Annotated in this window: 53 protein-coding genes and 10 pseudogenes (1 of these 63 only partly in view); 32 read left to right on the top strand and 31 right to left on the bottom strand. The window is 59.6% G+C overall.

Translation table 11 applies throughout. From position 1 onward, the window contains the following. On the bottom strand, window positions 1-1,539 hold the 5' portion of the coding sequence (gene katG, locus QN397_RS17495; RefSeq protein WP_416352340.1) for a catalase/peroxidase HPI. 738 nt of this gene lie to the left of the window's left edge; only the first 1,539 of its 2,277 coding nucleotides appear in the window; its start codon is at window positions 1,537-1,539; its stop codon lies beyond the left edge, outside the window. A gap of 491 nt (window positions 1,540-2,030) precedes the next feature. On the opposite strand from katG, the gene QN397_RS17490 reads away from it, so the two are divergent. Together QN397_RS17490 and QN397_RS17485 are read left to right on the top strand one after the other, a co-directional pair. Beyond that, window positions 2,031-2,405 (top strand): FtsX-like permease family protein, encoded by a 375-nt coding sequence (locus QN397_RS17490; protein WP_323501530.1) that lies wholly within the window; start codon window positions 2,031-2,033, stop codon window positions 2,403-2,405. After that, entirely contained in the window at window positions 2,398-3,081 is a 684-nt protein-coding gene (locus QN397_RS17485) for an ABC transporter ATP-binding protein (protein ID WP_323501529.1), read from the top strand. The genes QN397_RS17490 and QN397_RS17485 overlap by 8 nt, the downstream gene beginning before the upstream one ends. A 380-nt stretch (window positions 3,082-3,461) precedes the next feature. On the opposite strand, the gene QN397_RS17480 is transcribed toward QN397_RS17485, so the two are convergent. The 4 genes from QN397_RS17480 to QN397_RS17465 all read right to left on the bottom strand — a co-directional run bounded on the left by QN397_RS17480 (window position 3,462) and on the right by QN397_RS17465 (window position 5,020). Then, window positions 3,462-3,614, bottom strand: a complete 153-nt coding sequence (locus QN397_RS17480; RefSeq protein WP_323501528.1) for a hypothetical protein — start codon at window positions 3,612-3,614, stop codon at window positions 3,462-3,464. 155 nt (window positions 3,615-3,769) lie between these two features. Next, window positions 3,770-4,327: a general stress protein gene (locus QN397_RS17475; protein WP_323501527.1), complete on the bottom strand. Its 558-nt coding sequence runs from the start codon at window positions 4,325-4,327 to the stop codon at window positions 3,770-3,772. A 158-nt stretch (window positions 4,328-4,485) separates the two neighbouring features. After that, a complete protein-coding gene (locus tag QN397_RS17470; protein ID WP_323501526.1) occupies window positions 4,486-4,764 on the bottom strand; it encodes a hypothetical protein in 279 nt (92 codons plus the stop codon). A 55-nt stretch (window positions 4,765-4,819) separates the two neighbouring features. Continuing rightward, a complete protein-coding gene (locus tag QN397_RS17465; protein WP_323501536.1) occupies window positions 4,820-5,020 on the bottom strand; it encodes a DUF2892 domain-containing protein in 201 nt (66 codons plus the stop codon). Window positions 5,021-5,324: 304 nt separating this feature from the next. Between QN397_RS17465 and QN397_RS17460 the strand changes: the two are divergent. From QN397_RS17460 to QN397_RS17450, 3 genes and pseudogenes are all read left to right on the top strand, one after another. Continuing rightward, a pseudogene (locus QN397_RS17460) lies at window positions 5,325-5,489 on the top strand (IS5/IS1182 family transposase); the annotation flags it as partial. 237 nt (window positions 5,490-5,726) lie between these two features. Continuing rightward, window positions 5,727-6,764, top strand: a complete 1,038-nt coding sequence (locus QN397_RS17455) for an IS110 family transposase (protein ID WP_323501525.1) — start codon at window positions 5,727-5,729, stop codon at window positions 6,762-6,764. Between the two features lie 634 nt (window positions 6,765-7,398). After that, window positions 7,399-7,959, top strand: a complete 561-nt coding sequence (locus QN397_RS17450; RefSeq protein ID WP_323501524.1) for a hypothetical protein — start codon at window positions 7,399-7,401, stop codon at window positions 7,957-7,959. Between the two features lie 498 nt (window positions 7,960-8,457). Here the strand turns inward: QN397_RS17450 and QN397_RS17445 are convergent. Together QN397_RS17445 and QN397_RS17440 are read right to left on the bottom strand one after the other, a co-directional pair. Then, a pseudogene (locus QN397_RS17445) lies at window positions 8,458-8,742 on the bottom strand (IS3 family transposase); the annotation flags it as partial. Between the two features lie 73 nt (window positions 8,743-8,815). Beyond that, window positions 8,816-9,484, bottom strand: a complete 669-nt coding sequence (locus QN397_RS17440) for a hypothetical protein (protein WP_323501537.1) — start codon at window positions 9,482-9,484, stop codon at window positions 8,816-8,818. A gap of 314 nt (window positions 9,485-9,798) precedes the next feature. Between QN397_RS17440 and QN397_RS17435 the strand changes: the two genes are divergently transcribed. The 5 genes and pseudogenes from QN397_RS17435 to QN397_RS17415 form a co-directional block, all read left to right on the top strand. Beyond that, window positions 9,799-10,041 (top strand): hypothetical protein, encoded by a 243-nt coding sequence (locus tag QN397_RS17435; protein WP_323501523.1) that lies wholly within the window; start codon window positions 9,799-9,801, stop codon window positions 10,039-10,041. Window positions 10,042-10,934: 893 nt separating this feature from the next. Next, window positions 10,935-11,258: a hypothetical protein gene (locus QN397_RS17430; protein WP_323501522.1), complete on the top strand. Its 324-nt coding sequence runs from the start codon at window positions 10,935-10,937 to the stop codon at window positions 11,256-11,258. Beyond that, window positions 11,255-14,038 (top strand): magnesium-translocating P-type ATPase, encoded by a 2,784-nt coding sequence (gene mgtA / locus QN397_RS17425; protein ID WP_323501521.1) that lies wholly within the window; start codon window positions 11,255-11,257, stop codon window positions 14,036-14,038. The genes QN397_RS17430 and mgtA overlap by 4 nt, the downstream gene beginning before the upstream one ends. Window positions 14,039-14,055: 17 nt before the next feature. Then, window positions 14,056-14,772, top strand: a complete 717-nt coding sequence (locus QN397_RS17420; protein WP_187051859.1) for an MgtC/SapB family protein — start codon at window positions 14,056-14,058, stop codon at window positions 14,770-14,772. 158 nt (window positions 14,773-14,930) lie between these two features. Beyond that, window positions 14,931-15,035 (top strand): annotated as a pseudogene (locus tag QN397_RS17415) (IS481 family transposase); the annotation flags it as partial. Here the strand turns inward: QN397_RS17415 and QN397_RS17410 are convergent. Then, a pseudogene (locus tag QN397_RS17410) lies at window positions 15,034-15,761 on the bottom strand (transposase); the annotation flags it as partial. The pseudogenes QN397_RS17415 and QN397_RS17410 sit on opposite strands and share 2 nt — an antisense overlap. 67 nt (window positions 15,762-15,828) lie before the next feature. Further along, a pseudogene (locus tag QN397_RS17405) lies at window positions 15,829-16,570 on the bottom strand (transposase); the annotation flags it as partial. Between the two features lie 603 nt (window positions 16,571-17,173). On the opposite strand from QN397_RS17405, the gene QN397_RS17400 reads away from it, so the two are divergent. From QN397_RS17400 to QN397_RS17375, 6 genes and pseudogenes are all read left to right on the top strand, one after another. Further along, window positions 17,174-17,608: a hypothetical protein gene (locus QN397_RS17400; protein WP_323501520.1), complete on the top strand. Its 435-nt coding sequence runs from the start codon at window positions 17,174-17,176 to the stop codon at window positions 17,606-17,608. A 7-nt stretch (window positions 17,609-17,615) separates the two neighbouring features. Next, complete coding sequence (locus tag QN397_RS17395; protein WP_323501519.1) at window positions 17,616-18,074, top strand: DUF302 domain-containing protein; 459 nt, start codon at window positions 17,616-17,618, stop codon at window positions 18,072-18,074. A 10-nt stretch (window positions 18,075-18,084) separates the two neighbouring features. After that, complete coding sequence (locus QN397_RS17390) at window positions 18,085-18,324, top strand: SHOCT domain-containing protein (protein ID WP_323501518.1); 240 nt, start codon at window positions 18,085-18,087, stop codon at window positions 18,322-18,324. Window positions 18,325-18,422: 98 nt separating this feature from the next. Continuing rightward, a pseudogene (locus tag QN397_RS17385) lies at window positions 18,423-19,185 on the top strand (NAD(P)-dependent oxidoreductase); the annotation flags it as partial. 107 nt (window positions 19,186-19,292) lie between these two features. Next, window positions 19,293-19,613 (top strand): hypothetical protein, encoded by a 321-nt coding sequence (locus QN397_RS17380; RefSeq protein ID WP_323501517.1) that lies wholly within the window; start codon window positions 19,293-19,295, stop codon window positions 19,611-19,613. Between the two features lie 1,416 nt (window positions 19,614-21,029). Next, window positions 21,030-21,377 (top strand): annotated as a pseudogene (locus tag QN397_RS17375) (copper-transporting ATPase); the annotation flags it as partial. A gap of 116 nt (window positions 21,378-21,493) precedes the next feature. On the opposite strand, the gene QN397_RS17370 reads toward QN397_RS17375, so the two are convergent. From QN397_RS17370 to QN397_RS17280, 19 genes and pseudogenes are all read right to left on the bottom strand, one after another. Next, window positions 21,494-23,443, bottom strand: coding sequence for a cytochrome c/FTR1 family iron permease (locus tag QN397_RS17370; protein ID WP_323501516.1), 1,950 nt, complete (start codon window positions 23,441-23,443; stop codon window positions 21,494-21,496). Between the two features lie 495 nt (window positions 23,444-23,938). After that, the gene (locus tag QN397_RS17365; RefSeq protein ID WP_323501515.1) at window positions 23,939-25,165 is read right to left on the bottom strand and encodes an MFS transporter; all 1,227 of its coding nucleotides are present in this window, start codon (window positions 25,163-25,165) and stop codon (window positions 23,939-23,941) included. 54 nt (window positions 25,166-25,219) lie between these two features. Continuing rightward, a complete protein-coding gene (locus tag QN397_RS17360; protein ID WP_323501514.1) occupies window positions 25,220-25,666 on the bottom strand; it encodes a hypothetical protein in 447 nt (148 codons plus the stop codon). Between the two features lie 58 nt (window positions 25,667-25,724). After that, window positions 25,725-26,234, bottom strand: coding sequence for a TPM domain-containing protein (locus tag QN397_RS17355; RefSeq protein ID WP_323501513.1), 510 nt, complete (start codon window positions 26,232-26,234; stop codon window positions 25,725-25,727). A 2-nt stretch (window positions 26,235-26,236) separates the two neighbouring features. Continuing rightward, complete coding sequence (locus QN397_RS17350) at window positions 26,237-27,097, bottom strand: TPM domain-containing protein (RefSeq protein ID WP_416352338.1); 861 nt, start codon at window positions 27,095-27,097, stop codon at window positions 26,237-26,239. Continuing rightward, complete coding sequence (locus QN397_RS17345; protein ID WP_323501512.1) at window positions 27,094-27,726, bottom strand: LemA family protein; 633 nt, start codon at window positions 27,724-27,726, stop codon at window positions 27,094-27,096. The genes QN397_RS17350 and QN397_RS17345 overlap by 4 nt, the downstream gene beginning before the upstream one ends. Window positions 27,727-27,744: 18 nt before the next feature. Continuing rightward, window positions 27,745-28,419, bottom strand: coding sequence for a DUF6629 family protein (locus tag QN397_RS17340; protein WP_323501511.1), 675 nt, complete (start codon window positions 28,417-28,419; stop codon window positions 27,745-27,747). After that, window positions 28,419-28,655: a hypothetical protein gene (locus tag QN397_RS17335; RefSeq protein WP_323501510.1), complete on the bottom strand. Its 237-nt coding sequence runs from the start codon at window positions 28,653-28,655 to the stop codon at window positions 28,419-28,421. The genes QN397_RS17340 and QN397_RS17335 overlap by 1 nt, the downstream gene beginning before the upstream one ends. Then, entirely contained in the window at window positions 28,655-31,402 is a 2,748-nt protein-coding gene (locus QN397_RS17330; RefSeq protein ID WP_323501509.1) for a heavy metal translocating P-type ATPase, read from the bottom strand. Before QN397_RS17330 ends, QN397_RS17335 begins: the two co-directional genes overlap by 1 nt. 47 nt (window positions 31,403-31,449) lie before the next feature. Next, window positions 31,450-31,896, bottom strand: a complete 447-nt coding sequence (locus tag QN397_RS17325; RefSeq protein ID WP_323501534.1) for a heavy-metal-associated domain-containing protein — start codon at window positions 31,894-31,896, stop codon at window positions 31,450-31,452. A gap of 102 nt (window positions 31,897-31,998) precedes the next feature. Further along, window positions 31,999-32,292 (bottom strand): hypothetical protein, encoded by a 294-nt coding sequence (locus QN397_RS17320; RefSeq protein WP_323501508.1) that lies wholly within the window; start codon window positions 32,290-32,292, stop codon window positions 31,999-32,001. A 141-nt stretch (window positions 32,293-32,433) separates the two neighbouring features. Further along, on the bottom strand, window positions 32,434-32,613 hold the full coding sequence (locus tag QN397_RS17315) for a glucoamylase family protein (protein WP_323501533.1): 180 nt from the start codon (window positions 32,611-32,613) through the stop codon (window positions 32,434-32,436). A 79-nt stretch (window positions 32,614-32,692) separates the two neighbouring features. Then, window positions 32,693-33,382, bottom strand: a pseudogene (locus QN397_RS17310) (glucoamylase family protein); the annotation flags it as partial. Between the two features lie 506 nt (window positions 33,383-33,888). Further along, window positions 33,889-34,758, bottom strand: a complete 870-nt coding sequence (gene ppk2, locus QN397_RS17305) for a polyphosphate kinase 2 (protein ID WP_323501507.1) — start codon at window positions 34,756-34,758, stop codon at window positions 33,889-33,891. Further along, window positions 34,755-34,997, bottom strand: coding sequence for a heavy-metal-associated domain-containing protein (locus tag QN397_RS17300; protein ID WP_323501506.1), 243 nt, complete (start codon window positions 34,995-34,997; stop codon window positions 34,755-34,757). Before QN397_RS17300 ends, ppk2 begins: the two co-directional genes overlap by 4 nt. A gap of 25 nt (window positions 34,998-35,022) precedes the next feature. After that, complete coding sequence (locus QN397_RS17295) at window positions 35,023-35,685, bottom strand: isoprenylcysteine carboxylmethyltransferase family protein (RefSeq protein WP_323501505.1); 663 nt, start codon at window positions 35,683-35,685, stop codon at window positions 35,023-35,025. Continuing rightward, window positions 35,682-35,912 (bottom strand): DUF2933 domain-containing protein, encoded by a 231-nt coding sequence (locus QN397_RS17290; protein ID WP_416352339.1) that lies wholly within the window; start codon window positions 35,910-35,912, stop codon window positions 35,682-35,684. Before QN397_RS17290 ends, QN397_RS17295 begins: the two co-directional genes overlap by 4 nt. 128 nt (window positions 35,913-36,040) lie before the next feature. Next, complete coding sequence (locus QN397_RS17285; RefSeq protein WP_323501503.1) at window positions 36,041-36,448, bottom strand: hypothetical protein; 408 nt, start codon at window positions 36,446-36,448, stop codon at window positions 36,041-36,043. A 185-nt stretch (window positions 36,449-36,633) separates the two neighbouring features. Beyond that, the gene (locus QN397_RS17280) at window positions 36,634-37,086 is read right to left on the bottom strand and encodes a hypothetical protein (RefSeq protein WP_323501502.1); all 453 of its coding nucleotides are present in this window, start codon (window positions 37,084-37,086) and stop codon (window positions 36,634-36,636) included. 398 nt (window positions 37,087-37,484) lie between these two features. Here QN397_RS17280 and QN397_RS17275 point away from each other — a divergent pair. Continuing rightward, window positions 37,485-38,266, top strand: a pseudogene (locus tag QN397_RS17275) (IS5 family transposase); the annotation flags it as partial. Window positions 38,267-38,732: 466 nt separating this feature from the next. Here QN397_RS17275 and QN397_RS17270 read toward each other — a convergent pair. Continuing rightward, window positions 38,733-39,494: a Rad3-related DNA helicase-like protein gene (locus tag QN397_RS17270; RefSeq protein ID WP_323501501.1), complete on the bottom strand. Its 762-nt coding sequence runs from the start codon at window positions 39,492-39,494 to the stop codon at window positions 38,733-38,735. Between the two features lie 701 nt (window positions 39,495-40,195). On the opposite strand from QN397_RS17270, the gene QN397_RS17265 reads away from it, so the two are divergent. From QN397_RS17265 to QN397_RS17250, 4 genes are all read left to right on the top strand, one after another. After that, entirely contained in the window at window positions 40,196-40,882 is a 687-nt protein-coding gene (locus tag QN397_RS17265; protein ID WP_323501500.1) for a VIT family protein, read from the top strand. A 136-nt stretch (window positions 40,883-41,018) separates the two neighbouring features. Beyond that, window positions 41,019-41,600 (top strand): cytochrome b, encoded by a 582-nt coding sequence (locus QN397_RS17260; protein ID WP_323501499.1) that lies wholly within the window; start codon window positions 41,019-41,021, stop codon window positions 41,598-41,600. Between the two features lie 733 nt (window positions 41,601-42,333). Next, window positions 42,334-42,492, top strand: a complete 159-nt coding sequence (locus tag QN397_RS17255; RefSeq protein ID WP_323499160.1) for a hypothetical protein — start codon at window positions 42,334-42,336, stop codon at window positions 42,490-42,492. A 183-nt stretch (window positions 42,493-42,675) separates the two neighbouring features. After that, window positions 42,676-42,981: an undecaprenyl-diphosphate phosphatase gene (locus QN397_RS17250; RefSeq protein ID WP_323499175.1), complete on the top strand. Its 306-nt coding sequence runs from the start codon at window positions 42,676-42,678 to the stop codon at window positions 42,979-42,981. 61 nt (window positions 42,982-43,042) lie between these two features. On the opposite strand, the gene QN397_RS17245 is transcribed toward QN397_RS17250, so the two are convergent. Then, window positions 43,043-43,873: a hypothetical protein gene (locus QN397_RS17245; protein ID WP_323501498.1), complete on the bottom strand. Its 831-nt coding sequence runs from the start codon at window positions 43,871-43,873 to the stop codon at window positions 43,043-43,045. 380 nt (window positions 43,874-44,253) lie between these two features. On the opposite strand from QN397_RS17245, the gene QN397_RS17240 reads away from it, so the two are divergent. Then, window positions 44,254-44,559 carry a hypothetical protein gene (locus QN397_RS17240; protein ID WP_323501497.1) on the top strand — a complete coding sequence of 102 codons (306 nt, stop codon included), beginning with the start codon at window positions 44,254-44,256 and terminating at the stop codon, window positions 44,557-44,559. A gap of 293 nt (window positions 44,560-44,852) precedes the next feature. Here QN397_RS17240 and QN397_RS17235 read toward each other — a convergent pair whose 3' ends face one another. Then, on the bottom strand, window positions 44,853-46,010 hold the full coding sequence (locus QN397_RS17235; RefSeq protein WP_323499157.1) for an MFS transporter: 1,158 nt from the start codon (window positions 46,008-46,010) through the stop codon (window positions 44,853-44,855). Window positions 46,011-46,437: 427 nt separating this feature from the next. On the opposite strand from QN397_RS17235, the gene QN397_RS17230 reads away from it, so the two are divergent. The 10 genes and pseudogenes from QN397_RS17230 to QN397_RS17185 all read left to right on the top strand — a co-directional run bounded on the left by QN397_RS17230 (window position 46,438) and on the right by QN397_RS17185 (window position 57,075). Then, window positions 46,438-46,692, top strand: a complete 255-nt coding sequence (locus QN397_RS17230; protein ID WP_323501496.1) for a hypothetical protein — start codon at window positions 46,438-46,440, stop codon at window positions 46,690-46,692. Window positions 46,693-46,810: 118 nt separating this feature from the next. After that, complete coding sequence (locus QN397_RS17225) at window positions 46,811-47,191, top strand: phosphatase PAP2 family protein (protein ID WP_323499155.1); 381 nt, start codon at window positions 46,811-46,813, stop codon at window positions 47,189-47,191. Between the two features lie 14 nt (window positions 47,192-47,205). Further along, entirely contained in the window at window positions 47,206-48,534 is a 1,329-nt protein-coding gene (locus QN397_RS17220; RefSeq protein ID WP_323499154.1) for a TolC family protein, read from the top strand. A gap of 40 nt (window positions 48,535-48,574) precedes the next feature. Continuing rightward, on the top strand, window positions 48,575-49,681 hold the full coding sequence (locus QN397_RS17215) for an efflux RND transporter periplasmic adaptor subunit (RefSeq protein ID WP_323501495.1): 1,107 nt from the start codon (window positions 48,575-48,577) through the stop codon (window positions 49,679-49,681). Then, on the top strand, window positions 49,678-52,770 hold the full coding sequence (locus QN397_RS17210; protein WP_323501494.1) for an efflux RND transporter permease subunit: 3,093 nt from the start codon (window positions 49,678-49,680) through the stop codon (window positions 52,768-52,770). Before QN397_RS17215 ends, QN397_RS17210 begins: the two co-directional genes overlap by 4 nt. Window positions 52,771-52,974: 204 nt before the next feature. Further along, entirely contained in the window at window positions 52,975-53,892 is a 918-nt protein-coding gene (locus QN397_RS17205) for a class I SAM-dependent methyltransferase (protein WP_323501493.1), read from the top strand. 99 nt (window positions 53,893-53,991) lie between these two features. Next, window positions 53,992-54,129: pseudogene (locus QN397_RS17200) on the top strand (IS3 family transposase); the annotation flags it as partial. Window positions 54,130-54,565: 436 nt separating this feature from the next. Further along, window positions 54,566-54,931: a winged helix-turn-helix domain-containing protein gene (locus tag QN397_RS17195; protein ID WP_323501492.1), complete on the top strand. Its 366-nt coding sequence runs from the start codon at window positions 54,566-54,568 to the stop codon at window positions 54,929-54,931. Between the two features lie 223 nt (window positions 54,932-55,154). Further along, on the top strand, window positions 55,155-55,490 hold the full coding sequence (locus QN397_RS17190; protein ID WP_323501491.1) for a hypothetical protein: 336 nt from the start codon (window positions 55,155-55,157) through the stop codon (window positions 55,488-55,490). A 904-nt stretch (window positions 55,491-56,394) separates the two neighbouring features. Next, window positions 56,395-57,075 carry a hypothetical protein gene (locus QN397_RS17185; protein WP_323501490.1) on the top strand — a complete coding sequence of 227 codons (681 nt, stop codon included), beginning with the start codon at window positions 56,395-56,397 and terminating at the stop codon, window positions 57,073-57,075. Window positions 57,076-57,207 lie beyond the last annotated feature (132 nt).

Genomic DNA, 57,207 nt, shown 5'->3' with positions numbered 1-57,207 from the left:
GTTGACCACCCAGTCCTTCTGAGGCGCCAGCGCTAGTCGTCCGCCGTTTGCACCGCCACGCTTGTCACTGTCGCGATACGTCGCGGCCGCAGAGAAAGCGGTGAACACGAGATCGGACACCGACAGACCCGTGGCGAGAATGGCCTGCTTCAATCCAACGATGTCCGTCTCGCCGACCAGCTCGTGGTCGCGCTCAGGCAGGGGGTCTTGCCACAGCAGACCGTCCTCGATCCTCACCTCCGGGCCGAGGTAGCGATGCCGAGGCCCCATGTCGCGGTGGGTCAGTTTGTACCAAGCCTTCGAGAACGCCTGGGTGAAGGCGTCGAAGTCCGCTAGGAACTTCTCGCAGACCTTGCGGAACTCCGGATCAACCTTGAGCGCGATGTCGCTGGTCATCATCATCAGATCGTTCATCTGACCGTCGACGTGCGCATCGGGTGTCTTGGGCGCGTTCGGGTCCGTCGGCGTCCACTGCAGCGCACCGGCGGGACTCTTGACCTGCTTCCATTCAAACTTGAACAGGTTCTCGAGGTAGCTGTTGTCCCACTGCGTGGGGTTGGGCGTCCAGCTGCCTTCGATCCCGTTCGTCATCGTGTATTGCGCAAAGCCCGGGCCTTTCGGATTGGCCCATCCCAGACCCATGGCCTCCATGGGCGCGATTTCGGGAGGCGGGCCTACGTCTTTCGGCGACACCATGCCGTGGCTCTTACCGAAGGCGTGGCCGCCCGCGATCAGCGCCACGGTCTCCTCGTCGTTCATTGCCATTCGGGTGAACGAGATGCGGATGTCGCGAGCCGACCCCATGGGATCGCCATTGGCGTATGGCCCTTCCGGATTCACATAGATCAGCGCCTGGTGCGTTGCGGCCAGCGGATTCTCTAGGTCGTAGTCGGGATCGCCGTTCTTGCCTCGCCAGCGCTTGTCTCGCGTGACCATGCTGTCGAAGCCATTGACGTTCTTCGGGTCCCAGATTTCAGGGCCCCAATACGTTGCGTTGTCGGCCTCCCAGGCGTCGAGTCGCCCGCCACCGAAACCGTAGGTCGGGAACCCCATGATCTCCAGTGCGCAATTGCCGGTCAGGATCATGAGGTCGCCCCAAGACAATCCGTTGCCGTACTTGTGCTTGATTGGCTGGAGGAGGCGCCGGGACTTGTCGGTGTTTCCGTTGTCCCACCAGCTGCTGATGGGGGCAAAGCGCTGCATGGCCGTACCGGCGCCGCCTCGGCCGTCGGCAATCCGGTAGGTGCCGGACGCGTGCCAAGCCATGCGAACCATCTGCGGACCGTAGTTGTGATAGTCGGACGGCCACCAGTCAACCGAGGTGATCAGGAACTGCTTGATGTCTTTCTTCACCGCCTCAAAGTCGAGCTTCGCGAATTCGGCGGCGTAGTCGAAATCCGGGCCGAGCGGATCCGCCGCAAGACCGTTTTGATGCAGGAGTTCAACCCGCAGACGGTCCGGATACCAGTCCTCGAGGGTCGGAGGCGTGCCGAACGCGCCGCCCATGCGGTCTCCGCCGAACGGGCATTTACCCTCCATTTGATGCGTAGCCGTGTTTGTCTTGTCTGGGGTGGTCGTGTTCATCCATGGTCCTTGTGAAGCAGTTGGAATCCAAGCGGGGTCCATTGCTGGCGCCTGATGGTGGAATTGGATCGTGAACTCGCCGGGCCTGCGCCGTGTAGGCGTGAGTGCGCAGCCAATGCGGGACGCAAACAGCTTTGGCTCGGGATAGCCATCGACCCGACCGGCACGTCTAGGCGCGTAGCGACTCTCGGTCTTGTGCAAACCGTTGCCACGACGGCACGAGCGGGTATAGCCGCCCTCGCATCGGTCGAGCCGATTGCGTTAACCATTTTGCTCGGGAACTTTGCTTATTACTAGCGAAGGTCCGCAAAACAGGCCCACTCTTTGCATGATCTGAAGCCATGATTGTTGGCGCCAGGTCATATCTGACCCAGATGCCGAGATTAGGCTGACCCATACAGTCACCTCCGGAACTCAATGCTGGCAATGATTTCCCATGCCGGCCCATGGATCAACGAAATTCCGGCACTCGGGTCAATCCTCGACCGGCAGCAACATCGGTGGTTCAGAAGTCGCGTGAGATCGGCATCCTCCGCGCCATGGGCATCTCTCGCGGACAGGTCCTGTGGATTTTCCTGTTACAGGGTGGGTTGCTGGGACTGCTCGGATCTGCCTTCGGTTCAGGCATCGGCCTCGGCGCGCTTCTACTATGGCAACGCTACGCGCTCAACCCGGCTGGCACGCCGCTCTTTCCGCTGCCGATCGAGCCGAAGCTGTTCTTGACCTCGCTGTTGCTGGCCACGATAACGGGGTTGTTGGCGGCATTCGCGCCCGCGCTGCGCGCGGCACGACTCGACCCCGTGGTGGCGATCCGTGGCTGAGCCAGTGGTCAGGCTGCACGACGTGCACAAGGTCTTCAATGCTGGCCTGCCCAACGAATGCGAGGTGCTGCACGGCATCGACCTCACGGTATCGAAGGGCGAGTTCTGCGCAGTGGTCGGACCATCGGGCTCAGGCAAGAGCACGCTGCTGAATATCGTCGGGCTGCTCGACCGGCCGACGAGCGGCTCACTGTCCATCAGCGGCGCCGAAACCAGCACGCTCGACGAGCATGCGTTGACGCAGCTGCGCGGACACAACATCGGTTTCGTCTTTCAGAATCACAACCTTTTGAGCGGTTTAACTGCAATGGAGAACGTGATGATGCCGATGCTCGGCGCCGCGGGCTTTTTCAATGAGGGCATGGCGCAGCGCGCGGCGGCCTTGTTGGAGAGCGTCGATCTGACTAAGTGGCGCGACAGCATGGTCACGCAACTGAGTGGCGGTCAGCAGCAGCGCGTGGCGCTGGCACGCTCCCTTACGATGGACACGGCGTTGCTGCTCGCCGACGAGCCGACCGGCAACCTCGACACCAAGTCGGCCGACGTCGTGTTCGACCTGCTGCGCAAGGCCAACCAAGAGCACAGAATGGCAATTCTCTTCGTGACGCACAACCCCGGGTTGGCCGAGCGATGCGACCGGACTATCCAGGTGGTGGATGGCCGGCTTGAGGTTTGAGCCGATCCGCGAAGTTTCATTCGGCCCCGCAGAGTTTGCTTAGGTCTTGCGGCGCGCCGCGGCAACTGTCCGTTCGACGGCTTCCTTGGCCGAGCGTGCAGCGGCGCGCGTTGCCGAGGCGGCCGTCACTAGCGCATGACGCGTGGCTCGCGCGGCCTCCCATGCTTCTTCCTTGCTGTCCTGCGTAGCGCGCTGCAGCGATTCTTCGGTTCTGGCAAGCGCTTCCTTGGTCGCGGCCGCGGCCTTTTTGCTTTCCGCCTCCGTGGCGCGCGCGGCATCCCGTGTATCGTCCAGCGATTTACCTGAAGCGGCCGATGCTTTGGTGTCAAGGCGATTAGCAGCCTCGGCTGCCTTTTGCGCCGCGCGGCGGATGCCAACAGCTATGAATTCGACGCCTTGCCTGCGGTTGCCTGGGCCTGTTTTGCGGCAAGTCGCGCCGCTTCGGATGCCTCTGGTGCGGCGCTCTTCACTTGGTGCGCCGCCTTGAACGCCGCGTCTTTGGCGTTGGCTGCCACGCCGGGTGGCACGCTCATTTAGCCCGGTGCTTCTGTCTCTGCGGCGATCGCGGGCGCGCTGAACAACATGACGATGGCTGCGGCGGCAGCAATGGCGATGAGTCTCGGAAGTCCTAGAGTCGGTTTCCTGGGTGTGTCCTTGTTTTCGACCTTGAGGATGCGGCGGGCGTGCTTCACGCGAGCGCGGGGGCCAGTGCGCCGGCTTTTGGCATGGATTCCGCCAGTGTCGTCAGCACAGATTTCGCCCTGGCGATGTCGGGCTCGGTGCCGTGCACCATGACGAGAAAGCGATCCGCCTTGACGTCGGCTTCGTACTTGATCGCCCGGTCTTTCGACGTTCCCATTCCGTACAACGCTGCGCCGAGCGCTGAAAATCCGCCACCGAGCACTGCACCTTCGAGTGCAGCGAGCAGCGTGACCACGAAGGGCCCGGCAACGGCGACTAGACCGAGTGGCGGCAGCATAAAAACCGCCGGCGCCGAGAGCGTTCCCCATATCGCACCCCAAAAGCTGCCGATTCCGCCCCACGTCTTGATGCGGTCGCCTGTGGTGTAGAAACCCACGGCGTGTTCTTCGGTGTGATACCCCTTGCCGACGATAGAAAGCTTTTTTATATCGAAACCGGCTTTGCTCAGTGCCTTGATCGCCGACTCTGCAGCGCTGTGCTGCTCATAGACGGTGATCAGCGGATCGGTTGCGGCGGATGTCGTGGAGGTTGCGGAGTGGCTCATGGTCGTGTCCTTGAAGGGTTGAATGGTGAAGAGCAAGGGCGACGCTAAGAACCTTATGGCCCAGCCAGCTTGATCCGCATCAAGGCAACGCTTGACGCAGATCAAACGCAATTTGCTCTGCCAGTGATGAACTGCAACTCGCGGTGAACGCGCTGCTATCAGGCAAGCGCCGAGTCCCGCATATGTTGGAGAATTTGCATTCGAATTCCGGTGACTTCGACGACGATCTGGAAGACACGCGACACACACCAGACGGCCAAGCGTGCCACAGCCGGTAAGCGCAGCATCGTTGCAGGCCAGCCTGATGGGATGTCCACGCGTCGTTCTCCGTCGATCCGCAGCAGCACGCAACGCGCACTGCGCGCAAGTGCTGCACTCCCGTGCCGCTTGCGGACAACAGCCTCAAGTTCTTCGCGCTCTTGCTTGGTCAGCTCCACTCGGTGCATGCGCTACAAATAGAGCATGCACAGCCGATTCCAAGGATTCAGTGGACTAGCGCTTGCGAGAGCAAGTGCTGAAGCCGAAAACGCCGTAGCCTGGACACACACCAACCACTCCCGTCAGGAGAGGCAGAAGTCCAATATATCCCCATGCACCAATGATATCGGTTGAGGCAAGTGCAATCAACAGCAAGCCAGTGCCGATGCGTAGTGTTCGATCCAAAGCGTTGATGTTGTATCTGTTGAAATTCATTGATTGGCTTTGCAGAATGACGATTAAAGGGAGTTTGCTCGAACAGTGTTGACAAACTTTGATCGAAATCAAGTTGTGGACGAGCGCCAGAAGTCCGGCACACGTTGTAGCTTTGCGGGCGACATTAATATGAGAAAACAACAACCAGACCGTTATGCGCCTTCCATTGAAAATGGTGTAGTCGGTTTGCGTTGAAGCGTCGGAGGATGCGGACCAACTTATCAACTCAAGCGATGGCTTTTTAGGTTTCTTGCAAGTTGTGCCTTTCGGGCGTTGACCTACCAGCCGGACGTTGCGCCCGTTGAAGTCCAAGGTGTGCTCACGCGTGGAGCATGTGTCCGCGGTTGTGAAGCGGCTTTGGAAATTCAGCAAAGTGCGCTACCGGGGCTTGACCAAGAATGCAACGCGCGCGTTCTTGGTCAAAGGGTTGGCGAACATCTATCTGGCACGCAGGCATCTCATGGGATGAGTGCGCCTGCGGGGAGCACAGCAGGCGCTGCTGTGGTGCCACAAGCGGCGATTCGCTTCAGATGAGTGCGATCCGATGTGCCGGGCAGTCGAATAAAGCGCCAATGTGGAGAGTGCCGTCGAAATCGCTGGCTTGTTCAGATGGTATGGGCGCCTCCCTCCTACCGCACTGCTTGCACTGCGCCGCGGGAAGTGCCAGATTGACGATCCCACCGTCAACATCCAAATGGAGACCATCATGGAACGTACCGTCATTGCCGTCGACATTGCCAAGAAGGTGTTTCAGCTGCACTGGGTCGAGCTGGACACCGGCTGCATCGAGCGATTGCAGTTGAAGCGCGCCAGGATGCTGGAGTGGTTTGCCAACCGCACTGCGGCTCTGGTTGTCATGGAAGCCTGTGGCGGTGCTCACGACTGGGGCCGGGCTCTGATTGGATTGGGCCACGAGGTGCGACTCATCTCACCCAGGAAGGTGCGGCCGTTCGTGCAGCGCAACAAGACCGATGCTGCCGACGCGCAAGCGATCTGGACGGCGTGCCAGCAGCCCGGCATGCGCTTCGTTCCCGTCAAGACCGAGGCCCAGCAGATCGTGCTGTCGCTGCACCGCTTGCGCGCGCAGCTCATGAAGACCCGCATCATGCAAACCAACGAACTCCGAGGGCTGCTCTACGAATTCGGCATCGTGCTGCCGGAAGGTCATGCTGCGTTGCTCAGGGCGTTGCCCGACGCCATGTGCGACGCCATGTGCGACGCGAAGGCCCGGCTGCCAGCGATGCTCATGGACAGCCTGGACGAGCAACTCAGGCGAGTCCAGCAACTGCAGGCCGACATCGGCCTCGTCGAGCGCCGGCTCTCGCAGCCGATGCGGGAGATACCGGCCTGCAAAGCTGTCGCCGAAATCCCCGGTGTTGGCCTTCTTACGGCGACGGCGGTCGTCGCCAGCATGGGCACGCCGACATCGTTCAAAGACGCTCGGGAGTTTGCTGCATGGATCGGACTGGTCCCTCGCCAGACCGGCACCGGTGGACGGGTCCGGCAGCTGGGCATCAGCAAGCGCGGCGATGCTTACCTCAGAACGTTGCTGATGCACGGTGCTCGAGCCGTGGTGATCCGATTCAAGGTTGGCCCGACATGGCCATGGCTGACCGCGCTGTTGCAGCGCCGGCCGTACAGCGTGGCTGTCGCTGCGGTGGCGAACAAGCTGGCGCGAACGATCTGGGCGGTGCTGGCACGCGGCCAGGCCTGGCGCCCCGAGGCGTGGCAAGGCGCGCACTGACAACCAACCAACCAGTTTGAAGGAGAGCAAGCGACCACGCGTGTGATGGGACAGACAGGTCGGACCGGGACGGGGACACTCCGATAGGGAACAAGAGCACCAAGCTCGATGTTCAGATGGGAACCCCGTCAGCGAAAACCATCAGGGCCAGCAGGCATGTCGGCTTGCACAACAGGCCGGAAATAAGACTGCAGCCCTGCCTCCTGAATCTTCACACATACGAGTTCTTGCAATCCGGGAGGCGCCCATATAAGCGTTGCCTTAACTTTGGACGGCCCAGCTACGAACGTGAGGCGATTGCTTTGACAATTCGCAAGAAACGCAAAGCTTCGCCCTCGCCTTAGCTCACCGAGGCTTTAGCTTTTGATGACGTTTGGACGGTCAATCGCGTCTTCCCATTCAAAGCGGACAAGAGATCGCCTTGGCTCCGGACTGTTTTAGTCGATACCGCTCGCACTAGTGCGGCAGCGCACAGACCCAGGAGTCGGTTCGACATAGAAGCGTTTTTTGGGCCCAGCAAGCTCCTGGCACGCGATGCCACATCGGCTCTGTAGTCAGCGCCGTGCGCGGGGTACCAGGCGGCGCACTGAGCTCGGAGCCATCGACGTCTTTCCCGTACAGCCAAGGAGCCCCAATGGAGTGTGAAGATGGTTTTCCTGACCTCGGTCAGGTCCGGCCAAGCCCGGCCAACGCACCCGTCGCACGCCACCCTGAGGCTGTCGCACGGCGTCATCTGGTACCCACCCGCCTGGAAGTCCTACCTTTTATTTGTTCACTGGCCGACATCCTGCGCCACTCGATGGACTCGCGCATCTTCATTGACGTTTTCGTGGATCGGAAATGCCTTGCGTGGGTGGTAGACCGGCGCAGGTTCGAAAGTGTGCTCGAGCGCCTGACGCAGACGTCGCACTGGGCTGCCATCCACGGCGGGCGGCTGGTCTTGAAGGCCACGGTTGGGCCGGCCGGTGGCACCCTTCTCGAGGTGTTCGGGACTGCAAAGATCACGAACAGCGCCTATGGCCCGGTAGTGACCTCTCCCTTTTTCCCCGGCGCCGGAACTTGTGTGTTGACAAACCCCGAACTGACGGCAGTGGTCGATTTCGCCGAAAGCTCGGGGGGCTTTGCACAGCTGGCAAAGGGACAGTGGGGAGGCACTTCGCTGGCATTGAGCTTGCCCACCTATGTGGATGGGTGAGGAGGCAGCGCCCGAGCGGTTGCATGGCTTGGCCTTGCAGTGTGGGCCAGCGCACAGTCCGGAAGACGCTGACTGCATAAATTCCACGCCGGGCGTGCCGGAATGGTCCGGCGCATCCCCGACATCCGGAAGGAACGCCATGAACTCGCAGCGCGCAAAGGGCCCTCCACCTAAACCAGGACAACGCCGCCCCTCTCCGCAGGTGGATGCCAGTCGACAACGGGAGAAAGCCGAATCCACCGAAGCCGAAGGGCGGCACAAGAACTCCGGCCAGAAAGACCACAAGGGTGCGCGTTGACAGCGTCGCAGCGTGATGCGAGCGTGCCGAACCCGGGGCGACCTGGCCACCCTGTTCGAGCTTCCTTGTATGGCGTGAACCGCTAAAGATGCGACCGCTGATGTGGCAACAGGCGGCAGGTTCGCAGTTGAGCCCGTGACGGAGTGTTGGCGTTGGCGGAAAATTTGCCTGTTGGGGGTGCGGCGGAATTCCTAGACTGGTTATGCCGTGGGACCCATGCTCTTGCGATATTCAACAGGACTGAGAGAGGCGAGGGATATCTCGATCCTTTTTTCGTTGGACCAACGGATGTATGAGTCCAGTGTTTGTGTGAATTTCCCAATGCTCATTGACTACCAGTTGCGCAGATAGAACAGTTCCGTTTTCAGTCGGCCGAAGAAGCCTTCACAAGCCGCGTTGTCGAGTGAGCATCCTTTGCGCGACATCGAATGAATCAGCTTCGCATCAGCGATGCGCGACCGCCATTCAGGCCAGCGGTAGTGGGCGGAATCAATCGGTCGTCGTAACACCATCAATCATGGAGCTGTTGTGGGAAGACCTGCGGTGTGGATGCAGAAGTTAACAGTACGCGTGACGATGCGCTCGCCCGGCGCTCCTTCGCTTCGGCGTGAGGTGGAGCGGCAGTTCTGGAAGCAGATTGCCACCGGAACAACGAGCGAGAAGGCGGCCGCAGCCGTTGCGCAGTAGATTCACCGTGCCACTGTTGATGGACACGTTGTTTCCGTTGCCTGCCACGCCGAGGTAGTCGCCAACGCCACCGAGTCCCAGGTTGTTGCTGTCGCCGGTCAGGGCAAGGCCTGTGTAACCCCAGGTGTCCATGCTGTTGCCTGAGTCGCTCACGGAGTAGCCTGCGCCGCCCAGCAGACCGAAGTAGTCGCCTGTACCCGTCAGGCTGATGCCATCATTGCCGCCCGCAACATTCGCTTGGGCGCCATTGTTGATGTAGATGCCGGTGCCCTGACCTTTGGCGGTGGTGCCTTCCCACTGATCACCGGTTGCATTAACCTGGTCCAGGTTGCCCCCGGTATTGCCCAGCATGGGCAGCGCACCGGCCACGGTGTTGCTGTTGTTGCCCCCGCCATAAATGCCCATGCTGTCGATGGCGTTTTCATCTACGCCATTGCCAGAGCCGCTGACGTTGGCATGGCTGTTGGTGGTCGGATAAATGCCGGTGCCCGGATCGTTGCCGTTAGTATTGCCTACGACATCGGCATCACCTGCGCCCACCGTGATCGTGTCGCCGCCCCCGTAAGCGCCAAGCGTGGCGCCGGTACGAGGGCGGGCGCTCGCGCATTCAGCCGTTTCATCTGGCCATGAAGGTCAAGGTACATGTCTACGGTTATGCCACGGTAGTGTCCTACTCGCGCAAGACCGCCCACAAGCTGCATGAAGACGTGACGTTTCGGGTGAGCGCAGCCAGCAACTCCTAAACGCATCGCACGCCATGCGACTTTCGCGCCCTGCATCTGGAGGAACTGTTGCCATTGTTAGTGCCGGTCGTCAGGCTCGCAGGGGAATTCGGGCGGGTCAAACTGGTCCCTATGGCTGGGGACGGTAACGAGTTGCGCAACAATGCCAGCAAGCACGAGGCGACGCGCTACGAGCGGATGAAGGCCATCCAAGCAGCCAAGCACCGTTTGCAAACGCGCCAGCAAAAGCACGATGACGAAGTGCCTCCGGCACCGGTCCAAGCGGTCAAGTCAAACTCGACATTCATGCGTACCTTCGACAACCTGGCGCCCAGGGCGAAGGACAACTTCGCCGATCCCGACTCCCGATCATGATAATCAGCGCGGGCTTCGAGAAATGCTTCAACGCCCAGACGACCTTCAACAGTCACCAGCAGATCATCGTGGTCAGGCAGTGGGCCGCCGCCAGTGGTGAGTTGCCCGCCATACTGGTATTGGTCACGTGCAGTACAGAGCAAGAACCCGCGAGCGCATTGGCTGACTCAGGCTAACGCAGCGAAGGGGTGTCGGCACAGCTGAGCGAGTGCGCAAGCTTTTTGGTTTTTCGGTTGACGTCGGTGCTGCTGCGCTGCAACAATGCGCTATCCCAATTTTCGGAGCCCTTTGCGTGGACAGTGCCTTAAGTCGCAGCGATAGAAAACGTGCCCTTGCGGGTGCGGCGCGCCAGGCTCGCTAACGCAAATGCTTTGCGCTGTGGGGCTCCGCGCCGCAGCAGTGAATCACGCCGATTGGCGTGCGTTCTGAACCCAAAACACGGTCTCTTCCGATCGTCAGTCCAAGCCTGACATCGCAGACGCGGCTTAAGCTCTATTTCAGGCAAACGGCTCCTTCAAAGCAAAGGAGTTCCCGTGTGCTTCTCGAAGATTCCCAACGCCTCGACCGCAAGGCCGACCCACACTGCAGGCGCGGCGCTGAGTAGCGACAACCGGCTCGCCGTACCCGAGACAAACGTCTACGCGAGTCTGTGGTCCAGCCGGCGGGTGCGCGCGGCGAAGTCGGTCCAAAACACTGGTGTCCCCCAGCGGCGCTGAGCTGGACTTTCAACTTTCGACAGCCCGAAGATCGCCATGGACCCCGCCCCCAGTCCGCGCTTTGGCGCGACCACATCATTCGACCCGATGCCCCTGTACCCGGCGTCGCTCAAGGATTTCCTCAACGCTTGACCGCGCGAGGAGTTGGGCGCCGTGTGCGCTTGAACGAGACTCCTCATGACCCGCGAAGATTTCAAAACTCACCTGCGTTCCGCCCTCGCCGAACGCCGCCCCGTTGTCTTGCGACACCTGCTGGACCTGCACGGTGCGGCGGCGTTTGCCGATGGGCTTGCCGCTTGGTCTCCACGCCTGGTGGCCGACGCGCTTTCTCTATTGCTTCAAACGCAGCGCATGGCCGTGATGCGGCATCTCCCCTTTGCATTGCGCAACCATGATTTATGCGTCCAGGTCGCGCACCGCCACTCGTCTGGCGGTGTAGCGCCGCCATGCCTGCCTCCGGCACGTTGGGTCGCCTCGTCCACCGCCAGGAGCATCCCATGAATTTCGTCGACAACATTTTTAAAAACTGGTTCGGTGGCTTCCTGTCGCGCCGTCGTGCCACTCAACTGTTCGGGCGCGGTGCGCTGCTCGACACCGTAGGCGGTCGAGGCGCTGCTGAGGCGGTGCCCGAGCATGTCTCGCGCGACATGCTCAAGGCCGCGACCGACGACATACCCGGTTCGCTGGTTCGTCTGGCGTCGCACGAAGACGGGCTGAGTGCCCCCGAAGCGGCCGAGAGGTTGATACGTTTCGGGCCCAACGAAGTCGAGCACGAAAAGCCTTTGCCCTGGTGGCTTCACCTGTGGCATTGCTACAAAAATCCCTTCAACCTGCTGCTCACGGTGCTGGCCGGCGTGTCGTTCCTGACCAACGATCTGAAAGCGACGATCGTGATCGGCACGATGGTGGTGCTCAGCACGTTGATCCGGTTCATCCAGGAGGGCAAATCTAACCGTGCGGCTGAACGGCTCAAAGCGATGGTGACCAACACCGCCACTGTGATCCGTCGCGACCTCGGGACCGAAGCGACCGAGGTGGCTGAAAAATATTTTGATCTCCACCTTAACGCCCGGCGTCCGCCGTCCCGCGCCGAAGTGCCGATTCGCGAACTTGTACCGGGCGACCATGTGGCCCTGTCAGCCGGTGACATGATTCCCGCCGACTGCCGCTTGATGACGGCCAAGGATTTGTTCGTCGCGCAGGCTGCCATGACAGGGGAATCGCTGCCGGTAGAGAAGTTCGCTGATGAGAAGTCATCGTTTGCGACGGTTCTGGAGGCGCGCAACCTTGTCTTCATGGGCACGAACGTGGTGTCGGGCTCTGCGACCGCACTGGTCGTCGCCACGGGCAACCAGACCTATTTCGGCACGCTGGCGACACGCGTGACTGCCACCAGCCGGGCACCCACCGCGTTTCAGGCCGGAGTCAACAGCGTCAGCTGGCTTTTGATCCGCTTTGCCTTCGTGATGGTGCCGATCGTGCTGCTTGTGAATGGCTTCACCAAGGGCGACTGGACCGAGGCATTCCTGTTTGCGCTCGCCGTAGCCGTTGGGTTGACGCCCGAAATGCTGCCGATGATCGTGACGTCGACCCTGGCCAAGGGCGCGGTCGTGTTGTCGCGCAAAAAGGTGATCGTCAAGCGCCTGGATGCAATCCAAAACTTCGGCGCGATGGATGTGCTTTGCACCGACAAGACCGGGACACTGACGCAGGACAAGATTGCACTGGAGCGCCAGACCGATGTCTTTGGCAATCCGTCGGACGAAGTGCTGAAGTTCGCTTTTTTAAACAGTCACTATCAGACCGGACTGAAGAATTTGCTCGACAGGGCTGTGCTCGAACACGTCGAACTTCAGACCGAATTGAAGCTGGCGCAGGACTATCGAAAGGTCGACGAAATTCCCTTCGACTTCGAGCGCCGACGCATGTCGGTCATCGTCTCCGAGCGCGACGATCACCACGAGTTGATCTGCAAAGGGGCGGTGGAAGAGATGCTGGCGGTATGCACTCGTGTACGGATAGCCAGCGCCGAAGGACAGCAGGACGTGGCGCTCGATGCACACATGCTCGAGCGCGTGCACACGGTCACGCGTGAACTGAACGAAGACGGGCTGCGTGTGGTGGCGGTGGCGATGAAAGAAACCGTCGCGAGTCACCTGACCTATTCGGTGGCCGATGAATCCGAACTGATCTTGGTGGGATACATCGCGTTCCTCGATCCGCCCAAGGAATCCGCAGCGCCGGCATTGCGGGCCTTGGCCAACAACGGCGTCAACGTCAAGGTCTTGACCGGCGACAACGAGCTGGTCACTGCACGCGTCTGCGGCCAGGTCGGCCTGGCGGTCGGCACCATATTGCTCGGGCCGCAAATCGAGCGCATGAGCGATGCCGCGTTGGCGCATGCCGTGGAAAACCATCAGGTGTTCGCCAAGCTGACGCCGTTACACAAGGAACGCTTGGTCCGTGCGCTGCGCGCCAACGGACATGTCGTCGGCTTCATGGGCGACGGCATCAACGACGCGCCAGCGCTGCGGGCTGCCGACATCGGCATTTCGGTCGATTCGGCAGTCGATATCGCCAAGGAAGCGGCCGACATCATCCTGCTGGAAAAAAGCCTGATGGTGCTAGAGGAAGGTGTGATCGAGGGGCGGCGCACCTTCAGCAACATGCTGAAGTACATCCGCATGACGGCGAGCTCCAATTTTGGCAACGTGTTCTCGGTCCTGATTGCCAGCGCGTTCCTTCCATTCCTGCCAATGTTGCCACTTCAGTTGCTGGTGCAGAACCTGCTGTACGACATCTCACAGATAGCGATCCCGTTCGACAACGTCGACGAGGAGCTGGTGAAGAAACCGCTGAAATGGAACCCGGGCGATATCGGGCGCTTCATGGTGTTCTTTGGCCCGGTCAGCTCGATCTTCGACATTACGACTTTCGCGCTGATGTGGTACGTCTTTAAGGCCAACACGCCCGGGCAGGAAACCTTGTTCCAATCGGGCTGGTTTATCGAGGGTCTGCTGACGCAGACGCTGATCGTGCACATGATTCGAACGCCCAAACTGCCCTTCATCGAAAGTCGAGCGGCCATGCCCTTGTTGGTCATGACCGTGGCAGTCATGGCCGCGGGTGTTCTGCTGCCGATGGGTCCATTGGCCGACTACTTCAAATTGCAGGCGTTGCCTTTCGGTTATTTCCCTTGGCTGATCGCCACACTGGTGGGCTATGCCGTGCTGACCACCCTGATGAAGCGTTTTTACATTCGTCGCTTCGGGTGGCAGTGAGGCGCACGGGAAATTCGATGCAGGCCTTTGAACAATTCCATTTGCTCGCCCTGGTTGATTCGGCGATCAGCCTGACGGTGGCTTTCCTGCTTGGCGGCGTCATCGGATTCGAGCGACAGGTACGTCAGCGCACGGCTGGATTGCGCACTAACACACTGGTCGCGGTGGGTTCGGCTGCGTTCGTGGTGCTTGCCAACCGGCTCAACGGCCATGAAGGTGCGGTGCACGTGGTGGCTTACGTTGTGTCGGGCATCGGGTTCCTGGGTGCTGGAGCGATCATGAAGGAAGGTGCGAATGTGACCGGGTTGAACACAGCCGCGACGCTTTGGGGTTCGGCCGCTGTAGGTGCTTGTGCCGGCGCTGATCTGATTGGGGAGGCGGTGCTGGCCGCGATCTTTGTGTTGGCCAGCAACACCTTGCTTCGACCGGTGGTGAATCGCATCAACCGCCAACCGGTGAAGGAGGAGTTCGCCGAGGCCACCTACACCGTGTATGTCATCTGTGAGCGGGCGCGCCAGGCGGAGCTACGGGAAAGACTGGTCGAGTTGCTGGAAGGATCGAACTACCCGGTGCGGGACGTTAACCAGCACGCGTTCGGCCAAGGGGACGCCGAAATCGAAGCGACGTTGTATGCGACTGCAGTCGAGGCCTCAGAACTGGACCGCACTATGACGGCCATGGAGGCTGAGCCCGGGGTATCGCAAGCATTTTGGAATGCGCGTTCCGAGGATTGACGCGGCGGGCCGACACTGTCCCAAAAAAAGGATCTTTCGCCGTGGCAGTTTCAACCGGAGATTGGCCCATGAATATTGTCAACCCCCTGGTGACAAGGCGTAGCTCACGTTACGGGCGCTCGACCTCCGAAGCTGAGTCGCTTCGCAGCAGCGGCATATTGTCTGCAGCCTGCCCTTTGAAGATCGTCAAGCTGCTGACCGACAACGGCAATGAATTCAGAGACCGCTTGTTTGCTTCGCGCGCGCGCGAGCCCACCGGTAGCTCACCAGCACGCGCTTGAGAGCACCTCGCCCCTGAATGTAGAGGGCCTGGTAGATGGCTTCGTGGGAAATGCGCATGGACTGATCATCCGGGAAGTCGACCTTCAGACGGTTGGCAATCTGCTCTGGCGACCAGCCGTTGACCCATTTGCGGTCACCACGATGAGGCTTGTTGCGACCGATGAACGGAGCTTGCTGAGGTCCGGCGACCTCGCGCCCCTGAGCATCGTGGATATTGCCCTCCAGACGATCCTGGACATATTGGCGCAGACGTGGGTTCATCACCAGCTTGGCTGGCTTGGGCCTTCTGGCCAACAGCTCGGACTTCCACTGCGCGACCGACGCCCGGTACTCGAGCTTGCCACCGCGAGTTGCAGCGTTGCGGGTCAACTCCCGTGAGACCGTCGAGGGACTTCGTCCGATAAGGCGGGCTATCTCCCGCACTCCAACGTCTTGGGCCCGCAGTCTTAGGCCCGCACAAGAGCGATCTCTTCTCGCTCGGCGAATGACAAATACCGTCCCGGTATGGGATTGGACATGAACAAGGGCATGCCACCACGATGACGGAACCAACGCCCGCCTACTGGCTGCGACACGCCAACGGCTGCGGCCGCCTTCTCGCTCGTGACTCCGGTGGCAATCTGCTTCCAGAACTTCCGCTCCACCTCACGCCGAAGCGAAGGAGCACCAGGCGAGCGCATCGCCACGCGTCCCGTTAACTTCTGCATCCACCCCGCAGGTCTTCTCATAACACCTCCTTGATTGAAGGTGTTGCGACGACCGGTTGAATCCGCCCTGGCTGCCCCTGTCGCTGTGGAAGATCAGCCCGGTCTCTTTGCCCAGATGGCGCTTAAACCAGGCCATGCGCAATGCATCGATCACGATGTCTCGCGTCATGTCGCTTCGCAGCGACCAACCGATCACCTGGCGGTTGAACAGATCGATCACCACCGACAGGAACAACCAGCCTTCGTCGGTGGCGATGTAGGTGATGCCGCCTGCCCAGACCCGGTCGGGCTCGTGCACGGTGAACTCGCGGTTCAGCAGGCTGGGCGAGATCGGCAGATCCTGCCTGCTGTCGGTTGTGACCTTGAAGCGGCGCTTGCCTCGGGCCCGGATGCCATGACGTTGCATGAGCTTTTGCACCAGTATCCCGCCAAGCGAATCCGCAGCATCCGGTATTTCACCGAGATCGGCCACACGCGTCGGTGGCGTTGGTGTTGGCGTTAAATGAAGGCGTACTTCACCGCTGCGCTTTCGCGAAGTACGCCGTCGCTTTTTCCAGGGTGTCGCGCTCCATCTTCACGCGCGCCAGCTCGGCGCGCAGCCGGCTGATCTCCATCTGCTCGGCGCTCACGGCCTTGCTGTCAGCCCCGCTGAGCTTGCCTTCGCGCTTGACCTTGACCCAGTTGAACAGGGTTTACTCGACCAGCCCCAAAGTGCGTGCCGCCACCGCGATGCTCTGACTACCCTCGGCCAGCCGCACCGCCTCCTGCTTGAATTCGAGCGTGTAGCGCGCTCTTGCCGTCTTCGTCATTTCCGTTCTCCTTACTTGAATTTAAACACTCAGCAAGGGGTACGTTTTTCGAGGGCAAGGTCACATCAAGCCGCTAGTCCCCGACCAGTTTACTGGTCGGGGACTAGCGCAGAACGCGTGCGTGCGTTGTCGCACGGCTGCCGCAAGGTATCGGCGTAGCTTGGGCTTGATGGCACAGATTGCAGACGCACCCCGGCGTGTCCAGCGAAGTTGGTCACGGACCTTTCCTTTCCTTCGGAGCACCAAAACATGATGAATGGTGGCATTTGGGGTATTGGTTGGATGGGTGGTGACGGCATATGGGTGTCGATCCTGATTGCCGTATTGGCCGTTGGCTTCGTGGCATGGTTCATCAAAGGAAGGCGAAAGTGACCCGAGTGGACGCTATCCGCGCGTCCCGAGCTGTGCCTCGCAATTCTCGATGCGTATCGAGATGTCATCGCGCAACTTGTTGATCCTGCTCAAGTTCCACCTTGCAATCGATGCATAGAATTTCCGAACCTCTTTATGGTTTTCATGCAGTCGTCTCGCTGACCCGCGAAATATCCCCATTGGTCCCTCACTTTCTTAGTCCGCACAGGACCCACAACCCAGGAATTCACCATGACCCCCGTACGTACCCTCGTTGCACTGTCCGTTGCCGCACTCGCCGGCGCCTGCGCAAGCCCTGGCTCGGTCAACGCGCCGCCGCCTTCGTCAGGCGTCACGGACACCAGCGCGGCGGCACCTATGGAGCCCCGCATGAAAGCGATGCAGGAGATGCACCAGAAGATGATGAGCGCCAAGACGCCCGAGGAGCGCAACGCGCTGATGGCCGATCACATGAAAGCCATGCAGGGCGGCATGAGCATGATGAAGGGCATGGGCGCCATGGACGGAAAAGGGTCCATGGAGGGGATGGGCGCGATGGCCGATGCCAAGGGCATGCCAGCCGACATGGCCAAACATCACAAGATGATGGAACAGCGCATGAGCATGATGCAAATGATGATGGAGATGATGATGGACCGGATGCCGCCAGCGTCCATGAAGCAGTGAGCCGACCATGAACCAGCCATCACAGGTCGCGGTCACTCCAGAGCGTTCCGGCTATGGCTTCCATTGCAAGCTGGACGGACTCACCTTCTCACAGGCCATCCTTGCCGTGACCGATGCGCTGAAGGCAGAGGGCTTTGGCATTCTGACCGATATCGATGTGCAGGCCACGATGAAGGCCAAGCTCGGAATAGACGGACGGCCGTACCGGATTCTCGGCGCCTGCAATCCGCCACTAGCGCACCGCGCCCTTCTCGCCGAGCCCGACATCGGCTTGCTGCTGCCGTGCAACGTGGTGGTGCGCGAAGAAGGCGACGGCGGTCTTGTCGTTGGGTTCATGGACCCGGTCGCAGTTCTACAAATGGCCACTGATCCCGAGATCGGCCGCGTCGCGCACGAGGTGCGCAAAAGGCTTGACCGCGTACGGGCGGCACTAGTCGACCGGCCCGTCGGCGTCGGTCCGACGTGAAGGAGGCGGCATGTTTCACGACGGCAACTATATGGTCGGCATGCATGGTTTCTGGTGGCTGTTCTGGCTGCTGCTGATGATCGGCGTGTGGTTCTTCTCTCGACGGGGAACGTCGGGTTGGCGTGGCGATCGACCACGCGAAACGGCGCACGAGGTGTTGAGTCGGCGCCTGGCCGGCGGTGAGATCACTCCGCAACAGTACGAAGAGCGAAGGGCGCTGCTCGACAGAGATGCGCCCAAGAAGCATTGAATCTATGGACTTTCCAGCACATAAAAAGATCGGGGCGATCCCCGCCCCCGTCAACATGCGCAAGCAACGTTCGGTGAAAGCGATTCAGACGGCACCGCATGTTCAAAACGTCGATCGACAAAGCTAGGATCAAGTTCTTCTTTGCTGGAGGGCGTTCATCCCTCTGCCGTCAAGTTGCTGCAGGCGGCGGGCAACACTCGGATCCAGAGCCTAGCGGCCGCTCTGGCGGGCGACGTACTCAATGCCAGGATCGCTGACGCACATTTCGTCGGCATCCGGTCGCGCACCCAACTGACGGCGCAGGTGTTTGCCCATGCCTCCAAGCTGGTGGCCGTGGGTTGCTTTTGCATCGGCACCAACTAGGTGGGTCTGCAGGCGGCGCGCGAACGCGACATTGCGGTATTCAATGCACCGTTTTCCATCACACGCTCGGTGGCGAAACTGGTGCTGGCCGAGGCCATCTTGCTGTTGCACGGCTTGCCCGCAAAGAATACCGCAGCGCACCGCGGCGGCTGGCTCAAGTCGGCCGATGACGCCTACGAGATTCGCGCGAAGACTTTGGGCATCATCGGCCACGGCTCGATCGGCATGCAGTTGTCGGTGCTGACCGAGGCGCTGGGCTTGCACGTCGTGTTCTTTGACGTGGTGACAAATCTGTCGGTGGGCAACGCACGGCAGGTGCCCGAGTTGCGCGACCTGCTGGCGCAGTCCGACGCGATCAACCTGCACCTGCCCGAGTCCCAGGCCACGGAGTGGAGAATAGACGAAGCACAGATTGCGGGCATGAAGCCGGGCAGCGTGTTGATCAATGCGTCTCGCGGTACAGTGATTAGAGTCGAGCCGCTGGTGGAAGCGTGGCGCCAGGGGTCGTCTGAGAAAAGGCATTACAAAGTACGTTAAGCCAATTGCGGCGAGGCAAAGAAGGTATGCTGAAATAGTCCTGAGATGCAACAGAAGTCACAGAGAATGTGCTGAAAAGTTTCGGCTTCTATGTGGTTCTGGCGATCTTGGCGAAGTTGCCCGGATTGGCGATGCGTCTCTCTGGGACTCACGTTTCTCATTTGATCGACGTGTGCACGTCCGACCTGGCGATCCTGGGCGCCGGCTTCATGCTTTCTTGGAGCCTGGAAACCGCGGAGGAACACGTCTCGCGTGGCATAGCTTTGGCCGTCATCGCCCTGATCACTGTTCTGACGGAGTACGTGGTGGACATCTACTACGTTTCAGGCGGGAAGGCAGCCCGGCTCCGACTACATTCAGTTTGCTGCTGCGAACATAACAGGCGCTAACCGGCTCCTAGTCGGATCTGGCTGGCCGCTTATTGTTGTACTGGTGGCGCAGCGTCGAGCTTGATTGGAGCAACGCGGTCGAGGTAACGGTCGAATTGATGATGTTTGTCGACGACGATCGCCTCGGCCCGCAGACCGTCTAGAACGCAACCGCTGGTTTCAAAGTTCACCCTGTCGACTAAGGTCAGGGGGAGACTTTTCACAAAGGCGGTCGAGACTAGTGTGCAGATGGCTTCGATTTCCCGGAGCGATTTTTGCTGATTCAGCAGAGGCCAACAATCACGATGTCGAACCGGCCAGCGACATCAGAGCCCACGTTAAGGCGACTACGAGGGTGATGATCAACGCGGATCTCGGAGAACGAAACCGAAACCAATTTTGGATGGTGCCAGACCGCTTCGCGCTAAAGAACAGAAGTCAAGCTGTTCCGCGCATACCCGAAAGTCCAACGGCGCCTTTCCCGCTTGTCGGTCCCCATGTCACCAATCCTAGTTACATGCCGCTCGTTCTGAGGTCGCCTCACACGAAGTTAGTGGCGGCGTGCAAAAAACCTAACGGTTGCGATTCAGAAGTCAATCAAAGACGGCCGCCGCGCCTACGAAGATGCCGTTCGGCCAAGGCTTCGCTTTCGGCGTAGTCGATCACCGCAGAAATCAGCGCCTCGGCGTCAACGCCCTGTCGGAGAGCGATCGCACGCACGCTGTCGACATAGGGGGGACTTTATGCGGGCCGCTGAGACAAGTTGGAACTGCACCAAAGATTTCAACCACTTCGCGAACTTGCTGCGGGTATCTGCTTACATAAGCTCGCATCAAATCTTCGACAGAAGTGGTCATGGTTCTATTTCGAGATGCGTGATCGGATTTGCGCGAAGCAGCGTCTCTGCGAAGCATGCAGCAGGTGCTGGAAAGTTTTCAATGCAACAAATGCTGAGCGAAAAAATGACGGGCATCCAACGAGGAGCGAAAGCTTTGGGTGAACACAACGAAGGTATGCGAGAGCGAAACAGCATGAACTGCTTTTGAAAATGGCAGAGTGGAAAGGTCTGCGTGACCGCAATGACCCGGGTCACAGTAATCTACGCGAATCCAAATCAGGTTAACTGATTGTTGGTGATCGTCCGAGATCCGCTTCAAGCTTCACAGGAGGTGGATCGCAGTGGTGGATGTTCAGCTCGACGCGATCGTCGACGGTCAACGTGCTTGCACCGGCCACACGTGCGATCATGTAGCCATAGCAGCTCGGTGCCTGCGAGTACCGAATGAGTACCCAGGGCACGGAGGCCGTCGAAAGATCCGCTTCTGCGTTACGGCAGTCCACCGCAAATCGGACGCGGATCGAGGATGCTTCATCGATCTGCACGACACGACCGGGACGCCATCCGTCCACAAAGCGCTGATGATCAGCCAGCAACGATCCGGCATCAACGACGCGCCAGCACAGGCCAAGGCCGACGTCGGCGTTGCCATGGGAACCGGGACCGATGTGGCGATGAACAGTGCGCAAGTGACGCTGGTGAAGGGCGACTTGCGTGGCATCGCGCAAGCGCGCGTCATCTCCGACGAAACCATTGCCAACATGAAGCAGAACCTGGGCTTCGCCTTCGTCTACAACGCGCTCGGCGTGCCGCTGGCAGCGGGTGTTCTGTTTCCGTTCACTGGATGGCTGTTGTCTCCGATGATCGCGGCGCTGGCGATGAGCCTGAGTTCGGCCTCGGTCATCTTCAATGCACTGCGGCTGAGGCGGACAGCGCCTTCAAAATGAAGACAGAAAAACGGTTTAAACCTCAAGGCGTCTTCACGCTTGAATCGAATCTAGGATCGGCCAATCTCCTAAATGCAGCGAGGCGCTTCGCCTACGGTGGCCTCATGCCACCTGCGTCATGCTGGTCGATACTGCCGAGCCTTGAGCGAGTTCAGCGCGAAGCCCAGAAGTGCAATGAGCAGAACGACAGCCTGTGCGATGGTGGTCTCAGCGGATGGATAGACCCCCAGCACCTCGATGCGCGGCCAATGAATGGGACTGGCACTTAGCCAACCGGCTTCTTGCAGGCCCGCGACGCCTTTCCCCGCGAGCACGACTGCCAGCACCGCCACCAGGATCGAACTGAGGCTGAAGAATTTGCCGATGGGCATGCGAGCACTGGTGCGCAGCATGAGCCACCCAATGGCCGCGAGGATGACCATTCCGGCTAACAGGCCGCCAAGCAAGGCGCCGTTGTTGCCATCTCCAGCAAGCGCCGAGTAGAACAACACCGTCTCGAAGACCTCTCGGTAGACGGCAATGAACGACAGGGCGAACAACGCCCATGCCGAGCGTTTCGTCACCGCCGCAGAGAGCTTTTCTTTGAGATAGGCCTGCCACTTTCCGGCCGTGCTCTTCTGGTGCATCCACAAGCCAACGCTCAGCAACACAATGGCCGCGAACAGCGATGAAACACCTTCAGTGACTTCCCGGCTGGCGCCGCTGATGCTCACAAAATAGGTGGCCACAGCCCAGGTCAGTCCACCACAAACGAGCGCGACGATCCAGCCGCCATGCACGTAGGTCAATACATCGCCTCTGTCAGCTTTCTTTAAAAAGGCCACCATTCCGACCACGATCAGCAATGCTTCCACGCCTTCGCGAAGGAGAATGGTGAGCGACGCGATGAAAGTGGTGAGCGGGTCGGCTTTGTCTGCCCCCAGCTCGCCGTCGACCTGCGCGAAGAGGTAGTCCAGCTTCTGCGCTGCGGCATCGGCCTGCTCCAACTTGCCGCTGGCAAGGGCCCCACGGTAGGCCAGCATCGCGTTTTCCACCCCTGTGAGGAGAGCTTGATTGCGGGCGCGCAGAGCCGGCTCAAGCGGCTCGAATCCGTCGAGATAGGCCGACAGGCCCAACCGCGTCGCGTTGGCCCGATCACCCGCGCGCGCTGCTGCAAGGCTCTCCTGAAGGCGTGTACGGGCCAGCCCCAATCCGCCTGGACCGCTGCTAGAAATGGTCGCCTCCGGATGGCTTCGAACGTAGGCGGTGAGATCGCGCGCCGCATCTGGCGACATGTGTTCGGACATGGCAGCCTCGGTCAACGTGGCAGCGGCGGACAAGTCGGAAAAGACCGCCTTGGCGGCCGCGTCACGGCCCCAGGACTCTTCGCCGCGCATGCGCATCGCGTCATCGTGGGACAGTGTTCCGGCGAAAAAAGCCAAGGCCCACCGGTCCTCGTCGGAGAGCGTGGCGAAACTGGGCATCGACGTGCCGGCGACGCCTTGAGAGACGACCTGATAGAGCGCGAGCACACTGCGCGAACGGGCGCGATCGCGATCGGTGAATGCGATCGGCGGCGGCGTCAGTTTCGCGCTGAGTGGCCCATCACCTCCTCCAGTCGCCCCGTGGCATGCGGCGCAGTTGGCTTCGAACAGCACCTTCGCTCGCACAAGGTCCGGCGGCTTAGATGGCGAAAGCGGGAATGGGTAGGCCTTTACTAGTGCCGCAGCCATTGAGTGGGCGCTGTTGGCTACGGCCTTTGCCTCCGACTTCGCCGCAATGAGCTCACCCAGCGCGGTGGCTTGGCGTTGCAGATCCGCGAGCGCCGGCGTGCTCGGCAGCGCGGCGAGCTGCTGCCCCGCCGTCGCTGCAAACTCTCTCATTTCTTCGTATTCGCTTGCGCTTTGGACCTTGCCATCACGCACGGCGCCGCCGTAATCGACCGCGAGGTAGTCCAGCAACTGCCACGTCTGCTTGGCTTGGTCGCTCGCGGCGGAGTCCGCAGCCCAAGCAAGAGAAGATGTCCATAGCGTCAGAAGCGCTGCCAGTGCCAGAAAGCGCCTGGCGGAGAGTGAGAGCTTTTTCATGTTGTAGTAGTGCTAATGATTCTTATTTTATCGACGATTCGTATTGCTACTCGTCTATTGAGTGCAATTGCCTCTCCTTCCGTGGGCCCTCACTTCTTCCGTTGCAAAGACAATGTGGGCAATGGAGACGCGAGTTGCGTTTCCCTGCTGCAGGCGTTGCGTGAGGCGCGTGCAAAGCGCGCACGGGGAACGGGTTCTTTAGGGGCCGATCGCGCTGCTTTCGGCCCTTTGACGGAGGGCCGCATTCACAGGCCCTCTAATTTTTCGCGCCATGGATGCCGTGTCGGCTTACGCAGGGGATACCGTCAGCGTGTGGGCCCTAAAAGCGAAGTCCACCGCTTTGATCCACATTCAGCGGTCCCAACGCCGAGCGCAGTTGCCAGACTTCGCTAGGGCAGTCGATCGCTTCGTTGAAGTAAAAAAACCAATGCGATGCACCTGCCACACGGCCGACCCTCAATCGGTCACCGACAGCAGGTCATCACGCGCCAGACTTCATTCAGTGGGCAATGACTGTGCCGTTAATTCGTGCCGGCGTGCAGGGCCCCACCACGCGAGCGAGACTGCCGCACCTAAACCCAGGATCACACCGGCCGCCCAAAACGGCGCAGTCGGCGCGATGGCAAACAAAGAACCTGCGCTCATCGATCCCAGCGCCTGGCCCAGATTGCCCGCCGCAGCCTGTTGACCCAACATGGCCCCCGGCGAAGCAGATTGACGCTCGAGCAACTCATACGACAGCACAGGACCTACCAACCCCGCAGTCGTGCCGACGACAGCGATCATCAATCCCAAAGCGCCAGGTCCGGGCACCCACGACGCCAAGGCGAGCGCAAGCGCAGCCACGGCAAAAGCGCCAGCCAACCAACGCTCGTCAACCCGACGACGCACCGCCGAAAACAGCAGTATCGACTGCGCGCCCAGCATGGCAACGCTACAGACGATAAACATCGCCGCCATCGTGCCGGTGGCCAAGTAGAGCGTCTGACTGCCGAACAAGTTGAAGCCGACCTCGAACGTTCCCACGGCAAATGAGGCCACGAGTGCGAGCAGCATCGATGCGTTGACGAATCGCTGGCGAGAGGCGTTTGGGCCAACTGCTTCTTTTGAGGCGGCGATCTGATTGTTACGAAGGCACCGAGGAATGAAAAGAGACAGAGGCAGACCGACAAGTGCCACTGCCAAAGGCGGCCAGTTCAACATGTCGCCCATCTTTCCGACCACCATCGCCATGATGGGTCCGGCCAGCCAGTTTCCGAACGCTGGCCCCACAAGGAAACCTAAAAACGACGCACTGCCCAACAACACAAATCGCCTGCTTCGATCCGAGGTTGTACTGCGGTCGGCGATGTAAGCCTGCGCAGTCGGAACGATGGCGGCGGCACCAGCGCCAGCGATAAATCTTGCGCCGTAGACGAAGCCGACATTGGGCGCCAGTGCAGCAATCGCACTGCCAATCAGAAAGGTAGCGAAACCAGACATCAAGATGAGGCGCCGGCCATACTTGTCTGAAAGGCGCCCCCACAGCGGCGCAAAAATAAACAGCGAAATGAGGTAGACGCCGCTCAGCATCCCGACATGCCAAGACACGGACGAGGCTGGTGCAGCGGCGCCCAAGTAGCGCACCAGGTAGAGCCGCATCAATGGCAGGCCCGCACCGTAGCCCAGCGACGCAATAAACACCATGCTGCACAGGAGCACCATCGCGCCCTTGCTGATCATCGGCGAATCAATGGCGTCGGGTCGGACAGGATCGGCTGCCCTGCTCGCCATGCGCTATTGCCCAACCGTGTACAAGACCACGCCGGCAAGCCAGACAGAAGCTGGCACCAGCAGTAACCATTGGTAGTCGGAGTGCAGGGAGAAGTTGGCGTAACTCATCAACTCGACACTGAGCGCACCAGCTACTGCAAGGACCCAAACCGTTCCATTCGATCGGGAGGGCATGCTGCCGATGGCGACGCCAATAAATACCGTGAGCACGCCCGCGGCCGCCATGAAGCCTCCTCTAACGATGAAGACCATGTTCAGCCAACGCGCAAGGCCCGGCGCTGCGAATTGAAGTTGCGCCGCTGACGCCCCAATAAAGCGCAGGTCCTCGGGCAGCAGTGGCGCTCTGAGAAAAATGAAATACAAGCCCAACGCGACAAGCCACACTCCACACGCGATCAGGGTTCGCGAGGAGATCGGGAGCGCCCAGATTCGAACAAGGTAGATCTTCATTGCCCGCATCCCTCGGCGCTGCATAGATCGAAGCGTTCGTATGGCAATGTCTGTTTTGTCATTGATCGTGTCGAAGTACTACCGGCGCGTCCGACAGTTCGTTTGCGATGGCTTCGCTGGCGGGAAAGTGATTTGCAAGTTGCTCCGCAACTGCCGCAACACCGGCGACGACACCGCTTTCGTAATTTGACTGCCTGAAAGCGGCCTCCATGTCGCTACAGATCTCACGCCATGCGTCTGAGCCCACTTTCACGTGGATGCCACGGTCGGCCACGATCTCAACAGCGCGGTCGGCCAGCAGCAGGTAGATCAGCAGGCCGTTGTTGTGTTCCGTGTCCCAAACTCGCAGCCGTGAGAACACCTCGACCGCCCGCTCACTGGACGACTGTCCCCCGAACAGCGCCGTACCGTCCAGCGCACCCTCGACCGCAAAACGGATCTGGCCAAAGTGCGAGGTTTCGCTCGTTGTTATCGCACTCTCGATCGCGCTCAACGCGCTGGCCGTGAATGCTCTCCTGACCGCACCGTCGGTCGTCAGCAAGTGCCTCAAAATGCGTTTGAGTTTCATAGCTACCACCGTCCCGTTGCGCCACCGCCGCCGAATCCGCCACCGCCGCCTCTGAAACCGCCACCCCCACCGCCGCGTGCACCGCCGCCGTAGTACCCACCCATGCCGCGACCTGTCATGCCTCCGCCCAACAGCGTGACGATAGATGCCACAACCCCTGCTGTCAGGGCCAATGACACGGCACCGACGACGAACCAGGCGATGACCGCAACGACCCCTCCGGTGACAAACGCGGCGGGGATTTTCCCAAGGGCGGAACGCAGCACGCCGCCGACTGCCACGGCAAGAATGAACAGCAAAGGCGCGTACTGCTGAACCTTGCCAAAACCACCCGATACATCCCCGATTGACCGCGGTAGAGGTTCACCGTCGACTACGCGCATGATTTGCGCGAGGCCGTCCGAGATGCCGCCAAAAAAGTCCTGTTGTTTGAATTTTGGCAGGATGGTCTCGCTGATGATGCGTTTGCTGGTGAGGTCCGTCAGTGACCCTTCGAGCCCGTACCCCACCTCGATCCGAACGGTACGGTCTGCCTTTGCGATCACAAGAATGGCGCCGTCATCTACTTTCTTGCGCCCCAATTTCCACTGCTCCGCAACGCGCAGCGAAAATTGCTCGATCTGTTCTGGCGTCGTAGAGGCGACCATCAACACTGCGATCTGGCTACCCTTCCTGGCTTCGAACGCTGTCAGCGTTTTTTCTATGGAACTCATCTGTTCCGCCGACAACGTACCGGTTTGATCAGTGACGTGCCCTCTCAACGGAGGCACCGGAACTTGTGCCGACGCCCACGACAACCAGCCGAGCACACATCCCAAAAGCAGCCCTCTGGTCACTTTGGCTGCGGTGCGGCGGGCGATCACTTTGTCGCACCCGATGCAGCGCCACCTGGTTTGGCCGAAGTACCGTCGAATCCCACACTTGGCGGCCGCGAGATAGTTGCTCCGTCGTCGACCGAAAAGGTCGGCTTTTCCTTGTAGCTCAGCGCTATGGCCGTCAGGTTCGAGGGGAATGAACGCACGGCAACGTTGTAGTCCTGCACGGACTTGATGTAGCGATTACGCGCGACCGTGATGCGGTTCTCTGTGCCTTCCAGTTGCGTCGCGAGATCCCTGAAGCCCTGGTTGGCCTTGAGGTTCGGGTAGTTCTCCGAAACCGCCATCAACCGCGACAAGGCGCCGGTCAGTTGGCCTTGTGCCTGCTGGAATTTCTGAAAGGCGACCGGATCATTGACCAGTTCCGGCGTGGCCTGGATGGACGTCGCTTTCGAACGTGCCTCAATGACTTTGGTCAGCGTGTCCTGCTCGAACTTTGCCTCGCCTTTGACAATATTGACGAGGTTGGGGATCAGGTCTGCGCGCCGCTGGTATTGGTTGATGACCTCGGACCAACTCGCTTTGACTTGCTCGTCGGTGGTCTGAAATGTGTTGTAGCCGCAGCCGGTGAGGGTCAGCGCCGCGGTGAGGGACAAGGCTGTCAGTAGTTTTCTCATGTGCTCATCTCCAAAGTGTCAGGGTTGATCGGTGAATCCAGCCATCTGGTGCGAGCCGCCGCGTTGGGTCGGTCGCCATGCAAAGTGCAAGTAGATGACGGTGCTCAGCAGGGCGGCAAAGAAGCACCACACCGAGATGAACCACGTCGCATAAAAATAATAAGCCGCGCCGAACGACAGCAGCACCAGCGCACCGAAGACCTGAACCCCCCGAAGCGTGGACAGGAGCGGACTCAGCGTGGTCGAAAGCAGGTACAGCGTCATCACTGCCGCCGCAAAGAAATGCGGCGAGTCGTACTCGACGTGCTGGCCGGTCGGCCGCGATACCACCGGGAAGGCCACGAGCACGTAAAGCAGGTAGATGCCTATGGCAGATCCGGCCAGAACGAGCGCCTTCAGCGTGCGCCGACGCCCACCGGACGGCTCGATCATCAACACAGCCATTGGCAGATAGACCGGCCACAGCACGTGCGAGAAGAACGAATACGCATGCGTCATCACCGAGTTCAGCAACGGCGTGTCGGCGCTGAAGGTCAACCAGATCACGCCCTCGATCAGCTGCTGGATCGCGAACAGCAGCGGGATGGCGGCGAACGCCCATTCGCACGGGCGGCGCGCTGCCTTCAGCGTGAGCGCCCCGATCCCGAGCAGCACGCCACCCGCGGAAAAACTGGCTGTGGCTGAGAAGCACATCAGCTGAAATGCCTGGCGGCACCCATGACCATCTGTCTCGTAAACCACCGCGCGTTGACGGTGCCGAACAAGTGGCCAAGCCATGATGCCGGCGGTTTGTTCGGCAGGCTGTTGTCGATGTAGACGCGCACCAGCGTCACAGCGCCGCTGCGCGGCAGCCCAAAGCCCATGCGGTCGACCGGCGCATTGGCCGGCCCGGTGCTTTGGTAGTGAAGAGGAAACGATCGGTCAGCCACTAAGAGGGCTCCGTCTGCGTTTGCTGAGCCTTCGCTGGCACCAAAGATGCCTTTGTGACTAGCGCGTCTTGCGCGCCCGATGCTCCAGGCGCGGCTGGCTTTCCGGCTTGACGAATGCCGGCCAGCTTGGTGCGCTTCAACATCAGTGCATTGATCGCAACGATCAGAGTGCTGCCAGACATCGACATGGCAGCGACTTCCGGGCTCAGCACGAACGGGTACAGGACACCAGCCGCGAGTGGGAAGGCGATGGTGTTGTAGCCCACTGCCCACCACAGGTTCTGGTGCATCTTGCGCAAGGTGGCGCGCGAGAGTTCGATCGCACCGACGATGTCGTACGGGTCGCTCTTCATCAACACCACGTCGGCGCTGTCCATCGCGACATCGGTGCCGGCGCCGATGGCGAATCCCACGTTGGCTTGGACCAGCGCAGGCGCATCGTTGACGCCGTCGCCCACCATTCCGACCTTCTTGCCGGTGGCCTGAAGTTCTTTCACCTTCGCGGCCTTCTGAGCCGGCAGCACATCGGCCAGCACGGTCTCGATGCCGATGTCCGCAGCGATGCGCCTGGCCGTGGCCGCGTTGTCGCCAGTCAGCATCACGACTTCGATCTTCTGTTCGCGCAGTTTGGCCACCGCCGCCTTGGCCGTCGGCCGGATCGCGTCGGCAATCGCGACCAGGCCGATGACGCGGCCAGCCTGGGCCACGTGAACGACAGTGCGGCCGTCGCCTTGGAGGCGAGTTGCGGCGGTCTCCAGACCGCCGAGCGCGAGCTTCTGCGTGTCCATCAGCAGGCGGTTGCCGAGGAACACCGTTCCGCCGGCAGTTTCTGCACGCGCGCCCATGCCGTCGAGGCTTTCGAAGCCTGTCGGCGCCACGATGTTGAGCTTCGCTGCGCGGCGCACGATGGCCTGGGCCAATGGATGGGCTGAACCTTGCTCGACAGCCGCAGCGGCGGTCAGCAGCACGTCATCAGAGACACCTTCCGCCGTGACGATCTCCACCACCTCGGGTTGACCGAGGGTCAGCGTTCCGGTCTTGTCGAACACGATGACATCGAGCTTGGTGGCGTCTTCCAGTGCCGATGCGTTCTTGAACAGGATGCCGTTCGCAGCGCCGAGCCCCGTGCTCACCATCACAGCCATTGGGGTGGCCAGGCCCAATGCGTCCGGGCAGGCGATCACGAAGACCGTGATCGTCATGGTCACCGCGAACAGCAGCGGCTGACCGATCCAGAAGAACCACACTGCGAACGTCGCGAGGCCAATGGCGATGGCGGCGATAACCAGCCACTGCGCAGCCTTGTCCGCCAGCAGTTGCGCCGGGGCCTTCGAATTCTGTGCCTGCTGCACCAGCTTCACGATCTGCGCCAGTGCGGAGTCGGCTCCGACCTTGGTCGCTTTGTAGCGAAAGCTGCCGCTCTTGTTGATGGTCGCACCGACCACCGTGGCGCCGGGCCCCTTTTGGACCGGCATCGATTCGCCCGTGAGCATGGACTCATCGACCAGCGATTCACCGGTCTCCACCGTGCCGTCGACCGGAATCTTGTTGCCGGGCCGGATCACCACAATCTCACCCGCCAACACCTCGGAAGTAGGCACTTCGACTTCCGCACCGCTGCGGATGACGTTGGCCTTTGCGGGCGTCAGGTTCATCAGCGCCTGGATGGCCGACGAGGCGCCGGCGCGAGCGCGCATTTCCAGCCAGTGGCCGAGCAGGATGAATACCAGCAGGACGGACACCGCCTCGAAGAATTGCCCACCTTCCTTGAAGAAGAACGTACTGCCCACACTGAAGAGGTATCCCGTGCCCACGCTGAGCACGATCAGCGCGGCCATGCCCAGCGTGCCCTTCTTGAGGGCCCGCCATGCGGAGACGAAAAACGGCCAACTCGGGTACAGGACGGCCGCGCTCGAAAAGAAGAACAGCCAGAGATTGAGTTCCAGACCGAACGGCGGTGCTGGCGGCTTGAACATGCCGCCCATCGGGGCGTAGATGAAGATCGGCACGGTGAAGACGAGGCAGATCCAGAAGCGGTTGCGCATGTCGCGCACCATCGCCCGCAAGTCCATGCCGTCGTGACCCATCTCATGGGCCATGTCTGCCGACATGGCGGGCTGGTCGCCCGGCTTCATGTGGCCCTGGTGAACCTCGTGTCCACCGCTTGAGGGAGCGGGCGGCGCGGGGACGGCCGTCGCGCCCGTCGCCGCTTTCGGAGCGTCGGCTGCGTCGCTGGTTGGCGCTGCGTCAGATGCCGCCCGTCCCTTCATGTCATCGCCGGCAAAGGTATCGTGCACCCACGTTGTCAACTTCTCGACTGCACCCGGCTCGTGCGAGTCCTCAGCACCGCCGGCTGCGGAAAGTGCCGGCGGAGGGATCGCGGTGGAGACGCCTTGAGAAGATTCCGGGGCGACGACCGGGTCGGCTTTCGGCACCTCTGCCGCCGGCGGGGAAGGCACCTTCGCCGGAGCTTGTGGCGCTGGCTCTCCAGCGCCAAACCTCGCAGGCTTGTCATGGCCAGCGTGTTCGGGTGGCGACTCCGTGGCCGGCTCGTGTCCGCGTTGCCGTACATCCGACTTGATGTCGGCCACCTCGAGTCGGGTCTCGTCGTAGCGCACAGTTGCGCTCTTGGCGGCAAAGTTAACGGTGTCGCTCTCGACACCCGGAACTTCGCCGATCCGCTTCTCGACCCCGTCCACGCTCAGTACCGACAGCATGTCGCGCACTTCAATCACACTCGTTTTCATTGCGGCTCCAGGAATTGGGCTTTACTTCGGCAATAGCGCATGACGCCCTAACCTTTGTCCGGCATGGACATCTTTTCTCCGCCACCTGGAGCGGCCTGCTCGGCCGCCGCAGCCCCTGGTGCTGATGGCGCCGTTGCGGGCTGCGCAGCCTTCCCGGATGCATTGGCTCCAGTGGCTGCCGACGCATCTGAGCCCGTCGAGGCAGGCTGGGCAGCGCTGGGCTTCGAGGCAGCGGTTCCGGGGGGCGATGCAGAGGCCGCCGGTGCTGCGTGGTCACGGTGACCACGCCCGCCTGAAGCGCCTGGAGCGGACTCTTCGTCATACCCGCGTTGGCGCACATCCGACTTGATGTCCGCAATGTCGAGCCTCGTTTCGTCGTATCGCACGGTCGCATTGCCCGCAGAAAAATTGACGGTGACGCTTTCGACGCCAGGCACGTCACCGATTCGATCTTCAACGCCCTGCACACTCAAAACCGAGAGCATGTCGCGCACTTCTATGACACTTGTTTTCACTTCAATTCCTTGGTTGTTTGGATGCAGGGCTGCTTGTCATCGCCGGCCTTGGCCTCTCGGGCCTGGCCGATGACCGCCGGATCAGTGCTCCGCTGGCATCTTGTGTTTAACCAAGCGCCCTGGGTCGTCAAGTTCTTCCGGGACCACCATTTCGCACATCGACGCAGGTACCGCTGCGCCGGCCTGCCAACGCCAGGCCACCGGGAGAAATCGATCCGCTTGGCTCACGATCTCCTGTGCGTTTTGGAACGACACCTTGCAGCCCGCCTCCACTTGCATCACGTCGTCGGGCAGGCGCTGGAAGTCACCCGTTCGCTCGTCGTGTTGATGCGGCACGAAAATGCCGAGATCAAATTCCGAAAGCCGTTGCAGCATCGCCTGTACTTCTGGCAAATGAATCGCCGCGTGTGCCCTTCTCAAGCGCTGTGGCATTCCGAACGTGCTGGCTTTTGAAAGATTTGCTGTCGTCATGAACTTCTCCTGTACTGATGTCGTGACCCATTGAAAATGGCTGGGTCAGGTGCCAATCTGGCGTTGGCTTCTGGTTGGAAGCCAGCCGCTTGTGAACCCCGCCCGCCGCAAGCCGGCAACGATGTACGGGCAAGCTCGCATCAACTGCCACAAAAAGCCCGACCGATGGTTCTCGATCATCAAAACGATCGGTCCCTGGTTGAGCCCGAAATGCCAGGGTGACACCCACCACCCATTGGGGGTTGTCAGGTTCACCTGGATGCGACGGGTTGAAGGCCGCTTTGAAGCCGTATGAATTAAATTGGGTCAGCTTGGCCTGGTGGATGCAGTTGGCCAAGGTTGGCAGCACGATCTCGGGCGCGAACGGCAGAGAGGCGACGACCGCCCAAGGCGCCAGGGTGCCGTCGTCGGGCCCGCAGGGCACGCCGCGCGCCAGGTAGCCGAAGAACTGGCGTTCGATTCCGTTCAGCGTCAGCGTGCTGGGGCCGGGCCCTTCGCTCGCGGTGATGCCCCAGCAGTGGTCGCCGTACTCTTCGAACTTTTGCGGGTTCAGGATCGCGTACCGTCGCTGCGCGTACGTGGCGCGGCGGCTGTTTTCGAAATAGTCGAGGCCCTTCTCAACCATGAAGGCGTCCTGGATGCCCCGAAAGTCGATCCAGACATGCGAGAGCTGGTGCGTGAACAGGGACCCCGAGTACAGGTAGCCTTGCCCGTTTGCCGGGTCGTCATCTTCCGCCCAGTGGTAGGTCGAGGCCCACGCCGTGTAGCTCTGCGGGGGCAAAGGATGCGTTGGCGAGCCCAGCCCCAACACGTACAGCAGGAGCGCCTCGTCGTAGCCTTCCCATCGGTACGGCAGGAAGCCGCTCTCCGGTTTCCAGCCATGGGTGACTGTGGCACCGCCGTCTTGTGCCCATGCCCAGTTGGTGCGGCGATAGAGCGCGTCGCCGAGCGTGCGGATCTCGTTCTCTTCGGCGCTGTCGCGGTCGAAGTACATGGCGGCCGTCAGCGCTCCAGCCAGCAAGAACGCGGTGTCGACGGTGGACAGCTCACACTGCCAGGCCCGCCTGCCCGTCTGCATGTCGAGGAAGTGGTAGTAGAAGCCTTGGTAGCCTGTGGCGTCCGGTTCGGGCCCCTGCGCGCTGTTCCAGAAGAAGCGCAGCGTCGTCAGGGTCCGCTCCACGGCCGCGGCCCGGGTCATGAAGCCCCGTTCCACACTCACCGGGTAGCAAGCCAGCGCCAAGCCGGTGGCGGCGATGCTCGCAGGCCAATCCGGCGCGGTCTTGTCATACACCAGGCCATTGCCGGGATTCGTTTCGTGCAGGAAGTAGCCAAAGGTCTCCCGCTGCAACTTCTGCAATTCGGCATCGACGCTGGTTTCGGTTTCGTCGGGATAGCGGGTACTGGCGAGCCTCGCCTGCGACCGCTCAGCGGCCACGGAGTTACCCCGTTTGCGCGTGTCGATGCTGCTTTTTTGCATGGTGTGCGCCAGTTTGTCGACGCTCAGCGCGCCAGCCGCTTGGCAGCGATGCAGTCCGGCGTGAACTCGAAGGCCACGTCCGGGTCGGGCTGCACGAGCTTAGCCTTCTTGCCTGCGTAGTGCAGCCGCGACAGGATGTCGCGCATCAGGTTCAAACGCGCGAGGCGTTTGTCGTCGGCGCGCACGATGTGCCAAGGCGCGACAGCGGAGTGCGTCCGCAGCAGCATCGTGTCGCGTGCCTCGGAGTACGCCTTCCAATGCTTGACGGCCACCGCATCGATCGGGCTGCTCTTCCACTGCTTGAGCGGATCGCGCTTGCGTTCCGCGAGACGCCGCGTCTGCTCGTCCTTGCTGACATCGAGGTAATACTTCAGCAGCTTGATGCCCGAGTTGACGAGCATCTCCTCGAACTTCGGCACCGAGCTCATGAACTCCTCGTGCTCCTCCTTCGAGCAGAAGCCCATCACATGCTCGACGCCGGCGCGGTTGTACCAACTGCGATTGAAGAGAACGAACTCTTCGGCCACCGGAAGCTGAGCGACATAGCGCTGGAAGTACCAGCCACGTTGTTCCCGGTCAGAGGGTTTGCCCAGCGCGACGACGCGCGTGTCGCGTGGGCTCAGGTACTCGACCACACGCTTGATGCCGCCATCCTTGCCGGCGGCATCGCGGCCTTCAAGGATGACCAGAATCTTGTCGCCACAACCGATGAAGTGTCGTTGCAGCTTGACCAGCTCGACCTGCAGCATGTGGAGTTGAGCTTCGTAGTCCTCGTGTGAGATGGGAGCCGGGGCCGAGCCTGTCGTTGACGCAGGCGCAGCCGACGCGACACCACCTGCAGCGGCCACCACTTCGCGCACCTCGTCGCAGTGCTTGTGCTTCCTCCTGCTCATGGCGTGGCCTGCTCGCCGTGCGTTGCTGGCCTTGCCTTGGCGGGATAGCCCAGATTCGTAATTGCCGACGCGATCTGGGTGGGTGTCGTCCGGGTCAGATCGACCACCACTGTGGCCACGCCCGGACTCAGGGTGACCTCGGCGTGGCTGACGCCGTCCATTTTGATAAGGGCGCGCCGGACGCTGCCCGCACAGCCTCCGCAGCTCATGCCAGTGACGTCGAAGCTAAGAGTTTGCATGGTGAGTTCTCCGTGGGTTGAGGGGTCAGGTCTGTTGAGGGTTTTTGACACTTGCTCTGCGCAGGCGAGGCAAGAAGCGCGGTGTGCGTACCGCGTAGCTTTCAAACTCGGCTCCAAAGCGCATGTGCATCTCTGCTTCTTCGGTGACCGCCAGTCGGCCATACATGACCAGCAGAAAGGGAAACATCAACAGCGTAAGCAAGGTCGGCCACTGCAACAGGAACCCGAGCAAAATGAGCACGAAAGCCACGTATTGGGGGTGGCGGATGTGCGCGTAAGGGCCAGATGTGGCCAGCGCATTGCGACGCTGGGCGTGATACAGAACGTGCCATGCACTGGACAAAAGATAGAAGCCAAAACCCAGAAATACGTAGCTTGCGATGTGCAGTGGCCCAAAGTGCGGGTCACCCTTTTCACCCAGCAACGTCGACCACAGGTGACCACTGTTGTGCGACAGCAGATCGAGACCCGGATACCAGGACTGCAACCACCCGGACATCAGATAAATGCTGAGCGGAAAGCCGTACATCTCGACAAAGAGTGTGACGATGAATGCCGCGAAGGCACCGAAGGTTCGCCAATCACGCCCCGTCTTAGGCTTGAAAAAGCTGAACGCGAACATCAGGAAGATGGCGGAGTTGAAGACGACGAGCGTCCATAGCCCGTACGCGGGGCCATCGTGGGTCACGCTGGACCTCCAGGACGGGCAAGTGGAGTTGCCGGCGGCGATACAATTGCCTCCGGGGCGTCATCATGGTCGTGCTCCACAACATCCTTGTGTTCTCCGTGACCACTATGGCCATGGTGCATGAAGACATGCATCAGCGGACATGAAAGCAGCAGCAAGAGCGGGAGAAAACCGAGAAAGTGCGCCCGGTGCTCGCTCAGCAGAAAGTAGGTGGCGATGGCGCCCATCACCACCAATCCAATGGCGTAACGTGACTGCCAGAACGGTGCGGGCTCTGCGCCATTTCCAGCTTGAGTGTTTTTCATTGAAAATTCCAGTTAATTGGATACAAGGCATTCGAGGCAAGAAGCTCGACTCACGACTGGGGCAAACAATCCAACATGATTTGCATCGTGGAGCGCATCATTTCCATCTGCTTTGCCAACACCTTATGACGCAATCGCATGTCGTCGGTTTGCCGATCCATGGCGATGGGTGACATCAACATGTCGATGCTGTGTTGCATAGACCGTATGTGCGCTGCCATCAGGGTGTTGCGCTCTGCAGGCGTCGCGGCTGTCATCATCTTTTTGTGCATTTCGTCCATCGATTTCATCTGCGCGTCCATGCGAGCAATGTGCGACTTACCTGGGCCGGGTCCCGCTTGGGGCAGCGAGGCAACTCCCTGATCGACTGCTGTGCTGTGGTCTGGAGCGGCAGTGCTGCATCCGGCGGTGGCGACATTGACCAGAGCAAGCAATATCGAATACGCGAGTTTCTTCATTTCGATTCCAGTTGCGATGGTGAAACATTCGCGCGCAGACATGCTCAAGGGAAAACATCGAGCGGCCATGATTGGTTTACGCATCAGCCAAGGCGCTGATGGCCAGGGTGGCTGGAGAAACGACTCCACGTGAGCGGTTAGCGCGGACCACCGGACGGGTGCCACGTTCAAGGCCAGACTCGGCTTTAAAGCGCCAGTCGCGAGTAGCGCACTCTCAAGGGCGGACCTTCGACGGGTCGACGCGTGTCATCCAGCCGACGGCGAGTCGAACGGCCCGGCGTGATGAAGGGCTGTGCGGTTGTGACGAGAAAGGCTGTACCTTGATTTGTCGAATCGAAGCTACTTTTCACCTTGGTCGGCGTGTTGGACCCTGAGTCGCAGGTCTTCACGCATGCGTCTTTTGAGACGTCATCATTCTCATGATGGTGGTGTTCGACGGACTGGAGTTTTGTGACTTCACTGGCAGGTCCAACTCGGTCAACCTCATTGGAAGCGTGTTCAGATCTGGCGTGGACATGAGCCTGAGGTGCCTCGAGCAAACAGGCGTTCGCCATCCCGGATGCCAACGCAAAAAGCCAGATGAGCAACGCCATGAAGGCCGTGTTGCGTTTGACATGGATGGTAGAAAAAGGAGACATGGCGATGCGAGCTGTATCCGAGGTTACGCAAAAGGCTGCTCTACGCATTGATCTGTATCAAGTGCGAAAGCTGTTCGCTGTCGAGACGCTTCGCCAATCGCCCGGGATGAGCCCCACCCTTCGCCAAACAAGACTAGGTCTACTGGCGACAAACCTGGCATAAATTTATGCCAGCGCTAAATTGCGGCGTTCCTACCGCGTCGTGCTCCGCGCCACTGCTTCTTCAAAAGAATGACATACGTCTTGAGAGAGGCATGTCGGCAGTCTCCGAAGAAAGCTGTGCCGATGCCCGTCACCACGTCCGCCGCAGTCCGGCATTGGCAATCATGACGCGTTGGCGCGCTCCTCCAAGATTAGGGAGGCGCCCATACCATCTGATCAATTGATCGATCCCGGCACGCCTCATGCATGCACAAGAAGACCACATTCCAAAGGGCGCCCGACATGAACCAACGCAGCTTTGCCAGCGCCGAGTACGCATTGAAGAAGAAGCGAACGCGCCGGGAGGAGTTTCTGGCCGAGGGTACGGCCTGGCCGACGAGGCGCTGGAAGAAGCCCTGTACGACAGCCAGGCACTGCGCGACTTCGTGGGCATCGACCGGTCGCGCGAATCGGTACCCGACGCCACCACGCTACTCAAGTTCAGGCGCCTGCTGCTGGACAACGACCTCACCAAGGCGCTGTTCGAGGAGATCAACGCCCACCTCGTCAAGGCAATGGCACTTCGCAATGAAGGCGCACATCGGTCTGGACGCACAGTCGGGCCTCGTACATACGGTGGTGGGCACCGCAGCCAACGTGAGTGACATCAATGTCGCCGGTGCATTGCTGCATGGTGAAGAGCATGCGGCCTTCGGTGACGCCGGCTACCAGGGCGTGCAAGCGAGCTGAAGCGCAAGGACCGACCTGGCACGTTGCCATGCGTCGGGGCAAGCGCAGAAAGCTCAACGAGTTCATCGAGCCCCAGTTCCTGGCCGAACGTGCGGAGAAGATGAAGGCCAGCATCCGCGCCAAGGTCGAACATCCGTTCCATATGGTCAAGAACCTGTTTGGTCACAAGAAGGCGCGCTACAAGGGGATGGCCAAGAACACGGCACAGTTGTTGAGCTTGTTCGGTCTGGCCAATCTCGTCATCGCCAGAAGCGCTCTGCTGGATACCCGCGCCCGAGGTGCGTCTTGAATGCGGAAAGCGGTCTCGAAAGAGGTCAAAACCTTGCCTGTGAAGGCTCCAAGTCGTGACAGCAGGCAATCTTGAGGGCGTATCGCGTTGCGATGTCGTCAACTCGCGCTGCGATGCTGAATGTTCGGCGCCTCCCTAGGCGTGACAGGTATACGCCCGGTTCGACACCGGCACGGCGTTGCTCCTCGCGCTCACTCGGGGACTGGTTTTCGTTGGCCTACTTCGGCATCGCGCCGATTCCGCCAACCATCTCAGTGACAGGGCGGAGCGGGCAGTACGATTCTACGCTCGCGGTGACCAAATCGTCCGGTACCCGGCCCCGCGGAAAGCGGTGGATGGCCTTGTCGGCGCTCACGAACTGCATCTGGGCGCATTAGGCTTCGAGCAGCGCCAGTTTCTTGGCACAGGCCATGAACAGCCGCGCAAAGGCGACCGGGTCTGGCCGGCTGAACGCGGGCAACCGGCGTCAATAGCGTACGGCGAGGGTCCGCAAGCTAGTGAGCAGCCTGGCACCGGCACCCAAGCGCGCGCGGTAGGTGAATTGTTCACTCGCAATGGTCGGCAGGTGATGCGCTTCATCAAAGACAAACAAAGTATTGCCCGCATCAATGAGACGGCTGTCAACCTGGAGCGTGGCCAGGATCAGCGCATGGTTGGCGACCTGCAAGGTGGCGGTGGTGGCCTGACGTACGGCCCTGAAAAAGGCGCAGCTTCTGAAATGTTCGCACTGCCCGCCATTGCAAGCTTGGGCATCGACCTGCACCCGGCGCCAGACCTGCGGCTCGGGCGGTTGTTCCAGGCTGTCGATGTCACCGTCCCACTTGCCCGACTGCAGCCTCTTTACTGAGCTCTTGAACCGCACCAGGGCTTTGGCGGTGTCACGCGGGAGGTCTTTTACTTGCCCGCTCTCGCCGGAAAACATCTCCTGGAATTCATACCTCGAGAAACTGCCCCGCCCCTGATTTTTGATCGCCGCGTTCAAGCGGCTTTCGCAGACATAGCGAGCGCATCCCTTGTGAAACTCGAAGTGCAGGTCAGGAATGATCGCGGCCAGCCGCGGCAGGTCCTTGTGGAACAACTGCTCCTGCAAGGCCACCGTGGCGGTGGAAACGATCACCGTATTTTGAAGCAGCTTGGACGCCACAATCGCTGCGAGACATGAAGCAACGGTCTTGCCTGTCCCCGTTCCCGCATCAACTTGCGCCAGGTTATTGCCGGTACGCTTCAAGGCGTCCGCTGCCTTGGCCGACAGAAAGGTCAGCAGCAGGCCTGCATCATCTCGTATTGGCCAGGTCGTGCGACGAAACCGGGCCAGAAGGCAGCTACCTCCCCATACATAAATTCCAGAATGATGCGAGCCTCCTCCAGCCGCTCGGGATTCAGACCGGCCTCAGAAGCATGAGGCGGCACGACGGCAAGGAGTCCTTTTTGGAAATGGAGGGAAACCAAGGTGAGACTAGGGCAGAGACAGATAGCGGTGACGCTGCATTATTTACGAATCAATGTCCCCAATGCGCACGACGCATAAAGCGCCATCGAGCCTTCCTGCGACGCATCGTATGAAGACAAAAATTCACTCCCTCCTTCGAACGCGTTCTTCACATAGCCGATGAGTCCGTGATGACTTGTTGTCGGAAATTCAATGAGTACTGGTCGACGTTGTGCCGCGTCAAGGACGCCAATAGTCACTGGTTGCATTGCTAGCTCCATCAGCGTCCGCGCTTTCTCCGGCCTTGTCCTCCTTCTCCTAGCGGGCCGCTCCTCAGTGTGCCCATCGCCCCAATTCGTCTGCTATCAACTCATGGTGAATGTCGCCCCCGGAATAGCGAATGAGATTGGTTACCAATCCAAATGACCTTCGCATCACGGGATGGTCTTCTGTCGAAGAGCATCCAGAATTAAAAACTCCGCACCGAGCACGACCGAATCATGAAAGAGAACCACAAAATCAAACATATCGGCTGGCTTCGGGCAGCCGTGCTTGGCGCCAACGATGGCATCGTCTCGACAGCGAGTCTTGTCATAGGCGTGGCCGCGGCAAACGCAAGTCATTCGAGCGTGCTACTTACCGCTGTAGCAGGCCTGGTGGCGGGCGCGATGTCAATGGCAACAGGCGAATATGTGTCGGTCTCGTCGCAGTCGGATACCGAAGTTGCCGCGCTGAATGAGGAGCGCGCCGAGATTCATCAGAACGAGGCCGCTGAGCGCCGGGAGCTGGCAGCAATCTATGTCAAACGCGGTCTTGGCCTCGCCTTGGCCCGACAGGTTGCCGACCAGTTGATGGACCACGACGCCCTGGGCGCTCACGCGCGAGACGAGCTGGGAATCAACGAGATAACGACAGCACGGCCATTGCAAGCCGCCGGAGCCTCCGCACTCAGCTACGCGGTTGGCGCAGCATTGCCGCTTGCCGTCGTGGCATTCATGCCACCGCCTTCTTTGAGTGTTGCGGTCGCCGTGGCTGCGTTGATGGCGCTGGCAGTGCTTGGCGGCCTTGCCGCCAAGACGGGTGGTGCCAGCGTAGTTCGTGGTGTCGTGCGCGTCACATTCTGGAGCGCCTTAGCGATGGCAGTGACGTACGGAGTCGGCGCGCTGTTCGGCAACGTCATCAGTTAGGTCGTAACGACCGGAGACCCAAAATTCCGGCCTGTGCACCACAAGCATCGGATCTTCGCTCTACCATCGGTGAGTAACTTTCAACCCGGGAACCTGCCATGCGATTTCAAACTTCCTCGACGTACCGTTTCTCCCAATGAGCAACCACCCACTGTCCTCGGACAGGTTGCCCACGGCTGCGACCTACGACGCGGCGGGCAAGGCGCTCCACTGGACGGTGGTGGCGCTGCTGGCATGCCAATTTGTGACTGCGTTGCTGCTGCCTCAAATTGAGCTCGATACGCCCCTCGATACGATGATCAACTTGCATTTCAACTTTGGACTTGCGATTCTCGTGGTCATGGCGGTCAGGCTCATACACCGTCGAATGCGCCCGGTGTCCGTTGCGCCTGGGACGGCCCCAGCTTGGGAGCGGATGCTGGCACTCGCCACGCACCGCCTTTTCTACGCAATCTTGCTGATTGGCCCCTTCCTCGGCTGGATCGCGGCTTCGGCCCATAGTGTGTCGGTGCGGCTGTTCGGTGTTATTGCGCTCCCAGCCCTCGCGCCGCGTAAGGCCGAATGGGGCTTCATCGCCGGCGACATCCACGGATACGCGATGTGGGCGTTGCTTGCGCTGATCGGTATGCACGGCAGTGCGGCCCTGTACCACCATTACGTACTTCGGGACGGCGTTCTCCGGCGGATGCTTTTCAACGAATCCGAAATCCGTCGTTAGGAGAGGTTGCCCAGCGCGGCGCCCAACTGCACGCCGAAGTCTGGACACCACTTTGGATTCAGACCCGATTCTCACGACCTGCCTCTCATTTCTGGTAGCCGTTCAAAGGATTGGCCCACTGCAACATCGCGTCAACAGCGCCACGCGGAGGCATTCAACAAATACCTGCGTGATTGGTCGATCTCATCTCAGTTGGTTCCAGAGTTTGTTCGTGCGGCGCAGCTCGGCAATGCCCGATACCGCAACTCAGTTGCTGTTGATAGGCGCGTTCGCTGGCCTCATCACCTTGCCGCACGACAGATCTATTGTTCAAAGATCGCTCTGCCCGTTGCCCCGTTCACGTTCATCTGGCTCACCCTCGCGATTCTCCTGGACTTTCTGAACAGCACGAGCTACTCACGCCCCTGGACGGGAGGTAGCCTTTAGCGGAGGTCTTTTATGGGCACCTCCCGGATTGCAAGAGCATCGTTAGCCACCCTACCCCATCCTCGACCGGTAGATCAAATCCGTGCTCGGCGGCACACTCCGGGGTTCTGTCGCGAAAACAGACAAAGGCTGAAGAAGCTCAAAGTTTGGCTGCGATCACAAAAGCAAAGCGAGCTGGCCCCGCAACAACGAACAGTCTTATAGAGACGGTGACTGCTCCCAAGGCCGACGATATCGCCCGTGAGAACCGAAGAACGTATGAACCGAAGACTCCGGCCCACACCCTTGGCAGAATCCTTTCGCACTGATGGCGCTTTCCGCTGTTCGAGACGACAAGATGCTGGCCAAATTGCCGAACCAGCATAACGTCCATCCCAACCAGATTGGCGACTTGAACGACCAGTTGCTGACCCGCGCTGCCAATGTGCGCTGCGCGAACGACGTCCTGCAGTTCCAATCACGCTGAATCGTCGCAAGGTTCGCCTTTGACCGCATCCTGGTCTGCGGCGGAAGTGGTTCCAACCCTGCAGCGCTGCGTCGTCGATGATGATGCCGCCACGCGCCCACACGAAATGCGCTCTTTTGCGACAAGCAGCCCGAAGCGACCCGGCGCGCAGTTTAAACAACCAACGACCCGACTTTTTGGTTCATCCATGCCGAGTCTTGCCGCGAACCTAACAATGATTTCACACCTACGAACCTGCTCCAGATCATTGTTATTTCTCTCATACAAGGCGCAGCCAAACTGCTGCCCGTCTCCAGTTCCGCGCATGTAATCGTGGCACAGAAGATCATGGGTCTCGATCCAACTTCGCCTCAAATGAACCTGCTGCTGGTCATGCTCCAAACCGGCACGATGTTTGCCGTAGTTGCGCATTACTGGAGATCGTGGGAAACCACATACTTCAGTTTCGCTTCAGGCATTCCGGTCGAACGCGATCAACGTTGTGATTAGGACTGCGCTGACCAGCCTCGTCGGATTGCTACTTCTGCAGCTGCTCAAGCGAGTAGTGGGCTCAGAAATGGGTACCAACAATAAGCTTGACTAACCATTTATCGGCCTCTTTGGTGATGCCTTTGCCGATGCCTAGGTTCACGTCGAAGCCGGTGAATTCATGATCGACAACAGCAAACAAGGTCTTGCTGTTTTTGCTCAAGGAATCGAGGTGTCGAAGCGGCCCCAGTTCGTTGTAGGTTTCAAAACCGATCTGCGTTTTGGCATCGATCGCGTAGGCCACTTTGGCATCCACGTCGAACGTGACCGGGCCACCGCCTCGCGAAATGCTCCAGTCGAAGTTGGGATTGACGGCAAGTGTCCAAGGGCCGGTGCGATAGCCGAAGATGCCCTTGAGTTCTGCATTCCACGGCGTAGGCGACACCCGCAGGTCAGTTCGCCCGACTTCCAGATTCGCACCCCAGAAAAAGCCCTGCTCCTTGTCGTGTGGGGCGATGTACTTGATCCGGAATTTGCCGCCGACAACGCTCGTGTTGGAAGCAGCGGTTCGCGTACCCAACACGTACAGGCCGAGTTCCAATGTGTCGGTGAGCCCGTAGTAGAACTCCGGCGTCAGACGATAGACATGCGCCGGTGGTTGCTCACCGGGATAGCTGGGCTTTGAGTTTCCGGAAAAAACATAGTTGTTGTGAACATCGACGCCGAACTTGCCGGGCTCGCTTAGATCGTCGAGATAGACCTGAATTTCTTCGGGTGCCGCCATCGCTGGCGGGGCCAGCCCGACACCGGCAAAGAGACTCAACGCCCACGCAAAGCTTCGGGCTTTCGAGCGGCGCACGACGCCTGATTCGATGCGCCGCGAGCCGGGCGTGCGGCTTGGAAAAAACTTCATAGCGGGTGGTGACAGGTGAAAGAACTTTGAAAGCAGCTACAACGCCAATGAGTCGCGACGAGAACACCACGAGGCAATTGACTAGCCAAAAGACCTAATAGTCCATCCATGCAATTCAAATGTCACAGCGGAGGTCATAAGACGCGTCTCTAGCAGAGTCTAGTGATGAGCGTGTGTCGCAACTTTAATATGCCCGGAAACGACAGGGCGCACACAGAATATTCGCTCGACAGAATAAAAACAGGACTCATTCATTTAGCCTTGGTTCCGAAACACCAGGTTTTTTTGACTTCTGCACTTCTCGCAGGCATTGAGTTGAAGAAACACTATTGTTGGCGCCGGCGCGTATTTGACCCAGATGCCGACGGTAGGCATGACCCATGCCATCACCTCTCAAACTCAATGATGGCAATGATTTCCATTGCCAGTCTTTGATTCTACGAAACTCCAGCATCCGAGTCAATTACCGACCGGCCGCAACACCGGTTGCTGTCAGGGAAGCCAGCGGCGAGCTAACTCTAGAAGCAGAGAATCTGAAGAATATCTTTGTTCCTCATTTCTGTGGGCAACCCTGTGGACGAAGCAATTTTGAACGCGCACAGCGCCTGGCCCGCCTGCATTTCCTGTCGATTGCACGGTTTTTAAGCAATGCCGCGTTGTTGTCGCTGGGCATGGACGACGGGTAGCAAAGCGGCCATGCAACGAATTGCAAATCCGTGTAGCCCGGTCCGCTCTGATGCTGCGAACCGCTGGTGGCGCGTCTGGTCTAAAAAAGGAAGGTGAGCAGCCTTCACCAAGTCAGGGCCATGCCTAGTTTTTCAAACGCATGTCGGAGTTTTAACGCGATGTTCAAGCGTGCGCACGGCCACTCCAGCGAGGGCAACGGAAATTCAGCGTGACCGCCGTTTGCCGTGTCATTCCGCAGCCGGGCGGTGTGCAGATGGCATCGGTCTTGGGCGCACTGCAACAGTGAACCGACTCAAGGCGTTGTGTCCACGCTCGAGCGGGGATCCGTGCTGCTTGGACTGATCGATTGGTAGGCCAGCCCCGCGAGCGCCACAAGGCAAAAAACGGCGCTGGTATGGAACGTGACCGTCGCGCCGAATCGATCCCACAACAATCCGGCAACGACGCTGGCCACGAGCAAAGCCACGCCACTGACCAAATTGAAGACCCCGTAGGCAGTGCCTCGCAAGTCGGCAGGGGCAGTGTCCGCCACCATCGTGGCGAGCAAGCCCTGAGTGATGCCCATGTGAACGCCCCACAGCGCGACGCCAATCAGCACGACGGCCCAATGATCGCTGGCCGCGAGCACCACATCTGCCACGATCAAGACAACGAGGCCGGTCGCCAGCAACTTGCGATGGCTCATGCGGTCGGAGAGTTTGCCAAACGGATACGCGGCCAATGCGTAGACCAGATTCATCGCCACCATCACCAGCGGCACCAACGCGACGGGCACCCCACTCTGATGGGCCCGCAACACCAGGAACGCTTCGCTGAACCGGGCCAGCGTAAACACCGCGCCAATACACACCACCCACCAGTAAGAGGAGCCAAGGCGCCGGAGATTCTCGCGACCGATCGGATTGATCCGCTTCGCGACTGGCTTGGACGCAGGCTCCCGAAGACCGAATGACAGCAGCGCGACGGACATCAACCCGGGGATCACCGCAACCCAGAAAACGGCTCGGAAATCGTTGGCCCAGAGCAGCATCAAGGTAACGGCCAGCAGCGGGCCCAAAAACGCCCCGACGGTGTCAAGCGACTGGCGTAAGCCAAAGGCCGCGCCCCGCAGGTGCGGTGGCGAGACGTCGGCCACCAAAGCGTCTCGCGGCGCACCGCGTATCCCCTTGCCTACGCGATCCAGAAGCCTGGCCGTCAGCACAAGCCCAATGGACGGAGCGAGTGCAAACAGCGGCTTGGTCAGTGCGCCCAGGGCATACCCAAATACGGCCAGCCCCTTGCGCTTGCCGAGGTAGTCGCTCAGTGTCCCAGAGAAGATCTTGACGATGAGCGCGATTGATTCGGCCAGCCCTTCGATCAAGCCGACCGTAAGTGCGCTAGCACCCAGGGTTGAAACCATGAACAGCGGCAGCAAGCTGTGGATCATCTCGGAGGAAATATCCATCAACATGCTGACGAACCCGAGCACCCATATGCCGGCTGGGATTTGGCGCAGTGTCGCGCCCCGACGGGTTGAGTTCACATGATCCTCAGGTTTCGTTCGTTGTTTTTTACACCCTCAGGGTTGATTGGTGCGGAGGAATATGGGAAGTCGCGCCGACTATGGCTCGCAATGAAATCGTCTCGTCGGGGCAGATAGGGCAAATTTAACGAGCAGTGTGGCCGGCAAAGTGTCTTCACTTGCGTCTAAAGGTGAACTTGACGAACGCGGACGATGACCAATCACCCCGAGGCGATTCAAAACGTCTTGCAGGTGACGCGATGCGTTGGTTCGCCGCGCGCCCACCCTGATCATGACGCTCGGTCAATCCAGGATGACTTGAACGTTGAGCGTTTCGGTTCTTAAGGATTCCATAAGCCGTTGTGCACCAAGCTGGATGGGGCGTTTCAAGAATCACCATCCCGAAAATCAAGATCCTTCATGCACTTCGGCCCATACGATCAATACCCATTTGGTTTTTCACCGCCTTGCGCCCGACCAGCTGGTCCGAATCGGAGCGGCTGCTGTATTGACTTTGAGCACCATCGGTTTTGCTGCCGAGGCCATTGGCGTGTGCGCGAACGGGTTGGCAATTGCCCTGGACGGCTCCATTCAGATATGGATGCGCGCCTATCGGCGCGTCGGCTTCTGAACAGGTTTTTAACCTGATAACCCAAGCACACAACACTGTCGAGGTGCTACTCCTTGCGCTGACGCTCAGCCGGTACTTCCACCGCGCGCATGAGCGATTTTGGTCAGCTCTAGCTACTATGGTGGTTCCCAGCGGAATGCTGCTGAACCTGCACATGAAGCATATATTTCAACGTGATCGGCCCGAGGGTACAGTGCTTGATGGGTTGTCGAGGGTGCTTAGTTTCCCAAGCGGACACACTATGGCAGCAACGATTGTCTATGGCGCAGTAATCGCTGACCGCCTCTCAATGCAAAAGCAAGACCGCGGACGCGCCAACGCTGTAACTGCATTCCTCACCAAGATCGTGGCAGTGGCCCTGAGTCGCGTGTATCTCGGCGTGCACTATGCGAGTGACGTGTTGACTGCAATGTTCGAAGGCGTCGCCTGGCTGGCTGTCTGCTCTCTTTTCATTCCCGCGCATGCCGCTGCGCCCAATGTCAAAACTCTGTGCAAATGAGATGCAGACTTCTTTTGTGGCTGGCCCTCGCATCGATCCAGGGATGCAGCTTCTACAAGGCCGAAACGCTGCCCAATGCGCCGGAATTTCCTTTGGATGTCGCCGCGGTTGGCGCGCCTTCTTTGTCACCGTTAACCGCGACATTGCTTCCGCCACATCCATTCGATGCATCAGACGGATTGGACATCACCGAGGTCGCGACGCTTGCGGTCCTCAATAATCCCGATCTTCGTGCAGCGCGATTGGCGCTTCGGGTTTCCAAGGCACAAAGCTTTGCTGCCGGCCTTTTGCCCGACCCTCAGATCAATTTCAGTCATGACTTTCCGAAAATCACAGGCCCGGGCATCAGCACAGCATTTCTCGTTGGTCTGAGCTATTCGGTCAATACGCTTTTGGCGCACTCGACCGTGAGAGCTGCCGGAGACAGTGACGATAAGCAGGCCGAGCTGAACTTGGCTTGGCAGGAATGGCAGACGATTGCGCAGTCACGGATGCTGTTTGTACGTCTGAAAGGTGCGGAAGCGAGAGACACTCTGCTCACGCAGACACGCGCTGTCCTGGCCGATCGCGTCGATCGCATGCAGCGTGCACTGACCCAGGGACTGCTGAGCCTTGATGCGGTGACCCCTCACCTGGCCGCGTTGCAGGACATCGAGCGGCAGGTAAGCGATCTGCGACGCCAAACGAATCAGGGCCGCTATGAACTGATTGCGCTGCTCGGGCTGGGACCTGACACCGTGCTCGTCTTGCAAGACAGCCCGGCGCTGCCTTTGATCGAAAGCACATCAATCGACCTCGAATTGCCTGCCCTGCTTGCGGCGCGGCCAGACATCAGGGCATTGCGCGCTGGGTACCAAGCGCAGGACGCCAGATACCGCGCAGCGCTTCTCAACCAGTTTCCGGCGTTCACTTTCGGGGTCCAGCGAGCACGCGATACCAGCAATGCTTACACGCGGGGCTTTTCCATCAACCTAAGCTTGCCGCTCTTCAATGGCGGCCGCGGGGATATACGCGTTCAGGACGCTACGCGCGACAAACTGCGCGCGGACTACCAGCAACGGCTCAACTCCGGCAGTACTGATGTCCACCGGCTGCTCAGTGAACAGGCGATCAGTCAACACCAGCTCGTGGGTGTTGAGCGCGCACTACAAACCTTGCACTCAGCCAGAGACCGCATGCGCGAGGCCTTACTCGCCCACAACGTCGATGCGCTGGCACTTGCAACTCTTGAGACCGCCACGCTGGCCAAGGAAACCGAACGCATCGACGCGTTACAGGCGCTGCAGGAGCAACGCATCGCCCTTTTGACCCTCACCGGGAACAGCGGAAATTTGACGCCATGACCCCTTCAAAAAACGACCGCTCTTGCCGAGGAATTTCGTTTTGAACCGTACGACCTTCAACAAGACGACGGTCGCAGTCGTGCTGGTCGCGCTGTGCGGCGCCGCATTGCTTTGGGCTCGAGCAAAAACGCCGTCGACGACGACCACAGCCGATGCAGCCGTACCCAGTGCGGGCGGCGTTGCAAGCGTCGTCACCGCCCTGCCGGCCAAGATGCGCGCGCCTGTGACGACCATTGCGTGGGGCGAAGTGTCGCCCGCGCAAACTCAAACGATCAGTTTTGCGAGGCCGGGCCAGCTCGCAGCATTGAATGTCGTCATCGGACAGCGAGCAGCCAAAGGCACGGTACTGGCGCGCCTGACGGCGGATCCACTTGCCGCGGCAACCCTGGAGCAAGCGCGAAGCGCTTCGACTTTGGCGGAGGGCGAAGTCAAGAGAATGCAGGCGCTGTTTGCTCTTCAGCTTGCCACAACATCCCAGGTAGACACCGCCAAACGAGTGGCCCAGGATGCCCGCAGCGCGCTCGACGCACAGCAGGCTTTGGCAGGAGGCCGTGACGCGACCGAAGCCACAGCACCATATGACGGCGTTGTGATGGGCCTGACCGCTGCTCTAGGTGACAGGCTGGCCGCCGGCGCGCCCATTTTGCAGTTCGGACGATCCGACCGGTTACGCGCGCTGCTTGGAATCGAACCTGCGGACGTCGCCAAAATCCATGTCGGTGACCTTGTGACCCTTAACCCATCAAGTTCACCAGGGCCGGACGCGCCCGGCGTTCTCAGCATGGAGGGCAAAGTGAGCAGTCTTCAAGGCCTGCTCGACCCAAAGACTCAGCTTGTGAATGCACAAGTCACGCTCTCGCCTGACGTCTCGCCAATGATCGTGGCGGGAACCCGAGTGAAGGCTCAGATAGTGACGGGAAGCCAGGACGGATGGGCCCTGCCTCGGCAAGCCGTTTTGACGGACGATCGCAGCGCTTACGTGTTTGCCGTGATGAACGATATGGCCCATCGGGTCGACGTGCGCCGCCTGTCCCAGTCGCAAAACGTGATCGTCGTAAGCGGACCGATCACCGAGCAAATGCGAATCGTCTCACTGGGAAATTACGAAATTGTGGATGGCATGAAGACGCAGGAGAAAAAGCCGTGAGAACAGCCGCGTGGTTGCACGGTCACCGCCGCTCTGTTCTCTTCTTTTTGGCGCTTCTGACTTTTATCGGTGCGTTTTCCGCCACACAGCTGCCAGTTTCCCTGTTTCCGACAGTCCAGTTCCCGCGCATCGCGCTGTCCCTGGATGCGGGCGACCGGCCAGCCACGCAAATGGAGCTCCAGGTCACTCGCCCGGTGGAAGAAGCCGTGCGCAGCATTCCGGGCGTACTGAATGTGCGGTCAAGTACCAGCCGCGGCGCAGCCGAAGTGTCCCTGAATTTCGCATGGGGCACCGAAATGGTGGGTGCCACGCTTCAGGTCAATGCGGCGCTGGCTCAGATCCAGACAGGGCTGCCGGCAGGCACACGAATCACCGCTCGGCGAATGGATCCCACGATCTTTCCCATCATCGCCTACAGCCTGACGTCGGAGAGCATCAGTGCCGCAGCGTTACGCGATCTGGCGACATACCAACTCGGCCCCCTCCTTTCGAGCATCAACGGCGTCGCGACAGTGCAGGTGCAAGGAGGCGCGATCGAAGAAGTCCGAGTCACCGCGGACCCCCGTCGGCTCGGGAACTTCGGCTTGTCTATGGATGATCTGGCTAAGGCATTGACCGCCGGCAATGTACTGACGGCTACCGGCCGCCTCGAAGACCACTACAAACTGTTCCTGGTTCTGGCGGACACGCGGTTCAAGGGTCTGGATGAAGTGCGTCAGACTGTTGTTGCCAGCGGTTCGAACGGCGTGGTGCGGGTCAGCGACGTGGCCGACATATCCAACATGCCTCGGCCGGAATATGTGCGGGTGACTGCCGACGGCAAGGACGCCGTGCTGGTGTCCATCCGCCAGCAACCCGGAAGTAACAGCGTCCAAATCGCAACCGATGTGTCTGCAGCCTTGTCCGCCTACGCGCCCAAGATGCCCAAGGGGGTGCACGTAGCAAACTGGTACGACCAAAGCAAGCTTGTCACAGCTGCGGCGACGAGTGTTCGCGATGCCATCCTGATTGGCGTCTGCCTGGCAGCCATCGTGCTGCTTGTGTTCCTGCGCAATCTTCGCCTCACAGCCATCGCCGTCGTTGTCGTGCCTGCAGTCCTCGCAATCACGGTCGTCGTGCTGTATCTGCTTGGCATGAGCTTTGACATCATGACGCTGGGTGGAATGGCCGCGGCTGTGGGCTTGATCATTGACGACGCGATCGTGATGATCGAACACATCGAGCGGCGCATAGAAAGGTTCAAGGCAGGCAACGAAGGGGAACTGGCAGACCGGATCGGCAGCGCGGCCGTCGAGTTCCTGCGTCCGCTGGCAGGGTCGAGCGCCGCGACGCTGGTGATCTTTGCGCCGCTAGCATTTCTGTCCGGCGTGACAGGCGCGTTCTTCAAGGCGCTGTCGCTCACTATGGCAGCCGCACTCGCCATCTCGTTCGTCGTGACATGGCTGGCAGTGCCCCTGCTTGCCCAACGATTGCTGCATGCACGCCCCGCTGCTAAGCAGGATCGTTTGACCCGTCGGTTTCGCATCGTTTATCGACGCTGGTTGCCGAAAGTCCTCGCGCGCCCCTGGTGGGCAGTGCTCTGCGCCTTTGTGCTGATAGCGGTCGGTGGGCTAGCATTTCAACGTGTTGGCTCAGGGTTCATGCCCTCGATGGACGAGGGCGGTTTTATCCTGGACTTTCGCATGGCTCCCGGCACCTCGCTGACGGAAACAGACCGCGTCGCCAAGCAGGCGGAGGAGTTGCTCATGACGATTCCAGAAGTCGATACGTATTCGAGACGCACGGCCACGGGCTTGGGCGGCGGGCTGAGCGAGAGCAACCAGGGGGACTTCTTCGTTCGTCTCAAGGACGGCCCTCGAAGACCGGTGCAGGATGTCATGCAAGACGTGCGCGCAAAGTTCGAGGCCCAGATCCCAGGGCTCAACATCGAGCTTGCTCAGCTAATGGAAGACTTGATCGGTGACCTGACCGCGGTACCTCAGCCTGTCGAGGTCAAGCTCTTTGGAGTAGACAGGGCGGCCCTTGAACAGACCGCTAAGCGAGTTGCTGCACGCGTGGCAAAAATCCCAGGCCTGGTAGCCGTGCGCGATGGCATCAATCCAGCAGGCGACGCGATCAACGTCACTGTCGACCGCACCAAGGCCGCAGCAGAGGGGCTCGATCCCGATGCAGTCGGCAAGACGCTTCAAACCTACCTGACGGGTGCCGTGACAACGTCGTTTGCACGCGGTTCCAACATCACCGACGTGCGTCTGTGGATTCCGGCGGAGCAACGCACAACAGATGACCAACTTGCGCAATTGCCCATCAGGGCGCCGGATGGTCACATGGTGCCTCTTGGCCGGATTGCCGCGTTCGAGACGCAAATCGGCCAGGCACAGATCGCACGCGAAAACCTGAAAGCCATGGTCGCTGTCACTGGACGCATCGAGGGACGAGACCTCGGCTCGGCCGTCGCCGACGTCAAGACCGCAATGCTCGAGGCCAACATTCTCCCCGTGGGGGCCTACTACGAACTCGGCGGCCTGTACCAGCAGCAGCAGGTGGCATTCAAAGGTCTGATGCAGGTCTTTGCCGCGGCCACAGCGCTGGTCTTTCTCCTACTGCTCTTTCTGTTTGAAAGTTTCACTCTCACCCTTTCGATCCTCATTACTTCCCTGGTGTCTGTCTCTGCCGTCTTTATCGGCCTTTGGATAACCGGCACTGAACTCAACATCTCCGCCATGATGGGGATGACCATGATCATCGGAATAGTGACAGAAGTGGGAATTTTCTACTTTTCCGAGCAGCAAGAGCGCATCGACCAAGGCTGGAGTCATCGCCGCAGCCTCGTCGCGGCCGGCCAATTCCGCGCGCGTCCTATCGCCATGACAACGCTCGCAGCCATCTTGACACTTATGCCACTTGCGCTTGCGATCGGAGCCGGCTCTGAAATGCAGCAACCCCTAGCCATTGCAATTATTTCGGGACTCGTCGTGCAATTGCCATTGGTGCTGTTCTTCATGCCGGCGCTTTACCACATCTTTCAGCCCCTGCGGTCTCGACCGGCATCACTCCAAGAACGGCCGCTCGCTGCCACCGTCTCGTGATGAGCAGATCAATGGCCAGCGGCACCCGGTACTTACGCGAATGACGGGGTCGGAGTTGGAATGTCGTTTTACCGCTTATGTCCTCTCATTTCGACCCAGTCCCACTGATCTATTCGCCGCGCAAGTCAGAACGGTTACGGGCAAAACATGCCTCTTTCCAAAGGTAGGCGCAGCATGACAGCTCCACACTCTGCTTTTCCCCCTATGTCAGATGACTACGATCCGTGGTACCAGTGGCTTCGGCATTCTCGACATGGCGATGACGCCGCATTGCAGCAGATTGTTCAAGGAGAGGTGGTCGAGTATGTGAATCGTCTACTGGATGCGATATCGTGGCGTTCAGACATGACGCTGTTGGACGTGGGCACTGGAGAGGGTGCAGTGGCATTTCGTGCCATCGAACGCGTCGGATCCGCACTGCATGCGGTGTTCACCGACATTTCTCCAAAGCTTCTTCGCTATGCCAAGGACAAAGCTTTACAGACTGGTGTAGCTGAGCAGTGTTCCTTTCTGCTGCGGAGTGCGGATGCGCTCACCGACATACCCAGCGGATCGATTGACGTGGTGACCAGTCGCGCCGCACTGGCCTATGTTTCTAATAAATCTGGTGCACTAGACGAGTTCTTTCGGGTGCTAAAACCTGGGGGCCAGATATCCATTGCGGAGCCCATATTTCAGGACGAGGTCCTTGAGCTGGTATTTGCGACGGACTGGCTGGCGCGCCATGCAGAGGCTGGTTCCTCCCCGCTGCCCCTTTTGCTGCGCTGGAGAGCGGCGCAATGGCCCGACACACTGGAGAAGCTCCAGGTCAATGCGCTGATGAACTACTCCGAGCGTGATCTATGGAAGCTCTTCGATGCGTGTGGATTCGTAGGGCTTCACATGGAACTCCACTTTGACATGCGTGCCGTGCCCGCAATCAGCTGGGAGTCATTTTTGCGTAGCTCGCCGCACCCTTTGTCTCCGCCTGCCGGGGTCATCCTTGCCGAGAGGTTTTCGCCGGGCGAAAGCGCTTGCATCGAAGCTATCCTCCGTCCGGTGATCGAAGCCGGCAATAGCAAGGCGACCGTCCGACTTGCCTACCTAAGCGCGACCAAGCCAGAATTCCAATTAAACCGCTGAGCAGGTGCTGCTGAAGATCAGGAAAATTTGCAGACGCCTTGAGCGTTAACTGGGACTTAATTGTTTCTTAAGCCGGACCTCGGTCGATCATCGCTCCAGCTTAACAAGTTCAGCAGTCTCGAAGAAATGGAGACCGGAATAGATGACTACATTCGCTACTACAACCACGATCGCATCAAGCTGAAACTGAGGGGCTTGAGTCCGGTGGACTATCGCAAGAGATTCGTCACGATCTAAAAATTAACCGTCCAACCTTCGGGGGTCAGTTCAGTTAGATGGACACCATCGTCTCTGCCTCACGGGTCAATCTCAAGGTGGGATAACTGGTCGCTTACGTGGCTGCCTCAAAACCAGCGATTGTTTCGCGTGTTGTTGGCAGCGTGATCGTTCTGGCTAGGGCGTCCGGCTATTCGGGGTACGTAGCACGCAAAAGCTCTGGGCGATGCGCTTTCATCGTTGTCGAACGTCCCGTCCTCAGCCCTATTCGGTGTTTCACAGTTCCCATATCGGCAAGAATCGGGAACGTTCTGCGATGAGCCGTCAAGAGTCCAGCGAAGAGGTAGAAGCCATGACGGCCACAACCGCTCCACCGACAGATGGCTTCGTCAAAAAACACGTCCGATCACAATAATTGCTAAAGTGGGAACAGTTGCCGAACACGGCGTGGACACTCATGGCCAAAACTGACGATCTATCGCAAAAATACCTGCGGTTCCTGAACCTGGTCAGCGCGATCAAGGGGTTGCCGACCTTTCCAGCATTGGATGCGGTCGAAGAGCGTGTGCTGAACGGACTGGCCGCAACGTGGGCGACAGGTGCCAAGGTCACTGTCTTGGAGGCGATGGAACTGGGGGCAGACACGTCTCCAACCACCGTGCACCGCCGGTTGAAGACGTTGCGACAGAAAGGCCTGATCAAGTTTCGCGAGGATGAGGACGACAACCGCATCAAGTACGTGATGCCGACAGACTTGGCAACGACCTACTTTGCGAAGCTGGGCCAGTGTTTGGATATGGCCACACGCGCCCGGACAACGTAGCACTATGTGGCAGGGGACCGCGTTGGTACGGATTTCCGCCACAGCGGCCGCTTGGATACTGCTGTTTCGGCTCAACAGTTGGGTTTTCGGTCACTTCCACTGGACACCATTCGTCATCGATTGGATTTTTCTGCCAGCCGCAGTCCGTCTGCTTGGCGTGATGCTGTTGGGACGACAGGGGGCGATGGGCCTGTGGGTTGGAACCCTCATCACAAATGGGCCCATGTTCGGTGGCAACGCGCTCGAGTCGATTGCTGTCGCCACGCTCTCCGCGACAGGGCCATTGGTCGCGGTCTATCTCACGATGCGGTGGTTGAAAGTGGGACTCAATCTTCAAGGCCTCACGACGGCGCAGCTTACCGTCTTCGCGGTGGTAGGTGCCCTCTGCAATGTGATTCCGCACAACGTGTTCTTCTGGCTTGTGGGCATCACCTCCAATCTTTTCATCGGGCTGATCCCCATGTTTATCGGAGATCTGCTGGGCACTGTGATCGTGCTTTACGCGTTGCGCGCTGCGCTGCTGCTCTTCGAAAGATTCGCGCGATTTCCCACAGTGTGAATGCGAACAACAAGACCAGTCCAAAAACAGCTTGTTACTTGCCAAAATGACATGTAATATTTAAGCGTCGGCCCTAAGGGGTGCGCATGTTGCGCAGGGACAAAACGGTACTGGCGGATTCAAAGATTCCTGAACGTGCAGCCAAGTGCGCGAACGGTAGCAAGCGTGAATTCAACAGTCGAGACAGGGAACTTGCATGTCAGAACTCATGTTGATTGTGGTCGTTGTTTCTAGCATTTGGGTTCTCGTAGACGCTAAAACAATCGGCGTAAAGAAAGGCCAAATTCAAGGTGTTGGAAATCTTGGCGCGTGGGTTGGTTCTTCGTCGGCTTCCCGTTCTACCTCGCCAAACGATCAGCCTTCAAGCGAATCAACAGCCAGGTCGAGGGCAGCTAAACAGACAACGCCTAAGTTCACTCCTCGAGAACCCAAGTGGAGTTGCTGCAAATCTTCTGGATGGCTAGTGCGGGCGACACAGTGGCACATCGTTCGTGCTGAGGGCGCCGGGACTGTATTCGTGATACGTGCGTTGCAATGGTCCCGTTCGTGCGATTTCCCACCCCGTCGACGAAGGTGCAAGATCAAGCAATCCGCAGACTCTTTGCACACCGACAACTAATAATTCGTAGCAGGCCCTAAACGAATGTGCAGTTCGCGCAGGACTTTCGATTTTGCCCATTCGTCGAGACGCCTTTTCTCAATGATTGGCTTTCCTAGCCACGCCGTTATCGGAATTGCCGGGCGCATAAACGGTGCATTTAAATTCTGGCTCATGGATAAAAGATTAGATGGTTCGGCTCTCCATACTTGTAAACTCGATTGAAAAACAATGACTAATCTGACATTCGACCTCCGCAGCTACATTCGAGTTGAGCAGATAAAGTCTCACGATACGAGTTGGCCAATGTCATCTCCGTTCAACCTTCTTTTTAAAAGTGAGCGTCTTAACAGGGAACAGAAAATCGCAATTTCTGGGACTGGCATCTATCTCATTTCAAAAGGTCTCGAGGTGGTCTACCTCGGGAAGTACCAGCCAAGCGATGGAAAAATCATCAGGGACCGGTGGTGCAGGCATCTGCAGACGATTACCGCGAGGGGCTACAACATTGGCTTCGGCGGAAGAATTCCTGAACGGCGCTTGGCGAAGTTGATGGAGGCTGTAGAACATCCGAACCTTAGGCAGGTCCTGCAGGCTACCTACACTCACGACCGTCAACGGTTTCGCGACAGCGGGCACAACACGACGTCCAATCGTTTGCGTTTTGCCAGTGAGAACTGGGACCTGTTTGGTGCTGCGACGCCGGAGTGCGTGCTCGACGACATTACTTTTAGTCTTGTCCTCATGCCGACTGCTAAGCCGAAGGCCGGGGTAAAGATTGACGTGTCGATGGTCGAAAAGCAGGTGCTTCTTCAGTACAAGCCCTGCTGCAACGTTCAGTACCTGCATGCGGAGCACCGGCATGCTCGACTTGACAATACCTTGCCAAGCATCCTTGATGCTGTGCGCAAGTCCATGAGGGCCGTCACGGGGTTCGACTCCGTGTACAGCGCACAGCTGCGAGCGATGCCGAGGGCCGGCCTTTGAGGCCACGGCTGCTAGCGACGGGTCATTTTTGACCCGAATGCCGAAATTTGTCTAGTGTCAATGCGGAGGAGCGCGTCAATCAAGGTGAGAAGTTCAGCATGGTCGGGAGCCTGTCGGGCGTAGCCCGACAGG

The sequence above is a fragment of the Variovorax sp. RTB1 genome, from assembly GCF_035018765.1.
Taxonomy (GTDB): domain Bacteria; phylum Pseudomonadota; class Gammaproteobacteria; order Burkholderiales; family Burkholderiaceae_C; genus Variovorax.
Note: the sequence above shows the minus strand (reverse complement) of the source record. Positions and strands in the feature narration are given on the sequence as shown.

Excerpts from the sequence above, each read along its gene's own strand:
- QN397_RS17490 (WP_323501530.1), top strand. The coding sequence starts at position 2,031 with ATGGATCAACGAAATTCCGGCACTCGGGTCAATCCTCGACCGGCAGCA.
- QN397_RS17480 (WP_323501528.1), bottom strand. The coding sequence starts at position 3,614 with ATGAGCGTGCCACCCGGCGTGGCAGCCAACGCCAAAGACGCGGCGTTC.
- QN397_RS17475 (WP_323501527.1), bottom strand. The coding sequence starts at position 4,327 with ATGAGCCACTCCGCAACCTCCACGACATCCGCCGCAACCGATCCGCTG.
- QN397_RS17465 (WP_323501536.1), bottom strand. The coding sequence starts at position 5,020 with ATGAATTTCAACAGATACAACATCAACGCTTTGGATCGAACACTACGC.
- QN397_RS17455 (WP_323501525.1), top strand. The coding sequence starts at position 5,727 with ATGGAACGTACCGTCATTGCCGTCGACATTGCCAAGAAGGTGTTTCAG.
- QN397_RS17450 (WP_323501524.1), top strand. The coding sequence starts at position 7,399 with ATGGAGTGTGAAGATGGTTTTCCTGACCTCGGTCAGGTCCGGCCAAGC.
- QN397_RS17435 (WP_323501523.1), top strand. The coding sequence starts at position 9,799 with ATGGCTGGGGACGGTAACGAGTTGCGCAACAATGCCAGCAAGCACGAG.
- QN397_RS17430 (WP_323501522.1), top strand. The coding sequence starts at position 10,935 with ATGACCCGCGAAGATTTCAAAACTCACCTGCGTTCCGCCCTCGCCGAA.
- mgtA (WP_323501521.1), top strand. The coding sequence starts at position 11,255 with ATGAATTTCGTCGACAACATTTTTAAAAACTGGTTCGGTGGCTTCCTG.
- QN397_RS17420 (WP_187051859.1), top strand. The coding sequence starts at position 14,056 with ATGCAGGCCTTTGAACAATTCCATTTGCTCGCCCTGGTTGATTCGGCG.
- QN397_RS17400 (WP_323501520.1), top strand. The coding sequence starts at position 17,174 with ATGACCCCCGTACGTACCCTCGTTGCACTGTCCGTTGCCGCACTCGCC.
- QN397_RS17395 (WP_323501519.1), top strand. The coding sequence starts at position 17,616 with ATGAACCAGCCATCACAGGTCGCGGTCACTCCAGAGCGTTCCGGCTAT.
- QN397_RS17390 (WP_323501518.1), top strand. The coding sequence starts at position 18,085 with ATGTTTCACGACGGCAACTATATGGTCGGCATGCATGGTTTCTGGTGG.
- QN397_RS17370 (WP_323501516.1), bottom strand. The coding sequence starts at position 23,443 with ATGAAAAAGCTCTCACTCTCCGCCAGGCGCTTTCTGGCACTGGCAGCG.
- QN397_RS17365 (WP_323501515.1), bottom strand. The coding sequence starts at position 25,165 with ATGATCAGCAAGGGCGCGATGGTGCTCCTGTGCAGCATGGTGTTTATT.
- QN397_RS17360 (WP_323501514.1), bottom strand. The coding sequence starts at position 25,666 with ATGAAGATCTACCTTGTTCGAATCTGGGCGCTCCCGATCTCCTCGCGA.
- QN397_RS17355 (WP_323501513.1), bottom strand. The coding sequence starts at position 26,234 with ATGAAACTCAAACGCATTTTGAGGCACTTGCTGACGACCGACGGTGCG.
- QN397_RS17345 (WP_323501512.1), bottom strand. The coding sequence starts at position 27,726 with ATGAGAAAACTACTGACAGCCTTGTCCCTCACCGCGGCGCTGACCCTC.
- QN397_RS17340 (WP_323501511.1), bottom strand. The coding sequence starts at position 28,419 with ATGTGCTTCTCAGCCACAGCCAGTTTTTCCGCGGGTGGCGTGCTGCTC.
- QN397_RS17330 (WP_323501509.1), bottom strand. The coding sequence starts at position 31,402 with ATGAAAACGAGTGTGATTGAAGTGCGCGACATGCTGTCGGTACTGAGC.
- QN397_RS17320 (WP_323501508.1), bottom strand. The coding sequence starts at position 32,292 with ATGCTGCAACGGCTTTCGGAATTTGATCTCGGCATTTTCGTGCCGCAT.
- ppk2 (WP_323501507.1), bottom strand. The coding sequence starts at position 34,758 with ATGAGCAGGAGGAAGCACAAGCACTGCGACGAGGTGCGCGAAGTGGTG.
- QN397_RS17300 (WP_323501506.1), bottom strand. The coding sequence starts at position 34,997 with ATGCAAACTCTTAGCTTCGACGTCACTGGCATGAGCTGCGGAGGCTGT.
- QN397_RS17290 (WP_416352339.1), bottom strand. The coding sequence starts at position 35,912 with ATGGGCGCCATCGCCACCTACTTTCTGCTGAGCGAGCACCGGGCGCAC.
- QN397_RS17285 (WP_323501503.1), bottom strand. The coding sequence starts at position 36,448 with ATGAAGAAACTCGCGTATTCGATATTGCTTGCTCTGGTCAATGTCGCC.
- QN397_RS17280 (WP_323501502.1), bottom strand. The coding sequence starts at position 37,086 with ATGTCTCCTTTTTCTACCATCCATGTCAAACGCAACACGGCCTTCATG.
- QN397_RS17265 (WP_323501500.1), top strand. The coding sequence starts at position 40,196 with ATGAAAGAGAACCACAAAATCAAACATATCGGCTGGCTTCGGGCAGCC.
- QN397_RS17260 (WP_323501499.1), top strand. The coding sequence starts at position 41,019 with ATGAGCAACCACCCACTGTCCTCGGACAGGTTGCCCACGGCTGCGACC.
- QN397_RS17255 (WP_323499160.1), top strand. The coding sequence starts at position 42,334 with ATGGCGCTTTCCGCTGTTCGAGACGACAAGATGCTGGCCAAATTGCCG.
- QN397_RS17245 (WP_323501498.1), bottom strand. The coding sequence starts at position 43,873 with ATGAAGTTTTTTCCAAGCCGCACGCCCGGCTCGCGGCGCATCGAATCA.
- QN397_RS17240 (WP_323501497.1), top strand. The coding sequence starts at position 44,254 with ATGCCATCACCTCTCAAACTCAATGATGGCAATGATTTCCATTGCCAG.
- QN397_RS17235 (WP_323499157.1), bottom strand. The coding sequence starts at position 46,010 with ATGTTGATGGATATTTCCTCCGAGATGATCCACAGCTTGCTGCCGCTG.
- QN397_RS17230 (WP_323501496.1), top strand. The coding sequence starts at position 46,438 with ATGGGGCGTTTCAAGAATCACCATCCCGAAAATCAAGATCCTTCATGC.
- QN397_RS17225 (WP_323499155.1), top strand. The coding sequence starts at position 46,811 with ATGGTGGTTCCCAGCGGAATGCTGCTGAACCTGCACATGAAGCATATA.
- QN397_RS17205 (WP_323501493.1), top strand. The coding sequence starts at position 52,975 with ATGTCAGATGACTACGATCCGTGGTACCAGTGGCTTCGGCATTCTCGA.
- QN397_RS17195 (WP_323501492.1), top strand. The coding sequence starts at position 54,566 with ATGGCCAAAACTGACGATCTATCGCAAAAATACCTGCGGTTCCTGAAC.
- QN397_RS17190 (WP_323501491.1), top strand. The coding sequence starts at position 55,155 with ATGTTCGGTGGCAACGCGCTCGAGTCGATTGCTGTCGCCACGCTCTCC.
- QN397_RS17185 (WP_323501490.1), top strand. The coding sequence starts at position 56,395 with ATGTCATCTCCGTTCAACCTTCTTTTTAAAAGTGAGCGTCTTAACAGG.